Annotated in this window: 39 protein-coding genes (1 of these 39 running past the window's edge); 22 read left to right on the forward strand and 17 right to left on the reverse strand. The window is 41.4% G+C overall.

Translation table 11 applies throughout. From position 1 onward, the window contains the following. The first annotated feature begins 98 nt into the window (after positions 1–98). Complete coding sequence (locus AACZ88_RS19875) at positions 99–1373, forward strand: Nramp family divalent metal transporter (protein WP_339714264.1); 1275 nt, start codon at positions 99–101, stop codon at positions 1371–1373. 200 nt (positions 1374–1573) lie between these two features. Here the strand turns inward: AACZ88_RS19875 and AACZ88_RS19880 are convergent, their stop codons facing one another. From AACZ88_RS19880 to AACZ88_RS19915, 8 genes are all read right to left on the reverse strand, one after another. Beyond that, on the reverse strand, positions 1574–2335 hold the full coding sequence (locus AACZ88_RS19880; protein ID WP_339714267.1) for a hypothetical protein: 762 nt from the start codon (positions 2333–2335) through the stop codon (positions 1574–1576). Positions 2336–2341: 6 nt separating this feature from the next. Then, positions 2342–3100 carry a hypothetical protein gene (locus AACZ88_RS19885; RefSeq protein WP_339714270.1) on the reverse strand — a complete coding sequence of 253 codons (759 nt, stop codon included), beginning with the start codon at positions 3098–3100 and terminating at the stop codon, positions 2342–2344. 139 nt (positions 3101–3239) lie between these two features. Then, positions 3240–4256, reverse strand: coding sequence for a hypothetical protein (locus AACZ88_RS19890; protein ID WP_339714273.1), 1017 nt, complete (start codon positions 4254–4256; stop codon positions 3240–3242). A gap of 31 nt (positions 4257–4287) precedes the next feature. Next, entirely contained in the window at positions 4288–5223 is a 936-nt protein-coding gene (locus AACZ88_RS19895) for a YHYH protein (protein WP_339714276.1), read from the reverse strand. Between the two features lie 2 nt (positions 5224–5225). After that, positions 5226–6548 (reverse strand): DUF3500 domain-containing protein, encoded by a 1323-nt coding sequence (locus AACZ88_RS19900; protein WP_339714278.1) that lies wholly within the window; start codon positions 6546–6548, stop codon positions 5226–5228. A 100-nt stretch (positions 6549–6648) separates the two neighbouring features. Further along, the gene (locus AACZ88_RS19905) at positions 6649–7296 is read right to left on the reverse strand and encodes a hypothetical protein (protein WP_339714281.1); all 648 of its coding nucleotides are present in this window, start codon (positions 7294–7296) and stop codon (positions 6649–6651) included. Positions 7297–7307: 11 nt separating this feature from the next. Continuing rightward, positions 7308–8303 carry a YHYH protein gene (locus tag AACZ88_RS19910; protein ID WP_339714284.1) on the reverse strand — a complete coding sequence of 332 codons (996 nt, stop codon included), beginning with the start codon at positions 8301–8303 and terminating at the stop codon, positions 7308–7310. Positions 8304–8422: 119 nt separating this feature from the next. Continuing rightward, a complete protein-coding gene (locus AACZ88_RS19915; RefSeq protein ID WP_339714287.1) occupies positions 8423–8716 on the reverse strand; it encodes an EF-hand domain-containing protein in 294 nt (97 codons plus the stop codon). Positions 8717–9653: 937 nt separating this feature from the next. Between AACZ88_RS19915 and AACZ88_RS19920 the strand changes: the two genes are divergently transcribed. Then, on the forward strand, positions 9654–12341 hold the full coding sequence (locus AACZ88_RS19920; protein ID WP_339714290.1) for a glucosidase: 2688 nt from the start codon (positions 9654–9656) through the stop codon (positions 12339–12341). A 192-nt stretch (positions 12342–12533) separates the two neighbouring features. Here AACZ88_RS19920 and fabG read toward each other — a convergent pair whose 3' ends face one another. After that, on the reverse strand, positions 12534–13271 hold the full coding sequence (fabG, locus tag AACZ88_RS19925; RefSeq protein ID WP_339714293.1) for a 3-oxoacyl-ACP reductase FabG: 738 nt from the start codon (positions 13269–13271) through the stop codon (positions 12534–12536). A gap of 394 nt (positions 13272–13665) precedes the next feature. Here fabG and AACZ88_RS19930 point away from each other — a divergent pair, with 394 nt between their 5' ends. The 5 genes from AACZ88_RS19930 (at position 13666) to AACZ88_RS19950 (ending at position 26158) form a co-directional block, all read left to right on the forward strand. Then, on the forward strand, positions 13666–15972 hold the full coding sequence (locus AACZ88_RS19930; protein ID WP_339714296.1) for a PSD1 and planctomycete cytochrome C domain-containing protein: 2307 nt from the start codon (positions 13666–13668) through the stop codon (positions 15970–15972). Between the two features lie 250 nt (positions 15973–16222). Further along, positions 16223–20140, forward strand: coding sequence for a two-component regulator propeller domain-containing protein (locus AACZ88_RS19935; protein WP_339714299.1), 3918 nt, complete (start codon positions 16223–16225; stop codon positions 20138–20140). A 120-nt stretch (positions 20141–20260) separates the two neighbouring features. Beyond that, positions 20261–22564 carry a PSD1 and planctomycete cytochrome C domain-containing protein gene (locus AACZ88_RS19940; RefSeq protein WP_339714302.1) on the forward strand — a complete coding sequence of 768 codons (2304 nt, stop codon included), beginning with the start codon at positions 20261–20263 and terminating at the stop codon, positions 22562–22564. Positions 22565–22588: 24 nt separating this feature from the next. Further along, positions 22589–24043, forward strand: a complete 1455-nt coding sequence (locus AACZ88_RS19945) for a DUF1501 domain-containing protein (protein ID WP_339714305.1) — start codon at positions 22589–22591, stop codon at positions 24041–24043. 3 nt (positions 24044–24046) lie between these two features. Further along, on the forward strand, positions 24047–26158 hold the full coding sequence (locus tag AACZ88_RS19950) for a c-type cytochrome domain-containing protein (RefSeq protein ID WP_339714308.1): 2112 nt from the start codon (positions 24047–24049) through the stop codon (positions 26156–26158). A gap of 366 nt (positions 26159–26524) precedes the next feature. On the opposite strand, the gene AACZ88_RS19955 is transcribed toward AACZ88_RS19950, so the two are convergent. Together AACZ88_RS19955 and AACZ88_RS19960 are read right to left on the reverse strand one after the other, a co-directional pair. After that, positions 26525–27337 (reverse strand): polysaccharide deacetylase family protein, encoded by an 813-nt coding sequence (locus tag AACZ88_RS19955; protein ID WP_339714311.1) that lies wholly within the window; start codon positions 27335–27337, stop codon positions 26525–26527. A gap of 305 nt (positions 27338–27642) precedes the next feature. After that, positions 27643–28923 carry a PQQ-dependent sugar dehydrogenase gene (locus AACZ88_RS19960; RefSeq protein ID WP_339714314.1) on the reverse strand — a complete coding sequence of 427 codons (1281 nt, stop codon included), beginning with the start codon at positions 28921–28923 and terminating at the stop codon, positions 27643–27645. A gap of 280 nt (positions 28924–29203) precedes the next feature. Here AACZ88_RS19960 and AACZ88_RS19965 point away from each other — a divergent pair, with 280 nt between their 5' ends. The 15 genes from AACZ88_RS19965 to AACZ88_RS20035 all read left to right on the forward strand — a co-directional run bounded on the left by AACZ88_RS19965 (position 29204) and on the right by AACZ88_RS20035 (position 48818). Beyond that, positions 29204–29995: an IclR family transcriptional regulator gene (locus AACZ88_RS19965; RefSeq protein WP_339714317.1), complete on the forward strand. Its 792-nt coding sequence runs from the start codon at positions 29204–29206 to the stop codon at positions 29993–29995. Between the two features lie 569 nt (positions 29996–30564). Continuing rightward, positions 30565–33750: a TonB-dependent receptor gene (locus AACZ88_RS19970; protein WP_339714320.1), complete on the forward strand. Its 3186-nt coding sequence runs from the start codon at positions 30565–30567 to the stop codon at positions 33748–33750. Between the two features lie 18 nt (positions 33751–33768). After that, positions 33769–35517: a RagB/SusD family nutrient uptake outer membrane protein gene (locus AACZ88_RS19975; protein WP_339714323.1), complete on the forward strand. Its 1749-nt coding sequence runs from the start codon at positions 33769–33771 to the stop codon at positions 35515–35517. Further along, on the forward strand, positions 35517–35657 hold the full coding sequence (locus AACZ88_RS19980; protein WP_339714326.1) for a hypothetical protein: 141 nt from the start codon (positions 35517–35519) through the stop codon (positions 35655–35657). Before AACZ88_RS19975 ends, AACZ88_RS19980 begins: the two co-directional genes overlap by 1 nt. Positions 35658–35856: 199 nt before the next feature. Further along, on the forward strand, positions 35857–37035 hold the full coding sequence (locus AACZ88_RS19985; protein ID WP_339714578.1) for a family 43 glycosylhydrolase: 1179 nt from the start codon (positions 35857–35859) through the stop codon (positions 37033–37035). A 16-nt stretch (positions 37036–37051) separates the two neighbouring features. Continuing rightward, on the forward strand, positions 37052–38068 hold the full coding sequence (locus tag AACZ88_RS19990) for an alcohol dehydrogenase catalytic domain-containing protein (RefSeq protein WP_339714329.1): 1017 nt from the start codon (positions 37052–37054) through the stop codon (positions 38066–38068). An 11-nt stretch (positions 38069–38079) separates the two neighbouring features. Then, positions 38080–39282 (forward strand): family 43 glycosylhydrolase, encoded by a 1203-nt coding sequence (locus AACZ88_RS19995; protein ID WP_339714332.1) that lies wholly within the window; start codon positions 38080–38082, stop codon positions 39280–39282. Between the two features lie 36 nt (positions 39283–39318). Next, positions 39319–40089: an SDR family oxidoreductase gene (locus AACZ88_RS20000; protein WP_339714335.1), complete on the forward strand. Its 771-nt coding sequence runs from the start codon at positions 39319–39321 to the stop codon at positions 40087–40089. A gap of 43 nt (positions 40090–40132) precedes the next feature. Continuing rightward, positions 40133–41524 carry a sulfatase gene (locus AACZ88_RS20005; protein WP_339714338.1) on the forward strand — a complete coding sequence of 464 codons (1392 nt, stop codon included), beginning with the start codon at positions 40133–40135 and terminating at the stop codon, positions 41522–41524. 8 nt (positions 41525–41532) lie between these two features. Then, complete coding sequence (aldA, locus tag AACZ88_RS20010) at positions 41533–42987, forward strand: aldehyde dehydrogenase (protein WP_339714341.1); 1455 nt, start codon at positions 41533–41535, stop codon at positions 42985–42987. Further along, the gene (locus AACZ88_RS20015) at positions 42988–44082 is read left to right on the forward strand and encodes a mandelate racemase/muconate lactonizing enzyme family protein (RefSeq protein ID WP_339714343.1); all 1095 of its coding nucleotides are present in this window, start codon (positions 42988–42990) and stop codon (positions 44080–44082) included. 30 nt (positions 44083–44112) lie between these two features. After that, entirely contained in the window at positions 44113–45156 is a 1044-nt protein-coding gene (locus tag AACZ88_RS20020; protein WP_339714346.1) for an aldose epimerase family protein, read from the forward strand. 54 nt (positions 45157–45210) lie between these two features. Then, entirely contained in the window at positions 45211–46230 is a 1020-nt protein-coding gene (locus AACZ88_RS20025) for an L-rhamnose/proton symporter RhaT (RefSeq protein WP_339714349.1), read from the forward strand. 76 nt (positions 46231–46306) lie between these two features. Continuing rightward, positions 46307–47608, forward strand: a complete 1302-nt coding sequence (locus tag AACZ88_RS20030) for an MFS transporter (protein ID WP_339714352.1) — start codon at positions 46307–46309, stop codon at positions 47606–47608. Positions 47609–47657: 49 nt separating this feature from the next. Beyond that, positions 47658–48818 (forward strand): mandelate racemase/muconate lactonizing enzyme family protein, encoded by a 1161-nt coding sequence (locus AACZ88_RS20035; protein WP_339714355.1) that lies wholly within the window; start codon positions 47658–47660, stop codon positions 48816–48818. 150 nt (positions 48819–48968) lie between these two features. On the opposite strand, the gene AACZ88_RS20040 is transcribed toward AACZ88_RS20035, so the two are convergent. The 6 genes from AACZ88_RS20040 to AACZ88_RS20065 all read right to left on the reverse strand — a co-directional run. Then, positions 48969–49631 carry a DUF1080 domain-containing protein gene (locus tag AACZ88_RS20040; RefSeq protein WP_339714358.1) on the reverse strand — a complete coding sequence of 221 codons (663 nt, stop codon included), beginning with the start codon at positions 49629–49631 and terminating at the stop codon, positions 48969–48971. 271 nt (positions 49632–49902) lie between these two features. Then, positions 49903–51570 carry a sulfatase gene (locus AACZ88_RS20045; RefSeq protein WP_339714360.1) on the reverse strand — a complete coding sequence of 556 codons (1668 nt, stop codon included), beginning with the start codon at positions 51568–51570 and terminating at the stop codon, positions 49903–49905. Positions 51571–51624: 54 nt separating this feature from the next. Then, complete coding sequence (bglX, locus tag AACZ88_RS20050) at positions 51625–53895, reverse strand: beta-glucosidase BglX (protein ID WP_339714362.1); 2271 nt, start codon at positions 53893–53895, stop codon at positions 51625–51627. A gap of 15 nt (positions 53896–53910) precedes the next feature. Further along, positions 53911–55650: a family 43 glycosylhydrolase gene (locus AACZ88_RS20055; RefSeq protein WP_339714365.1), complete on the reverse strand. Its 1740-nt coding sequence runs from the start codon at positions 55648–55650 to the stop codon at positions 53911–53913. A gap of 10 nt (positions 55651–55660) precedes the next feature. After that, positions 55661–57058 (reverse strand): glucoamylase family protein, encoded by a 1398-nt coding sequence (locus AACZ88_RS20060; protein ID WP_339714368.1) that lies wholly within the window; start codon positions 57056–57058, stop codon positions 55661–55663. Further along, positions 57051–57671 carry the 3' end of a glucoamylase family protein gene (locus AACZ88_RS20065; protein WP_339714371.1) on the reverse strand. Its footprint extends 771 nt past the window's final position, so the window shows 621 of its 1392 coding nt (coding positions 772–1392); its start codon lies beyond the right edge, outside the window — the gene reads right to left on this strand; it ends in the stop codon at positions 57051–57053. The genes AACZ88_RS20060 and AACZ88_RS20065 overlap by 8 nt, the downstream gene beginning before the upstream one ends.

A 57671-nucleotide genomic window follows, 5' to 3' on the forward strand; every position in this document is an offset into this window, starting at 1 on the left:
CATCAGCAAGGAAATCCTCGCAAATCAAGACTTCGATGCTTTAAAAAATATCGTTGAGGAAACTTTAGAGAGAATCGCCAAACTAAGAAACTAATCAAATGGAAGAGCACAAGGCAAGTCGTTCGTTATTAAAAAAAATACTTGCTGCCGTGCTTGCATTTGGCCCTGGAATATTTGCTATCGGTTATACTATTGGTACGGGAAGCGTAACATCTATGATTGTAGCTGGGAGCACCTACGGAATGCAATTGTTATGGGTGCTTTTACTAAGTTGTATTTTTTCAGGATTGTTGATGTACGCCTATGGTAACTATGCCCTAATTTCTGGAGAAACGGCATTATATAGTTTTAAGAGGCACATCAAAGGGGGGAAAACCATTGCTATTTTGATTATTATTGGTATTTCATTCGGACAATGGAATTCGCTGATGGGCATATTGGGCATTTCAGCAAATATTATTTATGAAATTTTCATTATCTATTTTCCGCAACTTGTAGGTTTTCGATACGAAACAGTTCTTATTGTCGCTATTGCGGTAATCGCCATTATGTATGCCCTATTGCTGGTCGGAAAGTACACCTTCTTCGAAAAAATATTGGTAATATTCGTGACCATAATGGGACTTTCTTTTATAATTTCCCTGTTTATGGTCTATCCCTTGCCGCTAGAAGTTGTACAAGGTTTGGTTCCATCTGTTCCTAAGGTAGAAGGAGGTCAGATGATGGTCGCTGCCTTTGTAGGTACCACGATGGCCGCGGCCACCTTTTTGTCGAGACCGCTTTTCGTAAAAGGAAAAGGCTGGACAATTAAAAACTTAAAGCAACAAAAGAAAGATGCCATTACAGCTGCCGTTCTCGTATTCGTTATAAGTGCTTCCGTAATGGCAGTGGCTAGTGGGGCATTGTTTCATCAGGGACAACCCGTTACAAAAGTTTTGGATATGGTAAACACCCTTGAACCTGTAGCTGGAAAATTTGCCCTGACACTTTTCTTCTTCGGAACGTTGAGTGCAGGGTTATCTTCCATTTTCCCATGCTTGTTGATTGCACCGATTCTTGTTGCGGACTATCAATCGGGGGATTTGGACACAAGTTCAAAACAGTTCCGCATAATAACTTTTTTTGCCTGTTTATTTGCTTTGATAGTTCCAATTTTTGGGGCTAATCCGATAGAGATGCAAATCGTATCCCAGGTCTTCAATGTCTTTGTTCTCCCTGTTGTAATTGTGGGAATACTTTTGCTCATCAACAACAAGAAAATAATGAAAAATCACAAAACCAGTATCTGGATAAATATTGGATTGACGACAGCGCTTTTATTTGCCTGTGTTATTTCATATAGTGGGGTTTTGGCTCTAGTGGCATATTTTTAAAAATAAGTGGCTTTACAAAGATTCAGAGTTAATCACTAAGAAACCTATTTTAAAATTGCCTACAAGAAATTCATTGGCCCAGAGACCTACCGCAAGAGACCGTTTTAAAATAGGACAAAGGGCTTTCCATTATAAGGCCTATTCTTGGTCTTAAATAGTACGCTCATTGTAGCCCTCCCTAAAATGTAGCCTTACCTGTGTTAGAACATTGCTATAGGATGCCCCAATTCACGACTTAATTTTATGGAGATGATTTGAGTTCTATTCTTTAACTTTTTTGCCAAGGTCAAAAGATTTTCATTATGCAATAACCTGGAAATGATTGTATTTTGATATGCTTTGTCCCGTAATAAATTGAGGTAATTAGATTTTTTTCCAAAACTTTTGATTGCTGTGTATTTCTCATTTTCCGCAGGAAGCAAATCGCTTAAGGAAAGATGTTTTTCCAAAATAGGTTTCAAATTTTTTACTGTTTCTCTTACTTTTAATCCCTCAATCTCAAAATGTGCTACTTCGGTAGGGTAATTTGTAATCAGCTTTTTAAGCGAATCGCTATCGATTATTTCAAATTTGGTTGTACTGATAACGGAATTTAGGGCGCCGTCAAGCAATTTAACCTCTTTGTAGGCCAAATGTATGATAGTATCTTTAGCACCAGAAGTAAGCTGTTCTGGAGTTAGCCCGACATAATTGACAGTGGCTTCCAATCTTTGAATGTCATCGCCGTAATGGGCGATAGCGCTATTGAGAACTTTTAAATTGAGGTTCAACTCGTCGTAGAGCCCGTCATAAATTTTAAGTTCAACGATTTTGTTTTTTCGGATTTCGTTCAAATCGTTGATTTTCCATGCTATCAATATACCGATAACAATGAGCGTTATCTCACCTAGGGCGTATAGAAGATAGTTCTTAAATTTTCCATTATCCAATGCTTTTTGTCTGATTTTTCGAAATAGTTTCATTGTGGTTTAAAGATTAGGCTTGAACCAAAAATTTAGGACTACTTCAGCTGGGTTGCCTTTTTCGACGGCACCCGGTGGTGGGCCACCACGTTGCCCTCCTTGGCCCCTGCCTCCTGATGGTCCGCCACCACCTTGACGTCCGCCTGATCTACCTTGGCCGTTTTGACCGCCGCCTAGCCCAATACCTCCGATAGTGCCGCTAAGGCCACCTCCATCTTTACTTTTTCGTTCTATTGTATTTGTTTTTACGCCCACCGTTAATTTTGAAGTGCTTTTTGCTGAATCTAAATTGGTTTTATTTTTCGGAATTTTTAAGGCGTATTCGAGTAAACCATCCTTTTCATCATAAGTAAGTGACACAGTCACACCTAAGCTGTTAAGAAGAATATGAAACTCTTCCTGATAGTCGAAATAACCATATTCCGCTTTTTGCGGATAATCGTTTTCAAGTATTTCCTTTATCAATTGCCCTTTGCCTTCTTCATCTTCCTCAGAATTTTCTGGTTCAATTCTTTCACGATCACCTCTTCTATCACTTAGCCCTACTGGCTCAGAAGGATATTTTATATAGACATTCTCCTTCTTCTTTCCCTTTATATCGAAAAATACGGAAACACCTAAATGCAACATAGACATGATTGTGTTATCATCGGAGGTTTGTATGTTTAAAAAAAAATGATTTGCATCTTGCGTAAAATTGTATGTAACGTTTTCACCGGTTATAACGGTGTCAATAGCAACAGGAGAAACACTAGGTTTTGCCATACTCGATTGTATAAATAAAAATAAGACGAGTACGAGCGGTATTTTTTTCATGTTAGAATTCGATGTAATTGGTATAAAAAAGCTATGGTTTTTTTCCCTAGTATTTTGAGTAGTCTTTTCTCTAATTCGTATTTAAAAATTATTCCACGGTATACCTTACAATAACCTCATTATCCAAAATGACATTTGTAGACCAAATGAATTCTGCATCATTGGCGTTGTCATCGAATATGTCGGTGAAATTGGTATAGGAGGGCTTATTGTTAACGCCTATAGTGTTGTTGGTGTACGTAGTTGCATCGGGCCAAGTACTATCATCAAAGGCCTCTTCATACCAATTTGAAGGTATTTCCCAGTGCAATCCATAATGCGATGTTCCGTCGTTGGAGTCGGCCGTGTCGCAATTATCCGAACTTCGTGTAGTACCCTCTTCTGTCGGACAAGACAAATCTTTTATTGGGGCGGTATAAAAGGTTTGTGCTTTCCAATCGTCACCGGTAATCGCAACTATTTCATCAGATTCGTCCTTAAATACAGCAACCATACCACCATCTCCTGGATGATATGCAGATCCACCACTACCCTCTGAACCCAAGCCTAGATTTTCCTCCCAGTCCACTAATTTCATCGCTATGGTATAGGGCGCGGCTACTTTAAAGCGTACAATACTTGAATTAAATTCTGTAAAGGGCACTGGATCCTTGCCAACAGGAACACCATTTACGTACATTTCAAAATAATTATCGGCAAAAACAAAAGCCGTGATCACTTCTCCCTCGCTATCGATTTCAACAATATCGTTACCATCTAAAGCGGCAAGCGCATCTGTAGCCGATGTATAGGTCTCTCCATATGTGTTGTGTAAATCCGAAGCAAACGGAAAAGAATTATCAGTATAATTTACTGCCGCAGGAACAATCCAAGTAGTATCATCCGTTGCCTTAATTGTTCCTAATCCGGCTACTCTAGTTCCGCTAGCAAACAAATTTGTCGTTGTCGTTGTCGCCAAACCTTGTGTTACCGAAGCAGTTCCTGAATATATAGAATCCGACCCATCATCCGTTACAGGATCCGAGACTTGGTCGTTTGAACAGGCGACAAAGCCCGAAGTAGCTGTAATTGCCAAGACTATTGTTATTTTAAATATGCGTTTCATCTATTTATACTTTTTTTTGCTTTTGTTGAGTTCAATTACTAGAAAAAGTACCAGGTGTGCCATAATATTGCCCAGATTTTAAGACATACCATCCAGCGTCTAAATAATCTTCAGTACTGGCGTGGTAATGGTAAATTCCGTCAGGAAAATGTTCGGTTACACCAATATGGCCTCCGTAGGCATCTAAATCATCAGGATATGAGCCATCTTGATCTTGTTGCCCGTATAACGGAAAGCCATCTCTCATAAAACCAACCAAATTATCTTCGTCTATAATGGTACCGTAGGCTATTTCTGGGTTTTCATCCGTATAAAGTCCAAAGTTTGCACCCACATGATAATGATAATCAAGATTGGCACCAGGGTGCCCACCAGCCGTATCAAGCGTGCTAACATCAGCTCCCCCCAAAGGGTCTGAATCACGATTTAAATTGTTAAAGAAAGGAACTCCGTTCAACACTATTCCGATTGCAGAAAGCTCTGTATCCATCTTAGTGGCGGCCTCTGTTGGATACATAGGAATTTGCATCGAATATTGTACGGGTGCTATTTCGTCATTATTATTTGCGTGATAGGTAATTATGTATTCTCCGTTTTCGTCATAACTGAATATTCGATCGGCTATTTGATCAATATAGAAGTTTTCCAATATACCATCGGTAACCGAATACACCGGAAAATCTTCGTATAACTCATGGTCCATGCCATTTACATCAAAATAAGGACTTTTATGATCTGGTAAACCTGTACTGCTTGTTATGGTGATCGTACCGTTATCTTCATCAACAGTTACCGTAACTCCGTTCTCTTCTTTAAAAAATTCTTGTACTACGGCAGTTATGGCAACTCCTGTAGTTTCACTACCGCCAGTAGCGTTGTTATCAGAAGCCGCGTTATCGTCGCTACTACAAGAAGAAGCTAGTAATAATCCCACGATTGCGATTGATTTTGAAAATATATTTTTCATTTTTAAATGCTGTGTTGATGTATATCACCTTTGTTTGAAAGTTCGTAAGAAGCACTCAATCGATAATCAAACTTTATCTCGCTAGACTTATGATGATCGGCCAATGCGTAATGTTCTAAAAGAGTTTTTGGACCATCTTGATTGATCATATAGGCAAAAATGCCGTAATCACCCCCGTTATCCGTTGCGGGGTTATCGGGTATTCGGGTTATGGTGTGTACGTGGTTATAATCTGCAATGCTTCCTGAATTGGCCCCTGTAGACCCTTCGGTATTGAACTCGGCCCATAAATACGGATTGTAAATTCTATAATAGAACTCGGAAGTCGCCGTTGGATCGGTATTCGAATCATTGATCCATACAAAATAGGTGTCATCTATATTGTTCATAATATCTGTCCACCATACATCGGCGAAATTATCCGTCAGATTATAAACGTACTCTTGCATGACCAAAACAAGGTTTGCTTGAGCTGTGGTCGACATATCGGAATACTTTAAGCCTGTTGCAAAACCGGAATAATCATAGCTTCCGATATAAGGGTCCGGGTCACCGTTCCTATCTGCTGGGCCGGCTTCCAAGGAATGTGATGTAGAAGTTGTTACCGCCGCTGTAATCTCATCTGCATCAAGACTGTTGTACAGCGTCAATGCCAGGTCTCGTTCGTCTGAAAAAATATCAAAATCCTCCCCGTTCCATGTATCGGCAGCGGGTTCACCTCCTAAGAATGCAGGGACTATAGAAACATTATCTCCATCAACCAAAAAGTTGACCACACAGTGGTGTCCATCTAACTGAAAGCCCCATGATCCACTGGTCTCGGGATCACCAAACATATCTATAGAGTAGAAATCGGGATCCCATGTATTACTCTGTACATTATTTAACCATCCTTCGGACAACTCTGTAATTTCGTATACTTTTTGATACCCTCCCTTGCTCAAAAATAATTGTAGAATATCTTTAAAAGCTGTCAGCTGGTCTTCCGATAAATCTCCATAGGTAATACCATCTCGGTTGTCATTATTTGCCGGGGTGTTGTGCCAGAGGTAAAATCGTTCATCATTCAAACACACAGATGCTTCCTCCAAAAGACTAATCGAAAGGGAGTTTCTAAAATCTACCACCGCCTGACGCATGGTCTCGATTTCGGTATCGGTAGATTGCGCTGCGTCTTCCGTTGTACAGTCTAGGGTAAAAGTATCATTGGTGTCGTCATCAGTATCGTCGGCTGTTACAGAATTGTCACTACTACATTTTACGAAAGTAGTGGTCATGGCAAATAGCAATAAAAATAACTGTAGGTACTTGAATGTCGTTTTCATAATTTTTAATATTCGTATGCCGTATGTTTATAAATAGAATAAAATTAGGGTCATTTATTTTTTCGTGGAAAAAGTTAAGTCGCTTACATTTGATATACTGCTATCTCGAAATTTTCTCATTATGATTCTGAGTATTTTCATTTGGTACGGGTTTTAGACGTATAACCATTCCCACGGCCAACAAAGTCAAAAGAAAAGCAACGATAAGTTGTCCATTTTCAGAAAATCCAGCTCTGTTTTGGGTAACTTCAACAAACTTATTTCCATCTACTTCCAATACCAGTGTCTTGTCGTTATCACTGTTTAGAACAAATTTTTCTTTGCTAAACCCTTTCTTGAAAAGTAACAGGGCGCTCTGGCTATTATGTATATCATCAAAAGCCGTATTCTTTATAATCACCTTTTCAATTTCAGAAGGTATACCGAAAACCTCAAAAACCACCTTGGTTTCATGCCCCAATTTAACGGTCCCTTTACCGAAGGAAATATCGGTATTATTAAAACTGATCTTTAGATTGTTTTTAAGATGCTCCAGCACCATTTGTCGAAACTCCTCGGGGGTTTTATAAGGAGTTTCAGTAAAATGTTCTCGTATTTCATATTGAAAAGCAGTTAATGCAGCGCTGATCTGTAACACCCAAGTACCATTTTCCTTTTCGACCAACATTGTTGTCGAAGCATCTGCATTGTGAGCTTTTGCGGTAATAGTGATCAATAACAAACCGATAAAAAGAATTTTTCTATACATCTTCGTTTATTTTAAATGGCGTAAGCGCCTTTTAGTCCATTTATAAAATTATTATTACCGGCCTCGTCAACGTGATAATGGTATCCGCGGATATCGTCACTATGGCCGCGTAATTCATCTAAATCGGTAGGCGTATTTCCGTCAGCGTCTTCGAATGCATAAATAGCATGTCCGTCTAGTGCGTAGCCGATCAAAGCCGAATGGCCATCTTCTTGAGAAATCACATGACGATCAGCTATACCCTCTGTTGCCGCATGGTAGTGATATCCTTGATGTACATTAATATGCCCACCAGCATCGTCAAAAGGGGCAAGCGTGTATGCACCCAGAATATTATCTACCGGTGCCGGTGCAGAAAATTCTATCCCATTCAGTGCCACTCCACGAGTTGAGGGAGCGGTATTTCCTCCTGGGGGTCCCCCAGGGCCAGTTGCGAAAAGTGTAGCACTGCTTTGAAGTACAGGGGTAACCGGTATTACCCAGGTTTGAGACAAATCTGTGATATAGGAAGGCAAACACTCCACACAAAAGTTTTCATATTCATCACCTACATTAGGATTTGCTGCATTTTCGCAATCCTCTTCAGTATCCGTAACAAAAATATCACCGTTGCTATCGTACATTTGCCAATTGGTATCATTATAAAAGGCGGCCAAGTTCTCAACAAAGGCTCCATCTACATCGTAAACTTCGCCATCTTCTAGCCAGATACCACCTGCTTCGGCATCATCGGAGATATTGTCAGGGCACCAAGGTCCCATTTCGTGATCAGAGGGTACGCTAGTCGTTACGATTTGATAGCAATCGGTTTCGGTACCATCGGATAAAGTGCACGGTATCGTAGTAATGGTAACATTATCGGTGGTAAAATAGGTCGGTTCTACGCTGACCACCGACGCATCATCAACGCTGTCATCGGTTATGTCTTCATTTGAATTGGAACTGCAATTACTGAAAGAAAACAGTAAAACAGAACTGACAAGAGGGAGAAACAAGCTATTTTTCATTGTGTTTGATTTAATGTATAGGTGAATTAACTTTAAGCATGTTTAGTTAATTTTCATTCGCTTTAAAAAGCTTCGCAATCGCTCACGAAGCTTTTACAACAACCAATCAACTCAAATTCTTATTGTTTTCCTTTGCGACCCTTAGGTTTTGGAGCTTTTTCTATTTCCTCTTTGGAAAGGAAACCATCTTCGTTTGTATCAATTTCCGCGAACATATCTTTCAACGGACCTTTGACTTCTTTTTCGGCAAGTTTTCCATCCTCGTCTTTGTCTAATTGCGCAAAAATTTCATCCACAGTCGGAGGCTCTTGCCCACGTTGTCCGTTTTGGCCTCCTTGGCCATAACTCACCCCGGCAAAAAGAAGCGCTAAAAATGCTGTCGTAATACTTGATTTAATCGTTCTAGTTTTCATACTATTTTGTTTTAAAAGATTTCTATTTTGACTACAAAGATGGAGATTGGTTTCATGCGATAGTTGGGTTTTCAACGAATGGGGGCGCGCTTTCAATGAATGGGGTCATTGTATCTGTGAATGGTAATTTTAGCAAGGTTTATGGAGTGCGTTTTGACGCCTAATCGGATGCATTTGGCTTTATCTGTAGCATGAATCGAACAATACCATTTCTAATTTCATGCTTTATTTTGGCTTACTGTTCGGGCATGGGTTTGATTGCTGCCGTACGATGATGTGAATTTTTTTGAAAGCAGGGTTTGACCATTGAGTTTCGTACCCCAGTAATTTCAAGTTGCACGTTTTTTAAGGTTAAAAAGCGGTTATATGAAATTTCTTTTCTGTGACTTCGAATCAGGGTCAATTGCTGTATTTATACCAATTATTATCGCTGGTCTTCATAAATAGCATTTTATACTTTTTAAGCTTCGGAAAAGAATATTGACAATAGTTTTGCCCCCGATTTACCTAAATGGTAGCACCTGGATATTTTTTAGAAAAACGATGATTGACAATGACTTATAAACCAAATCTCTATCTAGTTGCAGAAATGGGTTATAAATTGAAAAGGTTGAAGTTTCTCGTGGTTTAATAGAAGATGAGGCCCCCCATTTAATCATACTATCTTGAATTTTATGGTTTTTCTCATTTTAAAAATATAAGAGTTCCTCAAATAACAGTATGTTTTTTTACGATGTAGTAAAATGTTTTGATCAACACTGTCAATTAAATAATTCTGATCGGTCGTTCAACGATTTTTACTCATAAGCCCCTATTTTAGTGCTATTTAAGGATAATTTTATAGTTCATAGTGGGGGGCAAATTTATAATCTGTTTTAGATTTTTGTTGATCCTACTCTAATCTATATAAAATAATAACCAATCAAACCGTTACAATATGGCTTTAAAGAGTGGGGAAATGGAAAGGCTGTCTATTTCAGACAGCAATACCAATTGGAAGAAATGGGGCCCTTACCTTGCGGAAAGGCAATGGGGTACCGTGCGAGAGGATTATAGTGAATACGGTCATGCATGGGAGTTCGTGGATCATGAAAAGGCTCGGAGCAATGCTTATAGATGGGGTGAAGAGGGCATTGCAGGTTTCTGTGACTCCAAGGAAATACTGTGTCTGGCACCAGCTTTTTGGAATGGCAAAGATTCCATGTTGAAAGAACGACTCTTTGGTCTTACCAACAATCAAGGGAATCATGGGGAAGATGTGAAAGAACTTTATTTTCATCAGGTTTCCTCCCCGTCACATTCTTATTGCAAGTACCTGTATAAATACCCGCATGCGGCGTTTCCTTATGACGAGTTGATAGAAAAGAACCGTCGTAGCCGCGAATTTCCGGAGTATGAGCTGCTTGACACGGATTGTTTTAAGAACAATGCCTATTTTGATTGCTATATTGAATATGCGAAAGCCGATGTAGACGATATTCTTATGAAGATCACTGTTGTGAACCGTGGTCGCAAAGCTGCGGATATTCATGTGCTTCCCCATTTGTGGTTTCGAAATTTCTGGAAACACAACAGAAGGTTTTCCCGCCCAAAAGTACAATCAATTTCCGGGAATTGTGTTCAGGCAAAAAGTGTTCGGAACGGTACGTATTTCCTGTACCATGAAAATGGAGACCAGTTGTTCTGTGAAAATGAAACCAACAACAGTCGTATTTATGGGGTGCCCAATAAGGTAAAGTATGTGAAAGACGGGATTAATGACCATGTGGTGTATGGCCACAGCAGTGTTAATCCAAAAAAGACGGGGTCTAAAATGGCGGCTTGGCACAAATTCAGGTTAAAGTCAGGGCAGGAAAAGATAATCAAGGTGCGTCTGAGCAAAAACAAGCTGCAAAACCCTTGGGCAAAATTTGATAGCATCTTTGACCGAAGAATTACGGAATGCGATGAGTTTTATAGTGCTGTTATAGAGAACGATTTACCAGAATCTCATCAAGAAATTGCCAAAAGTGCATTTTCGGGTCTTTTATGGACCAAGCAGTTCTATTACAATGATGTTTTTAAATGGCTTTTTGGAGGACCGGGAGAAGACAAGCCGTACCGGGCGAACGCACGGAACTCTAGTTGGCAGCATCTTACCAATAGAGATATCATATCAATGCCCGATAAATGGGAGTATCCTTGGTATGCCGCCTGGGACTTGGCTTTTCATATGGTAACATTTGTTGAAATAGACCCCGTATTTGCGAAAGAACAGCTGCTTTTGGTATTAAAAGAGAACTACATGCATCCCAATGGGCAGATTCCGGCCTATGAGTGGAATTTTAGTGATGTTAATCCACCGGTACATTCTTGGGCTGTCTGGAATGTGTATTCGAAAGACAAAGAACGGAACGGTCAGGGAGATACCGATTTTTTGGAGAAGGCTTTCCGCAAGTTGCTTATTAACTTTACTTGGTGGGTAAACCAGAAAGACAAGCACGGCACAGATCTTTTTGAAGGAGGATTTTTAGGATTGGATAACATAGGGGTTTTTGACCGAAACCATATGCCCCCGGGTATTACGAGAATGCAACAGGCCGATGCCACCAGTTGGATGGCCATGTTCACCTTGAATATGTTTCGAATGTCGTTGGAGTTGGCAGAGATAAATAATACTTACGAAGAGGCTACTTCAAAGTTTTTCAGGCATTTTTTGAATATCGCTTGGGCTATGCACCACATAGGACAAAAAGAGATCTCGCTCTGGGACGATACCGATAATTTTTATTATGACGTGGTTGAAATGTCAAGTGGTGTAACAAGTCGAATGAAAGTGCGATCGTTGGTGGGGATCATTCCAATGTTCGCCGTTGAAATTATCCATAACGACTACCTTGTAAATCTTAAGGAGTTTAAAAACAGGGCTGCTGCCATAGTAAGAACGCGCCCAGATTTGGCATCACTGATTTCACGAATAGAAGAAGTGAATGAGGACGGGAATTACCTGTTTTCGATCATGCGCGGTTTTAGGCTAGAGCATTTGCTTAAACGGCTGTTGGACGAAAATGAGTTTCTTTCGGATTATGGAATACGTTCGCTGTCTAAATACCACAAAGAACATCCTTTTGTATTTGAACACCATGGGCACCACAGGATTGACTACGAACCCGGTGAGAGCAGTTCGAATATGTTTGGGGGCAATTCCAATTGGCGTGGCCCCATTTGGATGCCGTTGAACTATATGATAATCCAATCGTTACGCAAGTATTATTCCTATTACGGGGATACTTATGTATATGAATTCCCTACCGGTTCAGGAAATAAAATCAACCTTAACGAAATCGCCAATGAGCTGACGAAAAGATTGATTCGTTTGTTTGAGCGAAATTCAGAAGGCAAATTCCAATATCACGCCAGTAATGAACAAAAACATTATTCAAAAAATGAATTTTTTAAGAACCACCACCTCTTTTATGAATTTTTTGATGGCGATAACGGTAAAGGGCTAGGGGCTTCACACCAAACGGGGTGGACCGCCCTGATTGCCAATTTAATATTGGAAATGAATAATTCTGAAAACAAGTCAAGCACCCCTACCCAGTTGGCAAGTAGTGTAACAAAAAATGGCATATACGTGAAATAGGGTGTTGGCAGTACATTTATGGTACACCCATTTTTCAGCTAACTAAAATTGCAGTATATGGCTGGTTATGAACGTCGTAAAGATTTCAGTCCTGTCGCTGTCTTGAAACTGCATAGAACGTTCGAAAGGTAGCGCTTTTTGTAGCAGCAGTGATTCAGCGAATTTGAATTTTTTGAACTTCAAGATATTCTTTTACATAACCAGCCCCCCATCAACACTTAAGATCGTCCCGTTAATAAAACTTGCCTCTTCGGACGACAAAAAGAGATATGCGTTGGCGACATCTTGGGGTTTGCCTAAACGGCTTAATGGGATTTTCGATACCAACTGAGCAATAACCTTATCAGGAATGGTCTCTACCATTTCTGTAGCGATAAATCCAGGGGCAACGGCATTCACATTGATACCCTTTCTGCCCAGTTCCCTTGCCCATACTTTGGTAAGACCGATAACGCCTGCTTTGGTAGCTACATAATTGCTCTGCCCGAAATTACCGTACAGACCGACGATTGAAGAAGCGTTGACGATTTTTCCGCTTCCCCTTTCGACCATGTATTCGCTTATGGCCTGAGTACAGTTAAAAACTCCCGTTAGGTTCACATCCAAAACAGATTGCCATTGTTCCGTCGTCATTTTTTTGAGGGTCGCATCTCGGGTTATTCCCGCGTTGTTTATTAAAATGTCAATACCCCCGTAAGTTGAAATTAGCTCAGCAACGGCCTTATCGACTTCGGCTTTATTTACCGTATTGACTTTTTGCAGTTTTAGGGCTTTGTTCTCATTTTCTTCCATCAATTTCTTACCTGCATCCTCGTTAATGTCCCAACAGATGACCTTGGCACCTTCGTTCAGAAATTTTTCAACGGTTACTTTGCCTATTCCATTTGCCCCGCCTGTGATTACGGCTACTTTGTCTTTTAATCTATTCATATCTTAGGTTTTGGTCAAAGCTATCGATATTTTTTGCTTGAAATTATTCAAAAACGACCTTGTCAAAAATATGAAAGCGTGGAACCTGATGCGCTAAGCAACAAGTCGTTTTTATCTAAATTAGTAATGGTAATGCTCTTGTTGATAGAAGGCAAAATAAGCATTAAATAAATACCCTTTAAAGAGTAAGGCAATGATAATCGTTATTTCGGTTGTATATTTAAAAAGGAATATGGGAACCTGCCTTTTTTTCATCAGTCCAAAAGGAAGAAATAGGGCTCCTGTCACCTTAAAAATGCACCTTTTTGCTTAATTAGTCTACATTGGCTAGGGAGCAACAGGGTATATTTGAGTTTCTTGTCTCCATTCAATTGAATTGATTAGAGTTATGCGTATGAAAAAAAAGGTACTGCATCTCGTTCTGCTGTTCACTGTCTGCCTATCGTGCAAACAAGGAGGTGAATATGGGGCTGTCCCCTTGAGAAAGATCCCCGATGTGGTCGATTTTAATTTTGATGTCCGCCCGATACTATCCGATAAATGTTTTGCCTGTCACGGGCCGGATGTCAACAAAAGGGCCGAAGACCTTCGATTGGATACCCCCGAAGGGGCCTATAAGGCTCTGAAAGATACGGAGAACGAATTCGCTATCGTTCCCAAAAGTCTGGAAAAGTCGGTGCTCTATCAAAAAATAACGGCAAAGGACAGTTCCGAATTGATGCCCCCTTTGGATTCCAATTTGAAATTATCCCCCTACGAAATCCAAATTTTAAAGAAGTGGATCGAACAAGGGGCGACCTACAAGCCACATTGGGCCTTTACGGCGGTCTATAAACCTGAACTGCCCGCGTTGGAAAATACCGATTGGGCGAACAACGAAATCGACTATTTTATACTGCGAAAATTGAAAGGCGTCGGTTTGGCCCCCAACCAAACGGCGGACAGGGAACGTTTGTTGAAAAGGGTTTCCTTGGATATTACCGGGCTACCCCCGACACCCGAAATACAAAAGCGGTTCTCCCAGGATAAGAGGGCCGATGCCTATGAAAAAAATGTCGATGAACTATTGGCGAGCCAACAGTACGGAGAAAAAATGGCAGCCCCTTGGTTGGATGTCGCACGATATGCCGATTCCCACGGGTTTCAAAATGATCAGTTACGAACGATGTGGCCCTGGCGCGATTGGGTGATACATGCGTTCAACGAGAATTACAGCTATGAAAAATTCGTGACCTACCAATTGGCGGGTGATCTGGTGCCGCAGAAGAATTTGGAAACGATCTTGGCCACGGGGTTCAACAGGAACCATAAAATAAACCAGGAAGAGGGCATAATCGAAGAGGAGTTCAGAATTGAAGATGTAACCGATAGAACCAATACGTTCGGCAAGGCTTTTTTGGGACTGACCTTGGAATGCGCCAAATGTCACGACCACAAATATGACCCCATTTCACAAAAGGATTATTTCAGCACCTTTGCTTTTTTTGATAAGGTACCCGATAGAATAAAGAACATGGGTACATTATTAGCGGAAGCTCCTTTCATTACGATTACCGATGAGGTGGTCGAAAAAGAACTTCCCTTTATCAATAAAAAAGAAGAGGAGGACATCGAAGTCATGGTAATAGAGGCAAAACCTGATATCAGAACTACACAAATACTAAATCGGGGCGTATATGACGATTTGGGTGAAGAAGTAACGGCCCGTACACCAAAGTCAGTTCTAGAATTTGATACAATTACTTACCCGCCCGACCGTTTGGGGCTCTCCAAATGGTTGTTCGATGCCAAGAACCCTTTGACGAGTAGGGTATTTGTTAATCGAATGTGGCAAGAGATCTTTGGGGCGGGCATCGTAAGGTCGTCGGGCGATTTTGGCATGCAGGGCGATCTGCCCACCCATGTGAATTTGTTGAACTGGCTGTCGGCGGACTTTATGGAGAACGGTTGGGACATAAAACGATTGGTCAAGAAAATTGTCATGTCGGCCACCTACAGGCAATCATCGGTCGTCAGCAAGAAGAAACTGGCCGTGGACCCCGACAACAAATATTTGTCGAGAATGTCGCGCTTGCGTTTTAACGCCGAAATGGTGCGCGACCATGCCCTGGCCACCAGCGGTTTGCTGAACCCTGAAATCGGTGGGCGAAGTGTACGGGTTTACCAGCCCGACGGACTGTGGGAGGCCGCCACCTCGGGTAGAGGGGTTTTGGCCAATTATGTACAAGATCACGGTAAAGACCTGTACCGAAGGGGCATCTATATTTTTATAAAGCGCACCGCCCTACCTCCGGTACAGCTGACTTTCGATGCCGCTACCCGTGACCAGTGCGAAGTACAACGGCAATCGACAATGACCCCGTTGCAAGCGTTGATAACCCTTAACGACCCTACTATTTTAGAATCGGCACGGGTGTTTTCCGAAAAATTGATGCAAGAGGAAAGTCCGGTTGCCGCTAAGATCGAAAAGGCATTCGCCACCATAGTATGCAGAACCATCAAACCCGAAGAACGGGGGATGTTGCTGGGCTATTATGGGGAGCAAGAAGCCGCCTTTCGGAAAGATACGGAACAAGCTGCGGAGTTTATCGATGTGGGCGAGTTTCCGGCAACCGCCGATAGGGATGTCGTAAAAGTGGCCGCATTGATGCAAATTATTCACACGATATATAACTTGGAGGAAACCATAGTTAAAAGTTAATGGGTCTCTTAAATCACAAGACTTATATCAATAAAAACCTTAAACTTAAGCTGACTTCTTTTTACCCTTGTTTATATGTTTAGCACATAAAGAATCGAGACCATTGAGTAAATATATGTTATTGACCTTGTCTGCCACACACCAATGTCTAAATCTAATTTAGGTGCTATATTTATAGTTTAAAATAAAAGCTTGAAATCTTGTAAAAGGTTGTAGATGGATCTTTTCAAGACGACTTTAATCCTAGTACATGTTCATCAGACTACTATTTTATTTGTTATGCGGTCTATTCCAATGCTTAGGTTGTGTAGCTGTAGGTATTGCCCAAGAACCTTCCACCGATTTTGAAATAACACATTTTAAATTGCCGGTAGAAACTACGACTTCTGATATTTTGGAAGACAAGTACGGTTTTGTATGGATTGCTTCTACCAATGGTCTATGGAGATATGACGGGGGCAATTTTAAAAACTATATTAAAGATGAAAATGAAGAGACGAGCATTACCGACAACCACATTTCCTGTTTGTATGAAGATAAATCCGGGGAGTTATGGGTGGGTACTTACGGTGGCGGATTATTAAAATATGACCGGGAGTACGACCGATTTCAAAGATTTATTCATGATGATGGCGACCCGACTAGTTTGAGTTTTAATGAAGTCAGGGTTATTTTCGAAACGAGCAATAACAATTTTTACATTGGCACTGATGGGGGCGGGCTCAATAAGATGGATAGAAGTACCGGCATTTTTGAAACATTTGAGCATGTGGTGGCTGATCCACTTAGTATCAGTCATAATAATGTGCTTGCCATAGAAGAGGGTAAGGATGGTAAACTATTCGTAGGTACTTGGATCGGACTCAATATTTTTGATTCGAAGACCGGTAAATTCAAAAGACTTTCACAAGCGTCGACCGGTGCGGCACACTATTATCCCAATTTAGAGTACTATGATGATTTGCTCGTGTCCAACACAAAACTCTATTCCTTGGATGAGTCAAATCAGTTTCATGACATCAGGTTCGAATTTGAAAGGGCAAGCCACATAAAAACAGATTATGAGGGCAACTGCTGGCTCGTTGAAAAAGACCGGATCGCCATAATAAACTCAGATTTAAATATAGAACACCTGATTGCCTTAGGCCCAAAATTCAATGATGATGAATTTAATTTAAACCGCATCTTCCACAATAAAAAGACCAATGATTCTTGGGTTCTGGATCAGACAGGAAATTTTTTCCAAATAAAAGAGTCCCCCATCATTTTTAAACATTTTCTTGAACCAGAGCATGATTCGAAAATTTTTAAGACAGATTTGAACTATTGGGTTTTTGCCCAAGGCATTATAAAAATTTACAGCAAGACAGACAAAGAGTTGTTGGCCACACTCAGTGGTTTTGAGGGGCGTACCCATATGACCTCATACCATAGGCAATATGTTTGGGTAGTCGATGACAATCACATCTACCAATTTTCGGCATCGGGCAAACAATTACAAAAACTGGTTCGTAAAAACGGACAGACCTTCGATGTTTTGGAAACCTCTGATGGGCAGATCTGGACCGGGGAAGTATTGGGAGCCAGAATATATAATCCTGATACCAAAGAGACCACCTATTTTGATTGTGACCCCAATGCGCCCCGAGGTATAGGTTATTTTCATAGGGGGAATATAATTTTTGAGGATGTGAAAAAACAAATCTGGATCGGCACCGATGGTGATGGCCTAAAAAAATACCTGCCCGATACACAAGAATTTGTACACTATCGCCATGAAATCGGCAATACGGAAACGGTAAACAACAATTTTATAAATACAATTTTTGAAGATAGCGACCACACACTTTGGGTGGGTACTAATTCGGGCTTGTGCAGTTACAATGAAAAGACCAACACCTTTAAACAATATGGCCATAATGTTTTAAGGGATAAGATCATAAAAGCGATTCAACAAGATGACGATGGTAATTTATGGATAGGCACTTCCAACGGGCTGATTAAATTTGATCTATCAAATGAGGAGGTTAGAATCTTAAATGAACAAGATGGCCTGTTATCCCATAAAATTGGGCTTTCGAGTACGGTGTTGGATTATGGTCATTTGGTTTTTTCTACTACCAAAGGCTTAATGGCTTTTGACCCGCGAAGTGTAGAACCCAATATGAAAGCGCCGACTGTTTACATTTCCAAACTATGGGTCGATAATGAAATCGTGCAACCGAACAGCACTTACATTCAGCGGAGTATTGAGGTTGAAGATCAACTTAATTTAGAATATACCGATAGAAAAATTGAATTGGAATTTCAAGCCATTCAATATGTAAATACCCAGCGATGCCAGTATGCCTATAAATTAGAGGGTTTTGATACATCATGGGCCATTGCCAATGGTACCAAAGCTACTTATACCAACTTACCTTCGGGAGAGTATTCCTTTTTATTAAAGGCTAGCAATGAAGATGGTGTCTGGAACGAAGCGATTACTCGGTTGAAAGTAGTAGTGAGACCTCCTTTTTGGGAATTATTGTGGGTTCAATTGCTACTTGCGTGCATTTTAATAGTACTGTTGTGGGTTATTGTACGGGGCGTAATTAGGCGGGAGCGAATTAAAAGCAAGTTTGAATTGGAAAAACAACGGGTATACCAGTTTGAAGAATTGGCACAAATGAAATTACGTTTCTTTACCAACATCTCGCACGAACTGCGAACCCCTTTGACCTTGATTACATCTCCCCTCGATAAATTTTCCCGGCAGGGTGCCAGACCCGATGCGAAGGTTTTGCGAATGATGCACAGGAACAGCAATCGATTGTTAGAATTGGTGAATCAAATTTTAGACTTTAGAAAGCTCGAAAACAATCAAAAATTAAAGCTAAAACAGCAGAACGACTTATCCGTTTGTGCTAATATTCATGCCGCATATTCCTATTGGTCGAAAGAGAAGGGAATCAAATTTCGCTGTTCACTGCCTACTGTCGATTATGGGGGTTATTTTGATGCCGATATTCTTGAAAAAATAGTCGCAAATTTAATTTCCAATGCGTTTAAATTTACCCCTGCGAACGGTAGAATTGAATTAAAAGCAAGTTATTCGAATATTGTAATAGATGCACAAAATAAGATTTCAAGTGGTGCTTTAACGATTGAGGTTATTGATAATGGGACGGGTATTCCAAAAAAATATCAAGAAAAGGTCTTTGAAAGGTTCTATCAATTAGACGAAACCCCCAATAAGGGGTATAGCAGCGGTATCGGTTTATCGCTAATATCCGAATTGGTAAAGCTTCACCGAGGAAACATCAAATTAGAAAGCGAAGAAGAAAAAGGTTCGCATTTTACTATTAGCATGCCGATAGGATATGATGATTATGGGGCATCAGTGGCCCTTGTTCCAACGATACCCAATATTGAAAAAGGAAGCGCAGTGGTGCTTATTATTGAGGATAACGAGGATATTCGTTCATATTTGTGTTCAGAGTTGGAAGAAGATTACCACGTTTTACAAGCCGAAAATGGAAAGGAAGGTTTTAATATGGCACTTGAAAGTATTCCTGATATTGTTATCAGTGATATTATGATGCCGAAATCTGACGGTATACAGGTGGCCAATCAGCTAAAGACAAATGAACTGACAGCACATATTCCTTTAATCTTTCTCACGGCAAAAACAGGTCTGGAAAATAGGTTAAAAGGTTTGGAAACAGGTGCTGAAGATTATATCCAAAAACCTTTCAATAGTTCTGAAATAAAACTCAAGATCCAAAATCGATTGGAAAGTAGAAGACGTCTGGTCGAAAGGTCCCAAAAAGAAGTTTTGGTTTCAGAATCGACTACCCCAATGGATAAATACTTGGTTAAGGTCAATGGTGTAATAGATCAACAAATGAATAATGCCGATTTTTCAATTGACCTTTTATGTGAAGAATTAGCCATTGGGCGATCGCAACTTTATAGAAAAATTCAGGCGCTTACAGGTAAAACCATCATCGAATATATCAATACCCATAAATTAGCAATGGCGATGCGGTTATTGAAAGAAGGTGAATTAAGTATAAAGGAAATAGCTTTTGAAGTAGGATACAACGACAATCGTTATTTCAGTCGCATATTTAAAAAGGAATATGGGCACCCGCCTTCTTTTTATCAATCTAAAAGGCAAAAATAGGAGTCCTGCTACTTAAAAAATGCACCTTTTTGCACAATTTGTCTACATGGGCTAATGGGCAACAGGGTATATTTGGGCATCTTGTTTTTAGACTATTGAATTAATAAGTGCATCATCTGTATGAAAAAAAAAGTACTGCATCTCGTTCTGCTGTTCACTGTCTTGATCTCTTGTAAACAAAATGGTGAATACGCTTCGATTCCAGTGAAAAAAATTCCGGATGTGGTCGATTATAATTTTGATGTCCGCCCCATACTATCCGATAAATGTTTTGCCTGTCACGGGCCGGATGTCAACAAAAGGGCCGAAGACCTTCGATTGGATACCCCCGAAGGGGCCTATAAGGCTCTGAAAGATACGGAGAACGAATTCGCTATCGTTCCCAAAAGTCTGGAAAAGTCGGTGCTCTATCAAAAAATAACGGCAAAGGACAGTTCCGAATTGATGCCCCCGTTGGATTCCAATTTGAAATTATCCTCCTATGAAATCCAAATTTTAAAGAAGTGGATTGAACAAGGGGCGACCTACAAGCCTCATTGGGCTTTTGTTGCCGTAGATAAACCTGAGCTGCCCAAGTTGAAAAGTTCAGATTGGGCAAGCAATGAAATCGATCACTTTATATTGCGAAAACTGGAAGATGTCGAATTGCCCCCCAATCCGATGGCTGACAAAGAACGGCTGTTGAAAAGGGTTTCTTTGGATATAACGGGGCTTCCCCCGACACCGGAAATGCAGAAAAAGTTTTTGAACAATAATGCGACAGATGCCTATGAAAAAATTGTCGATGAGCTATTGGCCAGCGAGCAATATGGTGAAAAGATGGCAAGCCATTGGTTAGACGTGGCGCGTTATGCCGATTCCCACGGGTTTCAAAATGATCAGTTACGAACGATGTGGCCCTGGCGCGATTGGGTGATACATGCGTTCAACGAGAATTACAGCTATGAAAAATTCGTAACCTACCAATTAGCGGGCGATTTGGTTCCACAAAAAAACCTGGAAACAATTTTGGCAACAGGCTTCAATAGAAACCATAAAATAAATCAGGAAGCGGGCATTATCGAAGAAGAATTCAGGGTCGAAAATGTGACCGATAGAACCAATACCTTCGGAAAAGCCTTTTTAGGATTGACCTTGGAATGCGCCAAATGTCATGATCATAAATATGACCCTATTTCCCAAAAGGACTATTTCAGCACCTTTGCGTTTTTTGATAGAATGCCACCTAGGCAAAACAAAGGCGAAATATTGGCTGAGGCACCTTTGATAACAATTACCGATGAGGTGGTCGAGAATGAACTTCCTTTTATAAATAAAAAGGAAGTTGAAGATGTAGATGTCATGGTAATTGAAGAAAAGCCCGATGTTAGAACCACACACGTGCTTAATCGCGGTGTATATGATGATGTAGGTGAAGAAGTAACGGCCCAAACACCGAAATCGGTTTTGGCATTTGATGAGAATATGTATGAGCGAAACCGTTTGGGGCTCTCCAAATGGTTGTTCGATACTAAAAATCCATTGACAAGTCGAGTATTTGTTAATCGAATGTGGCAAGAAATTTTTGGGGCAGGCATTGTGAGATCGTCTGGTGATTTTGGAATGCAGGGCGACTTGCCCACACATGTGAACTTATTAAATTGGTTGTCGGCTGACTTTATGGAGAATGGTTGGGACATGAAACGATTGATCAAAAAAATTGTTATGTCGGCGACGTACAGGCAATCATCGGTTGTAAGCGAAGCGAAACTGGCCCTGGATCCTGACAATAAATACTTGTCAAGAATGCCGCGATTGCGTTTTAATGCGGAAATGGTACGTGATCATGCCTTGGCAACCAGTGGATTGTTAAACCCGGAAATTGGCGGACGAAGTGTACGGGTTTACCAGCCCGACGGATTGTGGGAAGCTGCCAGCTCTGGAAGAGGGGTTTTGGCCAATTATGTACAAGATCATGGCAAAGACCTGTACCGAAGAGGGATCTATATTTTTATAAAGCGTACAACTTTACCTCCGGTACAATTGACCTTTGATGCCGCCACACGTGACCAGTGTGAAGTACAACGGCAATCCACAATGACGCCGTTACAGGCTTTGATAACGCTTAACGACCCTACTATTTTAGAGTCGGCGCGGGTGTTTTCCGAAAATTTAATGCAGGAAGAAAGTACGGTGGCCACAAAAATCGAAAAGGCATTTGGTACCATCGTATGTCGAACCATCAAGCCCGAAGAACGGGAAGTGTTGTTGGGTTACTATGGGGAGCAAGAAGCAGCCTTTCGAAAAGATGCGGAACAAGCTGCGGAATTTATCGATGTGGGCGAGTTTCCGGCAACCGCCAATAGGGATGTCGTAAAAGTGGCCGCTTTGATGCAGATTATTCACACGATATATAACTTGGAGGAAACTATAGTTAAAAGTTGACCAGGTTATTAAATAACAAAACTTATGGAAAAAGAAGTTTTTGAACATCATTTAAACGCTAACCGCAGGCATTTTTTGGGTAAAATGGCATTGGGTGTCGGAGGTGTCGCCTTGGGGTCATTGTTGATGCCAGATCTTTTATCCGGAAAAAGAGTAGCAGAAGATCAATTGCCTTTGGGTTTAAAACATTTTGCTGCCAAAGCCAAGCGAATTATTCTATTGGTTCAAAATGGAGCACCTTCCCAACTGGAAAGCTTTGACTATAAACCCAAGCTAAATGATATGTTCGGGCAAGATTTGCCCCCTTCGGTAAGAGGTGATCAAAAGTTGACGGGCATGACTGCTGGGCAAAAATCATTTCCTCTGGTTGGATCAAAGTTCGGCTTTAAACAATACGGTAAATCAGGAACTTGGGTAAGTGAGCTGTTTCCGAACATTGCCAAAATCACCGATGATATTTGTGTTATAAAAAGTATGCATACCGATGCGATCAACCACGATCCCGCACTTACGTTCATGCAAACGGGCGCACAGGTTGGAAACCGCCCCAGTATTGGGTCTTGGTTTAGTTATGGGTTGGGTAGTGAAAATAAAAATCTACCGGCGTATTGCGTTTTGCTTTCAAAAGGAAAAGGCAACGGACAAGGCGTATATTCTAAACTATGGTCGAACGGCTTTTTAGACAGTTCGCATCAAGGGGTGCAATTAAGTGCCAGTGAAGACCCGATTTTGTACTTGAACAATCCTGATGGAATGGATAGAAAAACACGCCGAACTATGTTGGATCATTTGGCTTCTTTAAACCAATTGGGGTACGATGAGTTCGGTGATCCTGAAATTCCTGCAAAAATAAAACAGTACGAAATGGCATTTCGAATGCAGACCGCTGTTCCTGAAATTACAGATGTATCTAAAGAGCCGGATCATATCAAGAAAATGTATGGTCCAGATTGCATGGTTCCAGGTACCTATGCCGCCAACTGTTTGCTGGCTAGAAAAATGTCTGAGTCGGGCGTTCGTTTTGTACAATTGTACCATCAAGGTTGGGACCAGCACTCGAATTTAGTAGGAGAAATGAAAGGTCAGGCAAAAGATGTAGACATGGCTTCCGCGGCATTGATTACCGATTTAAAGCAACGGGGGTTATTAGATGAGACACTGGTTATTTGGAGTGGGGAGTTTGGAAGAACAAATTACTGTCAAGGAAAGTTGACCAAAGAAAATTATGGGCGGGACCATCACCCAAGATGCTTTAGTATTTTTGTTGCCGGAGGCGGAGTGAAATCGGGAATTTCTTATGGTCAGACCGACGAATTGGGGTATAATATTATTGAAAGTCCGGTGCATATTCACGATTTGCATGCGACCATTATGCACTTGATGGGCTTAGACCATGAAAAATTGACCTATAAACATTTGGGTAGAAGGTTTCGGTTGACCGATGTTCATGGTCATGTAGTAAAAGATCTTTTGGCATAAAATATGAAAAGACCGATTCCTGTTTTTTTAAACCTACTGTTTTTTCTACATATTTTCTTGGCCTTTTTAGTGGTTTTTGAAAGTTATTTGGAAATCCCTTTTTGGCTTCAACCGGTGGGACGAATGCATCCATTGTTGCTACATTTTCCGGTAGCCTTTATTGCACTTCTGGTATTGTTAAACCTGTTCAAAAAACAAATAGAACCAACTTCCTTTGAAAAAATAAACTACTTTCTATTGCTATTGACCTCACTTACAACGGTGCTGGCAACGATTATGGGGCTGTTGCTATCCTTGGAAGGGTATGAGTCAGAGCTTATGTCATTACATAAATGGATTGGAATAGCGATTAGTTTTATCATATATACATTGGTGTTGGTATATCAATCTAAGAAAGTGTATCAGATATTACTGTATACTGGTTTTATTGGCGTTATTTTTGGAGGACATTTCGGAGCAGGACTTACGCACGGGAGCCATTTTTTGATGGAGCCGATAACCGCCGCTACCAAAAAACAAGTAGACGAAAACACACCTGTTTATACTGCCTACGTTCAACCTATTTTAGAGGCAAAGTGTACCAGTTGCCATAATCCGCAAAAGCACAAAGGAGATTTAGACTTGACAAGTATTGAAACGATTGCAAAGGGAGGTGAAAATGGCGAGGTTTGGTTGGCACACAATCCTAAGGAAAGTCTGTTGTTACAACGTATAGCATTGCCTCTCGAAGATGAAGAGCATATGCCACCAGAAGGAAAGACACAGTTGACCGAACAGGAAATTGAATTGTTAGATAGCTGGATTGGACACGGAGCAGATACTAAAATTTCGTATGCGTTACTAAAGCAAGAAGATAGTTTGAAACAACTGCTTACCGAAAAATGGCTTAAAGATGATAGTGGAAAAGAAACATATACATTTGATTTTGCACGAGCCGCGCTTATAGAAGAGCTAAATAATCCTTACCGTACCGTGGTTCAAAAATCTCCAAGTTCACCGGCCATTGAGGTAGCAATATATGGCAGAAGTGCCTATAAAACGGAATTCTTGACCGATTTGGTTAAAATCAAGGAACAAGTGGTGTATTTGAATCTAGCCAATTTGCCTATTGACAATAAAGCCTTGGAATTCATAGGGGAGCTTAAGAATTTGGAGCACTTGGTATTGAACTTTACCGAAATAGGCAATGATGCTTTGGCCGCTCTTGTGGCCAATACCAAGTTGCAATCACTTTCTTTGGCGGGCACCACAATCGATATTGCTGCTTTAAGGTACTTTAAGAATATGAAAAGCCTAAAGGAGTTGTTTGTATGGAATACCGAAGTGACCAACGACGATATAGCAGCACTGAACAAGGCTTTGCCGAGGGTTGCGATAAATGAAGGGTATATACCAAATCCTGAGGAAAAATTGAGTTTAACACCACCAACTTTAGTAGGTGAGAAGAATATCATCAGTTCAGGTGACCGTATTTTGCTGGGCCATAAAATGAATGGTGTGCTCATTCGATATACTGTAGATGGAACCGATCCGACACAAGAATCTTCACTTTACGAGTCAGGGATTGTATTGGACTTGGAAGGAAAAAGAGCCAAAACAATTAAGGCAATCGCCTATAAAGACGAGTGGTCGCCAAGTGAGGTGTCTTCGTTTGTGTTTTATGACAAAGGACTTGTGCCAGATGCCCTTGAAGTAGTTCATCCCGGAATTCTAAGTTCCTATACGGGTGAGGCTGCAAAAATATTGAGTGATGATGTTAAAAACAATGCCAATACGTATTATTACTCGAAATTTTGGGCATCCTTCAACATTAAACCATTAATAGCTATTGCTGACTTTAGCGCTTCGAACGAAAAAATTAAAGAGGTTGTCTTGAGTTGTGGTATTCGGGGAAATCAAAAGAAGTCTCCATTAGATTTTGTGGCAGTTTGGGGTTCCGATGATAAAGAGAATTGGAAATTGTTAAAAAGGACAAATTTTTCGAATGAGAAAGATTTGGACAAAATTCGTGAGGTCTCCTTGAAATTTCCGGAAGTTTCGTATAAGTATTTCAAAATCATGGGGCAACCCAAGAAAGACAATACAATTCGCTCCAATCAATTGTTTTTCTTTTAATACATAATTAAGCGTAAAGCTTCATAGGTATTATGTAGCTTGTGATTGTGGCAAGCAACCCGCATTTTTCAAATAAAATCTGATACTCGATAGCTTTAATGTAAAGCCTTTTCGGAATTTCATGCGGTCAACTACGGCCAGCGTCACACAGTATGCTGGAGGTTGTGGGACAAGGTTATACAAAAAAACCTATGTTTATCAGTCAAATGAACGATGCTGCGACTGTGCAGCGCACCTGCCAAAAGGTTTGGATATCATTTTACCATTCGGGGGCTTTTGAAAATTTTAGTCAGGAAATGGTAAACCCTTATGAAATGTTCTAGATTTTGAATGATATTACATATGCTTGTGATACTTGTCTCGATATCATAACCCTCGTTGGGCTTTTACATAGGCTGAAATTTCGCCTAAAGGGGCTGTCCATATTTTATTGGCCGGATCTTTAAGATAGGGCAACAGTTTCTTCAACATGGCTACTTCTGTTGTCTGTCGGTTTTTCACCCCGATGTCATGACCGGCCAGTACAAGCCATAGGCCGGCACCTCTAGCACTCTCGATAAGTTCTAAAATTTGGTCGAAGTTTTTACCATCCATCTCAACACCTGTCAATTGTGCCATGTCGCAATAAGTAGGGTCGTTGGGTGATTCGTCTAACCAGGTTCTTCCCGAAGAAAATTGATTATGGATAACGGGCACATAACTTTTAGTATTTGCACCGCGTCCAACAAAAGTTTGTCCGCAAGGATAGGCAAATTCGGTAGGGGTAACGCCCAACAGTTTTTGAATACTATCGTTTGCCTGCGCCAATTCTGACTGCATTTTTTCCAGGGTGTATTCCTCGAGTGCAATATCACGGGCCCATAAGAAATTTCCTGAACAGGGATGTCTTAAGGAGTGATTTCCAATTTCATGGCCGCTGGCCACCGCTTTGCGCCAACCTTTCAGTTCTTCGTTGATCGCAGCAGGAACTACATAAAAGGTCGCTTTGACCCCATGGGCATCTAAAATGGGCGTTCCCACGGTTACCTGACTGCTCCGGCCATCGTCCCAAGTGAGACTAACCGCCATGGTGTTTCCATCTGGCCATTGAAAAGACGGTGTCTTTTGTGCACATAAAAAAGGGCAGTAAAGAAGTGCCAAAATGAAAGATATTAATAACGGTTTTACTATGTTTTTCATGAATATCAGTTTTGTGGGGTAGCTTAAAATTACTCCAATAAAAAGTGGTTGGACGTCACTAATATAATGGATAATCTTGATGAATCATAATACTTTTTTTTAGTGAACGATGGCGTTTTATTGTGAATGAATAGTTCTGGGAAACCATTTAAAGAAGTTTCTTGACTAAGCGCTAATTTTTTATTCAATCTCTTAAAATGAATGAGCCGAATAGTACATCTATTCGGCTCAAAACCATCTTAGCTTTTCTTATTTTAAGAATTGCTTGTATGCGCTAAGTGACGCTCAAAGGGTGGACTTCAGAATCAATGTGTAATCTTAAAAATAGAACCGCCCAAATCGTCACAGACATAAAGCTCTCCGTCGGGGCCTTGGGCCAAACCACACGGGCGATGTTGCACTGGCCCGGTCGGGTTGGCCAAATCAATGCCAGCAAAATTGTCGGCAAAAATTTCCCAGTCACCGCTAGGTTTTCCGTTCTTAAAAGGAACAAAGGCTACAAAATATCCTTTTTTAAGTTCTGGTGATTGGCCGTGAAAAGCGACGAAGGCACCGTTCTTGTATTTTTCAGGAAACATATTCCCAGTATAGAATAATAGGTCGTTGGGGGCTAAATGTGCAGGAAATGCCATTACGGGATCGATGGCATCTTCCCGCCCGGTTTTTTGTCCGTCACCGCCAAATTCAGGTGCAAGTATCTTTGCTTTCTTGAAATGATCGTAATAAACTTGTGGCCAGCCAGCATCATCGTTTTCGTGTATTTCGTACAAAGTTTCGGCAGGTAATTCTGCACTATTTTTTGCCGTATAGTATTGCGGGAATAAGTCATGGAAACCACCACGCCCATGAACAGCGGCAAACAAAGAATTGGTGTTAAAATTCCAAGCTGTGGCAACAGCATTCTTTATACCAGTGGCATAACGGTTTCCGTCTGAAAAGGTTTGGTTTAGCTTATTGGCTTCGAATGTCCAGATGCCTCCGGCAGAATCTAAAATAGTAGAAGGCACTATAGCTTTTCCCGAGCCTTCTTCGCGGCCTGAATCGTTCCAAGACCCGATGGTGACATAAATATTGGAATCGTCATCCATCACGAACGATTTTGCATTGTCGCGACCATGGTCTGCCAATCCATCAACAATTTTTTCGGGCTTGTCGGTATCAATAACTTCGCCATCCCCATCTAGTTTATAGCGAAAGATTCCTGAATTGGAAGAAGCGTACAAAAATCCTTTATGAAACAAGATACCGGTGCCGGGCAAATCGCCAAAAGTTTGGGTTTCACCTACTTTTCCTTCTTGGCTAATGTCTTTTAACGCTATAATTGCCTTTCCATCTTTTAATTTTGAACGATTCACATAAATATCCCCATTATTTGAAACGGTCATATGTCTTAGGTTACCCAGCTCTTGGGCGACCATTTGCACGGAAAAACCGTCGGGGACCTGAATGTTTGTATCATTTTGTATGGCTTGTGTTTTTTCCGGTGCTGTTTTTTTGGTCTCGGACTTACATTGACTCAGAAATAGGCCCAATAAAGCGACCGCCACCAATGTTGGTAAACTGTGGTTCGAAGAGAAGCGTTTCATATAATAATTTAAAGGTTTGATTAGCGGCTAAAGTTACTACATCGAACTTAGTTGACCGAGAAAAAATATAAAACAAGACCGTGGTCCCTATAAACTGATATGTTTTATGCTTTTTTCGCTTAGAATTTTTGATATCATATGTCATTGGTCTGCCCATGACGGTCGCAGTGTGTAAATATCATAACTACAAGTATTTTATTGTTTTAACTATAGGGTGGTGGCATTGTAGCTGTTTAGGTTTCATAAATAGTATTATTTTAGCTGCGATAGACTGATACGTATGAAAAAAACAAAGGAAGATTTAAAATCAACATATAATGTTCCCAATTTGGAAAGGGGGTTGTCCATTATTGAGTTATTAGCTACAAAAACTAAGGGTTTGACCTTGGCCGAGATAACAGAAAGTCTATCCATTACCAAATCAAGTGCGTTTCGTATTGTGAGTACATTGATATTTAAAAATTATTTGCAGAAAAATGAGACCACTAAAAAAATAACACTTTCTAGAAAAATGCTGACGCTGGGCATTTCATCAATGAACGAGCAGAGTTTGGTCGAAATTTCCATTGATGTGATGAGGGCGCTTCGTGATGAATTGAAGGAATCGGTTATGCTAGGGGTTATTCTAGGGTCGACGGGTACTATTCTTGAACAGGTACCGTCTTCTTATCCGGTAAAATTGTTTGTCGAACCTGGTACACAGTTTTTCTTGCACAGTTCGGTCGGGGGTAAATGCATTTTAGCAAATCTTCCAGAAGGGGAGACCTATGAAATATTAAAAGGAAAGACATTGGCACGATTTACCGAGAATACCATCGTTTCAAAAAGGGAGTTTAAGAACGTGCTGGGAGAGGTTAAGAAAAAGGGGTATGCGGTCGACAATAGCGAAGATATAGAAGGGATAAATTGCGTTGGGGCGCCTATTTTTAATGAATACGGTTATCCCGTTGCAGCACTTTGGATTACAGCGCCCTATGGTAGACTACCAATTTCCGAATTCGATCGCAAAGGAAAGATTGTGGCCAAATATGCGAGGGAAATCTCGGCTAAATTGGGATTTTTGACACAATAGAAAACTTCTTTTTCCCTTTAAATTAAATCACACAAAACAAATCTTTTTTGTAGAGGCAAATATAAAAATCAAGGTCACGGCAATGCGTTTTTTAATGCCGATCTTCCGCTGGCCTTGTTTCGCTTCCGGAACAAAATCCATAAAAATTACATTTCATCCTTAACGATAAATCCGGTTGCTCGGCAACGAGACTGCAATTGATTTAGGTAGCTAAAAATGCAGTTATACCTTCATTCTCCCCTTTGTTTGCGGCATTCTTCCTAATAACGACAAAAATCGCCGAAGTGTCATATTAATTAATTCAAAGCATTGATTTAAAGAATTTTATAAAAAATATAGGTTCATAATGCCGATATGTGAATATTTTTTTTACTTTTGGTTCAAATATGAAACTAGTTTCATATTTGAACCATTTATTTTTGATGATGCATTGCTTTTGTTTTTTACGAAGTAGGTTAATTAAGATTTAGAGATGCCTTTACCGTAGGTTTTTAATACCGTCAAAATGGTTCTATGTTTTTTAAAATAAGAATAGCTATAGCAACTCACTTAACTTAAAACCAATGAAAATGAAATTTTTAGAATTTTTAAAAATGGGAGTTTTTCTTGCCATTTTCATCTTGTTTTCGAGCCATGCCCGGTCTCAAGACGTAATAACAGGAACCGTTTCTGACGAACAAGGCCCTATTCCTGGGGCGAATATTGTGGTTCAGGGAACGACTAACGGTGTAACAACCGATTTTGACGGAAACTTTAGTATCGAAGCATACCCAACAGATATACTTATAGTTTCTTATCTCGGGTATGCCACCCAAAACATCAAAGTAGGCGACCGAACCACGATTAATGTCAGTCTACTGACCGATCAGCAGCAACTAGATGAAGTTGTAGTAATCGGTTATGGTACGCGAAGTAAAGGTACTTTGACCAGTGCGGTTGCCACGGTTGATGAGAACTATCTTGAACAGCAGCCGGTATCTAACGTGAGTAAGGCTCTTCAGGGGAGTGCTTCCGGGGTGACTACCATAAGTGCGTCTACTCCTGGCGGCGATGCCGAGGTGCGTATACGGGGTATGGGCACGATCAACAATAACGGTCCGCTTTGGGTAGTCGATGGGGTGCAAGGGGCACAAGCACCTCCGCCGGGACAAATTGAATCCATACAAATCTTAAAAGATGCATCTTCTACGGCAATTTATGGGGCTAGGGGTGCTAATGGGGTTATTTTGGTTACGACTAAAACTGGTAAAAAGAATCAGGCCGTAAAGTTGGATGTTAGCCTAAAGTCCGGTATGAGTTTTTCTGATGCCAAGTATGATATAATGACAGATCCCCAATTGATAGGGGAGATGCTGTGGTTAGAATTAGCGAACGATGGACTACCACAAAGTAATACGCATTATGGAAGTGGTACAACACCCGTACTTAATGAATATTTGTTTCCGAACGGGGGGGCTTCCGGCAATGCCAATGTTCACCCGTCACTATATGATCAACAAGATTACCCCATAACTAAATCAAACCCTCAAGGAACTAATTGGTTAGATGAAATATATCAGCACGGTTTAATCCAAAATTATGACTTGTCATTGACGGGAGGCTCTGACAAAACCTCCTATTCTTTTCAGGCAGGCTTTCTGGAAGAAAATGGTATACTTAAGAATACGTCATTTAATAGAATTTCTTTTCGGTCTAACGTCGATTCCAATCCTTTTGAATGGTTGAATATTGGTCAGCGTTTGGGTGTTACATACGGAGAAACCAAAGGTTGGGGCGGAAACAATTCGCACAACAACTTATTTAACCAACTCTATTTAGCTAGTCCATTGATTCCTGTTAGGGATGTTGCCGGAAACTGGGCTGGAAATGTTGTTGGTGGTGGTAATATTAATGATGGCCCTAATCCTGTAGGTTTTTTGGATAGACTTAAAAATAATAGTAATAAAAAATACAATATTACCGGAAATATTTATGCCGCGATTGATCCCGTTAAAAATATAACAATCAAAACTTTGCTAGGTTATGATGTGGATTTGTTCAATAATTTTTCACCTTCCTTTGCTGTTTGGGAACAAGCAACCGGTGCCAAATCCACAACGCTTAATGAAAGTAGTGCGAATCAAACACGTTGGAACTGGACAAATACATTTAACTATAAAAATACATTTGGAGAAGACCATAGCGTAGATTTTCTTTTTGGTATGGAATCTTCAAGAATAGCATATAGAACTATTTCTGCTTCTAGACAGGATTACCTTTCCAATAATATTAATTTTTTAGTGTTGGACGCAGGTGCTAGTAACCAATTGAATAATGGTAGTGGATTTGCCTCCACATTGTTTTCTTATTTTTCTAGAATCAATTACGACTATGCGAAGAAATACATTTTAGACCTTACGGTAAGACGTGATGGGTCATCTCGTTTTGGTGCAGAAGATCGATATGGAATTTTTCCAGCTGCATCTTTAGGTTGGGTGGTGTCAAGAGAAAATTTCTTAAATGGTGCTGAAGATTGGCTTAGCTATCTAAAATTTAGGGCAAGTTGGGGGCAATCCGGTAATGATCAAATCGGGAATTATAACAGTTATACGACGTATGAGTCTAACCCTGGATCATCGTATTATGCAATTGGTGGATCAGATAATACGATTACTCAAGGATATCAATCTAAAGCATTTGGTAATCCGAACGCTAAATGGGAAACTACTACTTCTACAAATATTGCTTTTGATGCAACTTTGTTTAGAAAGTTGGATTTATCTGTAGATTTTTGGAAAAAGGACACTAAAGATATGTTGTTTCCCGTAGCTATCCCTCAGGTTGTGGGTGACGTAGAGGAGCCTTCAGTGAATATAGGGTCGATGTCTAATAAAGGGGTAGATATATCACTTTCGTACCGTACTTCTGCTTTGGATGATTGGTTTACACTTGATATGTCAACCACATTTACAGCTTATAAAAATGAGGTGACCAGTCTCTCTTCAAATGAGAATGAATTTTTGCAAGGGTTTCCTACACGTCAGCAGATTTATACAAGAACAGAAGCAGGTCGCTCATTTCCTGAGTATTTCGGTTACGTTGTGGATGGCATTTTTCAAACCCAAGCAGAAGCGGATGCACATGCTACTAATGGCGCTTATAATGAACCGGGTCATTTGAAAATTAGAGATGTTAATGGCGATGGGGAAATTACACCGGAAGATCGTACTTATATTGGTAATCCACATCCAGATTTTACAGCAGGTTTTCGTTTGGGTATGGGGTTTGGCAATGTTGATGTTTCGGCAACACTTTATGCAAGTGTGGGAAATGATTTGGCAAATTACACCAGTAGATTTACAAGGTACGGCTTGTTTAATGGTCCGAATTCACCAGATAGATTGTACAATTCTTGGGGAAGCCCATATTTATTAGTTGATAATAATAACGCTATTTTACCTAAAGCGTCTACCTCCACCTCTTTTGAGCAAAACGCTTCTACAGATTATATAGAGGATGGTTCTTTTTTAAGAGTTCAAAATTTACAGATAGGTTATACTTTTCCTAATGGTTTAGTAGAAGATTTGCACCTTAAACATTTACAATTGTACGTGATTGGTTCTAATCTATTCACATTTACCAAATACTCAGGTTTAGATCCTGAAATTAGTGCTAAGAGAGAAAATGGAGTACCTCAAGAAATCGATAGGGGAGTTGATGTGGGCACATGGCCAATATCCAAACAAATCATGTTGGGGTTAAACATTGCTTTATAATTTTAAAAAATAGAAAAGATGAAAAATAAATTTTTCGCAAATAGTTTTGCCATCTCAATTTTAATTTTAATTACCTCTTGTAGTGAAGATTTTCTAGAGGAGAGTCCCGTGGGAACAGTTAACGAGTTAACATTGGTTAGTGAGGAAGGGGTAAATGGGTTACTTATAGGGGCATACTCGTTGATTGATGGGTACTCTAGTAATGGTAGTCCTAATGGTGGTACGGGAGAAGCCTCTGGAACCAATTGGATTTGGGGAGACGTTCCTTCTGATGATATGCATAGAGGTGACACCAATGGTGGTTGGTCACAAATCAATGATATTGAAAGGTATGAAGTAAGGTCTGATAATGAATGGTTAAGTGGTGCTTGGGGTATTAATTTCGATGGAGTAGCGCGCGCTAATGATGTTCTACGTGTTTTAGGAACGGCTGGAGAAGTAATATCGGCTGAAAAGTCTGACCAAATTGAAGCCGAAGCTAAATTTTTACGGGCATGGTTTCATTTTCAACTAAGAATTAAATTTGAAAAAGTTCCGTATATAACCGAAGATGTCGATCCGGTTTTGGTTAAAAATGATCGGGAAATTTGGGACGATATTGAAAATGATCTTCAATTTGGGATTGATCATCTGAATCCCGCACCATCTGAAGTCGGTAGGGCATCTCAGTGGGCAGCAATGGCGTTAAAAGCACGAGTTCATTTGTTTCAGAGCGAATTTTCTAAAGCGAAACCGCTTTTAGATAATATTATAGAAAATGGTCCTTTTCAGCTAGAACCTCATTTTTATAATAATTTTGATGAAGAGCACCAAAATAATGGAGAAAGTATTTTTGAAATTCAATATTCCGTAAATGACGGAGCAGGTGTAGCGAATTCGGGTGTTGATCACCAGACTTTGTATCCAAATGTTGAAGGGCTTGGGTATTCCTATAGTGCCCCTACTTTTGACCTGTTCAATGCATACAAGGTAGAAGACAATGGTCTTCCGTTGTTAGATGATTTTCAGAATGACCTTCTTTTAGAGGATTACCAAATTTCAGATACGGAAGAATTTACTCCAACCAGCCATTTATTAGACCCTAGGGTTGATTGGACTATTGGAAGAAGAGGTATCCCATTTTTAGATTGGGGACCAATGAGTGGAAGCGATTGGATGTCAGATCAATTGAACATGGGGCCTTTCATGAATAAGAAGAACATGTTTTATAAGCGTAATAGAGGTATAATCTCTACGGAGTCTGGTTATTGGGCACCAGGTGTAAACGGAAACAATTTCAGGTTGCTTAGACTTGGTCATGTTTTATTATGGAGAGCAGAGGTGGCGGTAGAGGAAAATGATTTGCCTACAGCTCTGGCATTGGTAAATCAAATAAGACAGCGAGCAGCTGATGATATTGTTATGGGCAAAGTAGCCAATACTTCTTTTAAAGAAGGTGATCCTATCGTAGTAGACGAGTCACAACCCGCTGCAAATTATAAATTAGGCCTCTACGATTCTTTTCCTAGTGTAGCATATGCACGAATGGCTGTAAGACACGAAATGAGATTGGAATTCGCACTTGAAGGAATGCGTTTTTATGACTTGGTAAGATGGGGAATTGCTGAAACAACCTTGAATACTTATCTGGCGAGTGAATTAAGCGATAATAAATTGCCGTGGTTGTCGGGTAGTTCTTTTACCCCGGGTAAAAACAATTATTGGCCAATTCCACAGGTACAATTGGATCTTCAGCCAGAAATCTTGACACAAAACTCATCATTTTGATGAAATTGAGTAAAACGAGTACAGAAATAAGAAAGGTCTCTTGGGTATTTAAGCTGAAGACAGAGGAGATTAAAATTTCCCTCGATAAAATAGTATTTATAGAAAGAAGTGATAAATATGAAGAATTGGCAATACTGTAGTTGTTCTAAGTGACTTTATATGTGCAATGACTGAGTGTTGTGTGGTCAAGTTCAACAATCCGTAGCATTATTTCTTATTTTGTATGTGGAAATAAAGTTTAGAATATTTGAAAATGTTTATCGATGTATATGTTTAAAATAAATAAAACAACAAATGAAAAACCATGTCTTATGGATTACATTGTGCGCAATAGCACTGATGGCCTCCTGTAATTCCTCAACCCAGCTGAAAGAAGAAGCAACCGGTACACATGGGGAAAAAATAGAAATTACTCCTGAACAAATCGATCATTTAGGTATAACCGATGTAAATCATTTGAGCACGGCCTCGAAGAGAGCCTTGAAATGGCCTATGGATTTAGGTAACGAATGGTTTATACAATTTGGCCCACTTCAACCTCTAAAAGGAGATTTGGCTTATGAAGAAGGAGTGGTTCGCCGTGATCCTAGTGCTATAATTAAAGAGAATGGCAAATATTATGTATGGTATACCAAAAGTACCGGGCCGACACAGGGTTTTGGCGGTGATATTGAAACAGAAAAGGTGTTTCCCTGGGATCGCTGCGATATCTGGTATGCAACATCTGAAGACGGATGGACATGGAAAGAAGAAGGGCCGGCCGTAAAAAGAGGTGAAAAAGGCGCCTACGATGATCGTTCTGTATTTACAGTAGAAATCATGAAATGGGAAGACAAGTATTACCTCTGCTACCAAACGGTGAAATCGCCATATAATGTCCGGGTAAAGAATCAAGTGGGCCTCGCTTGGGCCAACTCCCCTGATGGACCATGGACAAAAAGTGAAGAGCCAATTTTAAGTCCTGCCGACAATGGTGTTTGGAAGGGCGAAGAACAGAATAGGTTTCTAGTGGAAAAAAAGGGCGACTTTGATAGTCATAAAGTGCATGACCCTTGCATCTTGCCGTATAAAGGAAAATTTTATCTGTATTACAAAGGGGAGCAAATGGGCGAGCAAATTACTTTTGGGGGAAGGCAAATCCGACATGGTGTCGCTATTGCCGATAATCCTCAAGGACCCTATATCAAATCTCCTTATAATCCGATCAGCAATAGTGGCCATGAAATTTGTGTTTGGCCATACGACGGTGGTGTCGCCTCTTTGATTACAACGGATGGGCCCGAGAAAAACACCATTCAATGGGCACCAGATGGTATCAATTTTGAAATTATGTCGGTTATTCCGGGAGTCAATGCGCACGCTATTGGTTTGAACCGTTCGGCCGATGTTGAAAAAGAGCCCACAGAGATTTTAAGATGGGGATTGACACATATCTACAATAATGGCGATTACCAGAGCATTATGCGTTTTTCTTCCGAAAGAAAAACACGACATGTCGCTAAAGGAGAAAAAAAATAACAGGAAAATTAATTCAATGAAAGCAACTGTTTATCAAGGGGATAAAACCTTTTCGGTCATCGAAAAGGAAATTGAGGCACCTGAAAAAGGTGATGTAAGAATCAAGGTGGCCTATACAGGCGTCTGTGGTACCGATGTGCATATTTATCATGGTATGATGGACAAACGGGTAAAAATGCCTTTGACCATCGGTCATGAAATGTCAGGGGTTATTGATGCCGTCGGTGAAGGTGTTACTAACTATAAGATAGGGGACAAGGTAGTTGTTCGGCCGCTCGATGATCGTTTGGTAAAGCCTTCTGACAAAGGGTTTAATCACATTTGTGAAAATCTGAAATTTATTGGCATTGATAGCCCAGGTTCCATGCAGCAATATTGGAACGTACCCGCATTTGTACTCCATAAACTAAAGGATGAAACCGATTTAAAATTGGCCGCTTTGATCGAACCGCTATCCGTAGCCACGCACGATGTTCGCAGAAGTGGGTTGGTAGCCGGAGAAACCGCCGTGGTTCTTGGGGGAGGCCCAATAGGTCTTTTAGTCGCAATGGTCGCTAAAGAAGTTGGTGCGCATGTTATCGTATCGGAAGTAAATGAAAAGCGAATAGCAAAGGCAAAATCATTGGGGCTGCACGCGGTAAACCCTGTGAAGGTAGATTTGGTCGAGTATGTAAAAGAGCAGACCGATAATCGTCGGGCAGATGTTGTTTTCGAAGTTGCGGGAGTTCAAGCTGCCTTAGACGTAATGTGCGAGGTAGCTGGAATTCGTGGTAGAATTGTAATGGTGGCCATCCACGGCCAAAAGAAAGAAGTCGATTTGTTTAAGTTCTTTTGGAAAGAACTTAGTTTAATAGGGGCACGGGTCTATGAAAAGGAAGATTATGAGAAATCTATTGCACTCATAACGGCCAATGAATTGCCGTTTGAAGAGATGATTACCGATGTACAGCCTTTAAGCAACATTCAGCAGGTCTTCGAAAATATTGATAACAATCCCGATGGAATGAAAGTGCTTATGGACTGCCAATTGTAATAATGATCCATATGAAAAATCTAGTTTTAACGGCTGTTTTTATAGCCGTATCGCTAACAGCATGTAAAAAAGTTCCGTCCGAAAATCACGAAGTAGAAGCAAAGAACGGCGTAAATGCTACTTCCGCGAATGTCGAGATCGTGAAAAAACTCGGTATCACCAATATAGATAGTCTAAGTGCGGCGTCAAAAAGAGCCTTGGCAATGGGGTATGATGCTGGACCGGAATGGTGGACGAGCTTCCGGCAGTCCGATTTGAAAGGAGTTTTCGCATTTGAGAAAGGGGTTGTTCGACGCGATCCAAGTGCTGTAATTAAAGTGGCCGATGTCTACTATGTGTACTATACTAAAAGTGTTGGCGATTCTTACGGTTTTCATACTGGAGACCCTGAAAAAAAGGTTTTCCCTTGGGATAAATCAGAAATTTGGTGCGCCAGTTCTGCCGATGGCGAAACATGGAAAGATGAAGGATTGGCCGTAGGTCGCGGGGATGAAGGTTCGTATGACGATCGGGCAGTATTCACGCCCGAAGTATTGGCGCATGAAGGAAAGTATTATTTGGTATATCAAACCGTTAAAGCACCCTATGTTAATCGAGTGAAAAACGAAGTAGGAATGTCCATTGCGGATACTCCTTTGGGCCCTTGGAAAAAATTGGACACCCCTATATTGAAACCCGCGGATAATGGAAAATGGTCGGGAGACGAAGACAACCGGTTTAAGGTATCCGAAAAAGGAGACTTCGATAGCCAAAAAGTGCACGATCCATGTTTGATGTTCTTCAACAACAAATTTTACCTCTATTACAAAGGGGAACGTATGGGTGAAGAACATTTTTTAGGGGGTCGTGAAATTAAATGGGGTGTGGCCATTGCAGAAAAACCGGAAGGTCCGTATAAAAAGTCACCTTTTAATCCAGTTACCAATAGCGGTCATGAAGTTTGCGTTTGGCCTTATAATGGCGGAATGGCTGCAATGTTGACTTCTGATGGCCCAGAGAACAATACCATACAATGGTCATCTGACGGAATTAATTTTGAAATAAAATCACACATTGGGGGCAGAGCCAAACCCCCACATGCGGCAGGTGTCGTGCGTTCGTTGAATCATGAAAAAAGTCCTCTTGCAGCCTTGAAATGGGGCTTGTGTTTTGATCACAAAGAGGGCTGGGACTATATTAAAAAGTTCACAACGTATGTGAAAAACGCAGACTGAAACTTGAATAAAATAGAAATTTATAAATCAAATACAATGAGCGTATTAAACAAATTCAATCTGAAGGGAAAAACGGCCCTTGTCACTGGTTGTAAACGTGGTATTGGTAAAGCCATGGCTGTTGGGCTTGCCGAAGCTGGTGCTGACATCATAGGCGTCAGTGCTACTTTAGAAAAGCATGGTAGCATGGTAGAACAGGAAGTAACTGCTCTCGGCAGAAAGTTTAAGGCGTATGCTTGTGATTTTAGCAATCGCGAATCGCTGTACGAATTCATCAATATAGTTAAAGATGACTTCCCGACTATTGATATTTTGTTAAACAATGCAGGTACTATTCTTCGTGCCCCTGCGGTCGAACATTCCGATGAATATTGGGACAAGGTTATTGAAGTAAATCAAACGGCGCAATTTGTTTTGACCCGGGAAATTGGTAAAGAGATGGTTAATCGTGGAGAGGGAAAAATCGTTTTTACGGCATCACTGCTTACTTTTCAAGGTGGCATTACCGTGCCGGGTTACGCAGCGAGCAAGGGCGCTATTGGCCAAATGACCATGGCATTTGCCAATGAATGGGCATCCAAAGGTGTCAACGTAAACGCAATCGCACCAGGTTATATCAGTACCGATAATACCGAAGCTTTGCGTAACGACCCAGAGCGATCCGCTTCGATTCTTTCAAGAATCCCCGCTGGTCGCTGGGGCAAACCGGAAGATTTTGCAGGCCCGGTGGTTTTCCTGTGTTCCGATGCAGCGGCATATATGAACGGAACGACCATGCTGGTAGACGGCGGATGGATGGGAAGATAATTATCCCAAAAGAATAAAATTCCAAAAGACAATCAAAAAGAAAATGAAAAAGCCAAGACTGGTGCTCTTACTCTTTGCCTTGTTCGCTATACTATTCCATAGCTCGGCGCAAGACCGACCGAACATTGTTTTTATCCTTTCGGATGATGCAGGTTATGCAGATTTCGGATTTCAAGGAAGTAAAGAGTTCAAGACTCCAGAATTGGACAAATTGGCAAAAAACAGTGTTCGTTTTACCCAAGCCTATGTTTCGGCAGCCGTATGCGGGCCGTCAAGGGCAGGGCTTCTTACTGGAAAATATCAACAAAAGTTCGGTTTTGAAGAGAATAATGTACCTGGTCTGATGAGCAAAAGTGGGCTGGCCGGTGACGACATGGGGCTTCCTCTTGATCAAAAAACCGTGGCCGATTACTTAAAAGAACAGGGGTATAAGACTGCGCTTTTTGGAAAGTGGCATCAAGGTAATGCCGACCGTTTTCATCCTACCAAAAGAGGTTTTGACGAATTTTATGGTTTTAGGGGAGGTGCCAGAAGTTATATGTCTTACGATTCAGAAAACAAACTTACACGACAAGAGGATAAACTAGAACGAGGTTTCGGAAACTTTCAAGAACATGAGGGGTATCTGACCGACGAGCTGGCAGATGAGGCCATCGCGTTCATGGAGCGAAATAAGAACAATCCGTTTTTTATCTATTTGGCTTTTAACGCGGTTCACACTCCTATGGAGGCCACTCCGGAAGATTTAGAGAAGGTAGAAGGACTTACCGGTAAAAGAAAGACGCTGGCGGCGATGGCAATTGCGATGGATAGGGCTTGTGGCAAAGTTTTGGATCGGATAGAAGAGTTGGGGATCGACAGGAATACACTTATTGTCTTTACTAACGATAATGGTGGTCCGTCAGATTCGAACGAATCATTAAATGACCCATTGAGTGGCACCAAAGCCAATCATTTGGAAGGAGGTATTCGCGTTCCGTTTTTGATGTCTTGGCCCGGAAAAATCACACCGAATATAGTTTACGACCATCCCATTAGCACACTCGACCTTTTGCCCACGTTCGTTACCGCTGCTGGCGGAAATGTTAATACTGTGGAAGGTTTGGATGGAGTTGACCTTATGCCATTTTTACAAGGAAAAAATAACGGGAAACCTCATGAAATTTTATACTGGAAGAAGGAGAATAGGGGAGCCATACGATTTAATGATTGGAAACTCGTGCGTTTTCCAGATCGCCCGGCCGAACTCTATAATATTAAGGATGACATTTCTGAGGTGAACGATTTGGCTTCGGAACATCCTGATAAAGTACGTGAATTATACCAAAAGCTTTTCGATTGGGAACTCACGTTAGAACGGCCCCTTTGGCAATTGGAAAGAAGATTTGAGGGCCTCGCGGCCAAAAGAATGGATACATATAGAAAACACAAATAATCAAAAGTATGTCAGCAATTAAGGAATACCAATTATTTATTGGGGGTAAATGGGTGACTTCGAACTCGGGCGAGACCATTGATATTGTAAACCCGACTACCGAAGAAATAGTGGCACGAGTACAGAACGGCACAGCGGCGGAGGCAAACCAAGCTTTGGAAGCTGCCGAAAGGGCACAAAAAGAATGGAAAAAATTACCACCGCGTACGCGCGCCGAGATGTTATATAAACTAGCCAATGAAATAAAGGCGAACACAGATTATCTGGCCGAATTGTTGGTGAAAGAACAAGGTAAATTATTAAAGGTGGCCAAAGGGGAAGTTGCAGTAACGGCTTCTTTTATTGAATACGCCTGTGAAGGTGCTAGAAGAATTGAAGGCGATATCGTCCCTTCCGATAATTCGAACGAGCAAATATGGATTCAAAAAATTCCGCGGGGTGTTGTTGTCGCAATTACCGCTTGGAATTTTCCCTTGGCTTTGGCAGGGCGAAAATTAGGTCCGGCATTAGTTGCGGGTAACACCATTGTTATAAAACCAACTTCCGAAACACCATTGGCTACTTTAGAGTTGGGTAATTTGGCTCAAAAAGTGGGTATCCCTGATGGCGTCATCAATATTATAACAGGTCCAGGAAGGGCGATGGGCAATGCTTTGGTCGAGAATACTATTACCAAAATGGTAACCATGACAGGGTCGACGCCCGTTGGTCAACAAATAGCTAGAAATGCGGCTCAGAACCTTACCCATGTGCAGCTCGAGCTTGGCGGAAAGGCTCCTTTTATTGTTTTTGCCGATGCAGATATTGATGCGGCCGTTGACGCAGCCTTGCATTCCCGCTTTGATAATTGCGGGCAAGTGTGTACCTGTAACGAGCGCATGTACGTTCATGAGACCATTTATGATGCTTTTATGGAGCGTTTTATTGCAAAAACAAAGGCTTTGAAAGTGGGTGACCCGATGCTGGAAGATACCGATATGGGCCCCAAAGTAAATGCTTCTGAATTAAAGCATATGGAGCATTTGGTTGCGGTTAGTCTTGAAGAAGGGGCGACCTTGGCTACAGGTGGTAAACGCCCTGAAGGTAACGGTTTTGAAAAAGGATATTGGTTCGAGCCAACGGTATTGACTAACGTGACCCAAAATATGACCATCGTTCACGAAGAGTCTTTCGGTCCTATTTTACCCGTATTGAAATTTAAGACTTTTGAAGAAGTTATCGGTTACGCCAATGATTGCGAATACGGACTAGCAGCCATGGTCTTTACAAACGACATGAACACCATAATGAAATGCAATGACGAGCTCGAATACGGGGAGATTTATGTAAATCGTGGTCACGGTGAACAACATCAAGGCTTCCACAATGGTTATAAACTGAGTGGTTCGGGCGGTGAAGATGGCAAGTACGGCTTTGAGCAGTACATGGAGAAAAAGACTTTTTACATCAGACATAAAGCATAGATGGATACTCGTATTAAATCGGTTGATTGCAAACTGTTCAGGGTGCCACTTCCTGAGGTGATGAACGATGCCAAACACGGCGACCATACCCATTTTGAACTAGTGACTACGACCATTACCCTGGGTGATGGTAGTGAGGGAACCGGTTACACCTATACCGGCGGAAAAGGCGGCCATGCCATAAAGGCCATGATAGATTTTGATATTTCACCGGCATTGATAGGGAAAGAGGGTTCCGATATAGATGCCATCTATGATTTTATGGAATGGCACATGCACTATGTGGGGCGTGGCGGAATAGTTTCCTTTGCCGTATCTACGATAGATATTGCCCTGTGGGACATCAAATGTAAGAAAGCCGAAAAACCACTTTGGCAAATGGTCGGAGGAGCAGGAAATACGTGTAAGGCGTACTGTGGCGGTATCGATTTGCAGTTTCCTATCCCCAAACTTTTAAAGAATATGGAGGACTATTTGTCCGCTGGATTCAATGCGGTCAAAATAAAAATAGGACGCGAAAATCTGGCCGAAGATATCGAACGCATTAAAGCCGTTCGTGAATTTATTGGTCCTGATGTGACTTTTATGGTCGATGCCAATTATTCAATGACTGTGGAGAAGGCTATTGAGGCCATTGAAAAATTTAGGCAATACGATATCACATGGTTCGAAGAGCCCATTATTCCTGATAATTACAAAGGCTTTGCCCAGATTTCGGATGCTACGAATTTTCCGTTGGCAATGGGAGAAAACCTGCATACCATCCATGAATTCGAATATGCCATGAATCAAGCAAAACTATCTTTTGTTCAGCCCGATGCTTCCAATTGTGGTGGCATTACAGGATGGTTGGCCGCCGCAAGATTGGCCAATAACCATCATATTCCGGCCTGTTCGCATGGTATGCAAGAGTTGCATGTAAGTTTGGTGTCGGCGCAGTCCAATTCGGGTTGGTTGGAAGTGCATAGTTTTCCGATCGACCAATACACCAAGCGACCTTTGGTAGTTGAAGACCATAGGGCAGTTGCGCCCGATATTCCGGGAGTAGGTGTAGAATTTGATTGGGAGAAACTATCGCCATTTCAGTCCAAATAAAAGTTCAGGTAAAACATACGATACAAAACAATGAAAACGACACAGACCGATTTTGGTGAGCTCAACGGTACGATGGTACACCTTTTTGTACTAGAGAACGATAACGGGCTTTCCGTAAAAATCTCCGATTATGGTGCCACAATTACTTCTATTCTATTACCGAAAAAGGAGGGGAAAGCGGAAGAAATTGTTTGTGGTTTTGATACGTTCGAGAGCTATTTTTCAGAGGCATATAAATCCAACGCACCCTATTTCGGAGGAACGGTAGGGCGGTATTGTTCACAGATAAAGGACGCCAAATTTTCTATGAACGGAAAGAATTATGAATTGGCCAAAATAGTGGGGAACAATAATCTGCATGGGGGCAAGGTAGGCTTTGATAAGAAGATTTGGACTGTAAAAGCTTTTTCTTTGGAATCGGCAAAGCTCCAGATGGAACTTCAAAGTAAACATTTGGAAGAAGGTTTTCCCGGAAACGTTACGGTACTGGTAACCTTTACATTGACGAATGAGAACGAACTTAAAATAGAGTATCAGGCGATTAGCGACCAAGACACGCCTTTTACGATTACAAATCACACCTATTTTAATTTATCCGGATTTAAGAATAGTATTGAAGATCATACGATAACGGTTAGGGCCAAGACCAAACAAATTTGGGACGAAACCGGCGCTGCAACAGGTGAGAATACTTCTGTTGTCGGTCAAGTCGATGATTTACGTTCCCCTAAATCCATAAAAGAAGTACATGAGGCCATGGGCGATGGATTCGAACATTTTTATCTTTTTGAGGATAAAGGATTCAAGCTGGATAAAGTGGCAGAGATCAATGAAAAGTTAAGCGGACGTTCAATGGAGGTTTTTACTACAGAGCCCGGGATGCTTTTTTATACCGGGAAATATACTTCTGATGAACTAAAACGTGAATCGGGACTCCAATACGGAAAATACCGTGGGTTTTGTTGCGAGACACATCGCTATCCGAACGGACCTAATATTCCCGAAGCACCTAAAAGCATACTGAAAGTCGGGGAATCTTACGACAGTACGACGATTTTTAAATTCAATTGGTAATCAAACGGGTTTTGCATTCTTAAAAAATGCGAGCCCAAATTAAATATTCAAATTATGACCGAAGGAGTATTATGGGCGATTTTCGCCGGATTGATGTTGGGCCTTTATGCCCTTCCCGAAAAATTCACAAAAGGGTTTAAATATGAAAATACATGGAGTCTCTTTTTTCTATTGACCATGTTCGTTGTGCCAATTATTGCTTCGGTAAGCTTGATTCAGGGCTTTGGTGAAATTTTCGGCAATATGCCAATGGATATTTGGATAAAAATGGGACTCACAAGCTTTCTCTGGGGAATAGGGGTTATGATGTGGAGTAAAGCCATTAACCATATCGGGCTGTCTTTGGGTTTTTCCATATTTATAGGCACGATTATTCTAGTGGGTTCCCTGTTGCCATTTATTGAAGATGGGGTGCCGCCTTCCAACGCATTGACTTTTATTCTCGTAGGTATTTTGGTGGTACTTTTAGGTGTCATCTTAAATGGTAAGGCCGGACTCCTCCGTGAAAAAGATGAGGCAAAACAGGGGAAGGTCGAAGGAAGTTCGACCAAAGGTTCGATGACCACAGGTATTGTAATTGCCATCGTTGGGGGATTGTTGGCTACAGGATTTAGCTATGCCAATGCCGCGGGTAGACCTTATTTGCACGAGGCCAGTATTGCTCAGGGCAATGCCGATTGGATTACGGCCATTGCCGTAATGTTTCCTATTTTTATTAGCGGGGGTATTGTGATGACAGCCTATTTTATATGGCAATTGAACACCAAAAAGGCTTGGGGCGACTTCAAAACGCCAGCTTTTGGCAAAAATTTATCTCTTATTTTGATTATGGCCGTTTTCCACTACGCAGCATCGGCACTTTTTGCGTATGCCGCCTTTAAACTAGGTGCATCGGGTAATACTGTTGGCTATGCCATTTTTAACACGGCTTCAGTGGCAACGGCAATCGTGAGTGGCATCATCACCCAAGAGTGGGTGAGTGCATCGCCTAAAGCCAGAAATATGTTATATAGCGGGCTTGGTTGCATGATTGCAGGTATTATAATCGTCGCCTATGCCAATGGTTTGGGCTAACCATACCTTTATTCAAAAAATAATGTTTTTTATAGCAAACCAATAGCTTAACGATTTCAATATTTAAAAACATATAATGACTAACTTGAAGGCGATTGGGAATTCAACTTCCAAAAAGAGATACGCTATCTTGGCCATGGTTTTTATTACCGTGGTCATCAATTATTTGGATCGTAGTAATATTTCGGTGGCGGCCTTCGCCATGAAGGAAGACCTTGCACTTAGCAATATACAAATGGGGTATATTTTTTCTGCCTTCGCTTGGACCTACGCTTGTTTGCAGATTCCAGGCGGCATTGTTGCCGATAAGTTCCCCACCCGAATATTATATACAATTATTATGGCGCTTTGGTCGATAGCCACGCTGATTCAAGGTTTTGTAAATTCGTTTGCAGCATTGATCGGCCTTCGTGCAAGTATTGGTGTTTTCGAAGCACCTTCGTATCCCATTAACAATCTTGTCGTTACCCGTTGGTTTCCCGAAAACGAAAGAGCATCGGCTATTGCCATTTATACCTCGGGACAATTTTTAGGGCTGGCTTTTCTGACTCCCACTTTGGTAGCAATACAAAACTATATGGGCTGGAGAGGTCTTTTTATTATTTCAGGAATAATAGGCTTGGTTTGGGCGGGTATTTGGTATTTGTTCTATCGCGACCCCAATGACCACAAAAAGGTAAGTGCTAGCGAACTGGAATATATTGAAAAGGGAGGAGGCCTTTTTGATAAGAAAAGCACATCTGAAAAAAATCAAAAGTTTAAATGGCAAGATTTTAAACAAGCCTTTATGTATCGAAAACTTTGGGGCTTGTACATCGGTCAGTTTTGTTTGGGAGCAACCACTATTTTTTTTCTCACTTGGTTCCCTACCTATTTGGTCGAATTTAGGGGACTGGATTTTCTTAAATCGGGATTTTTAGCATCCATTCCGTTTTTGGCGGCTTTTGTTGGGGTATTATTGTCGGGTTTCACCTCTGATTTTCTGATTAAAAAGAAATATTCTGTTGAAATAGCAAGAAAGGCTCCCATAATTATTGGCATGTTACTCTCTACCTGTATTATCGGGGCCAACTATACCGATAGTACATTCTTTATAATTCTATTTTTAGCGGTCGCTTTTTTCGGGAATGGCCTGGCAAGCATTGCGTGGGTCTTTATTTCGTTAATGGCACCGAAAAAGATGATCGGACTTACGGGAGGTGCATTTAATTTTATTGGAGGACTTGCCGGTGTTGTTGTTCCGGTGGCTATTGGTTATTTGGTTGAGGACGGCGATTTCAGTCCCGCCCTCTTCTTTATTGGCGGTATTGCCCTCTTAGGTTTTATTTCCTATACGTTCATTGTCGGAAAAGTAGAGCGCATTGTGCCTAAGTTTTGATAATTTACGGAACTAATAAGACGTGTAATTTTTTGTAAAATTATAATCAATGAAAATTTCAGACATAAAAACGTATCCTATCAATGTAGGGTCTGGCAGTCAATTGGTCGTCAAGGTCGAAACGGAATCCGGTATTTACGGTTGGGGCGCATCAGGGCTTTCTGGAAGGGAACTGGCCGTGGTTGGTGCAATCGAACATTTTAAAGGTTTTTTGATTGGAAAGGATGCCCGCCAGATTGGGGCTATTTGGCAAGAACTCTATAGAGGACAATATTTTGAAGGAGGACGCGTATTGACCGCTGCCATTTCCGCAATCGATATTGCCCTTTACGATATCAAAGGGAAAGCCTTGGGTGTTCCCGTTTATGAATTATTGGGCGGAAGGCAACGCGATTTTGTGGAATGCTTTGCTTCCGTAAGGTTTAGAACCAAAGAAGAATTGCTGGCTTACTCAAAAACGTGTGTCAAAGAAGGGTGGAAGATGTTGCGTCTTGCCCCCGCTGAATTTGAAGCCACGGAGAATAAGGAACTTTTTAATGCCAGGGAATCTATTTCAGTTATTGCCGAATGGCTTACAGAACTTAGAAGAGAAGTAGGTTCGACAATAACTATCGGAATCGATTATCATACTAGGCTTAGCGCAGCAGAAACGTACTCGTTTGTAAAACGAATGCCTCCCGGCACAATTGATTATATCGAAGAGCCCATAAGGGACGAAAATCCCGATGCGTATGAAAGCCTGCGTAAAATGGTCGATGTGCCGTTTGCCATAGGGGAAGAATTTTCCAGTAAGTGGCAATTTTTGCCCTTTTTAGAACGAAACCTGACCCAATATGCCCGTATAGACATCTGTAATGTTGGAGGTTTTACCGAGGCCATGAAAGTGGCCGGGTTGGCCGAGGCACATTATATCGATTTAATGCCGCATAATCCATTGGGTCCTATATGTACGGCGGCAACTATCCATTTGGCTGCGGCATGTCCTAATTTTAGCTGGTTGGAGGAAATGAATACCCCGGCTCAATACATGGGTACCGACGCACCCAATTTTTATCCTTTACGCCCAAAATTGGAAGGTCCCAGATATCGGGTTTTAGACACCCCTGGACTTGGCGTTGAATTTGATGAAGATTATGCCTCGAAACAGAAATTCAAACCTGTGGAAATTCCCCGATTATGGAGAAATGATGGATCCTTTACCAATTGGTAACGTTTCTAAGACGTGATTCGGCCGATGAAGTTACAAAGGCAGTAAAATCTGCTTCAACCAAAAATAAAAATGGTACATGAAACTCATTTACCATTTTTATCTATTTCATATTGCAAATGCCTGTCTAGGTTTAGCTATATGTCTAGACGATCAAGGCAATGGCTTTACCATAATGTCTTTATAAAAGATAACACTACCTGGATCATGACCTTGCAAGGCAAACGTGCCACTTGACAGCAAACGGTTTTTTTGACCGTCATCACGTTTTGCATTTTCAGGCTCTGTATAATCTACTACGACAATATCGTTGATTTTGATAATGATGCGTTTGCCTTCCACTTTAACATATTCTGTATACCATTCATTATCGGGAACGTACTGTTCCTTTACGTCAACGATGTTGTACAAGCTTCCAGTACGTCTCCAATCGCCTTGCGAATTATTGACCTGCACCTCATAGCCTTGGTCTGGCCAACCTCCATCTTTATACGTTGTATGTATGTAAATGCCCGAGTTTGCACTCGGTTTCGTCATCACCTGGGCCTTAAACTCGAAGTTGTTAAAGTTATGGTTTTCTACCGTACCCATATAATAGAGATGTGCCCTTGGTCCCGCAACTTTAATGTATCCGTTTTCGACAGAGAACGTATCGGCATTTTCACCTACTTTCCAACCGTCAAGGTTTTCTCCATTGAATAAAGAAACCCAACCTTCATCATTTGCATTGCTAGATTCTTGACCTGAAACTAAAGTCATAAAACCTAGACCTACGGCAAGAACCATTACATATTTTAAGTACTGTTTTGACATCATGCTTACTTTTAAAATTAGCGCTTACAAAGTACAAAAATTAATCAGAGTCGCTAAACAATTAATTAAGGCATAAACACTCACTTTCCAACTTCTCATTATCAATTGGATAGGAGTTGAACCGTGACGTTGGGCGATAAGTATTCGTAGTATGCTCAGAGGGCGGACTCTCAAATAATAATTCACTTTTTCCTAATGTTTTTATATTCCGACAGGCTTTCCGTACTATTTAGGGTTAGGTGATGATCTTCTCAGTAATCTTTACGGCGCGATATCATGGCATAGGTTCGCCTCTTAAACGCTCAAACTGTCTATAGGCGTTCTGAATTTTTTCTTCGGATGCCTTTTCGAATTCTTTGGAGCCTACCTTGTACTTTTTTTGAACACTGTCGAGTTTTTGATGCATTTGGCCAATCACCTCTTTATAGGAAGTATCGTCGATGGCATTGTTCAATTCCTTGGGATCTTTTTTTAGATTATAAAATTCCCAAGTATCGATGTCGTCGTAGAAGTGCATTAATTTATACCGTTCTGTGCGTATACCATAATGTTTTTTCACCATGTGAAAAGCAGGGTAATCGTAATAATGATAGTATACCACATCCCTAAAATCATCTTCGCTAACGGTCTTGTCCAACAATCCTTTAAAAGACTCACCCTGCATTTCGGCGCCCAATTCGGGTACGCCTGCAAAATCTAGAAAAGTTGGAGCAAAATCAAGATTTTGTACCATGGCCTTGATTTTACTTTCGGGTTCTATGACGCCCGGTAACTGCATCAATAGAGGAGTGCCAAACGATTCATCGTACATAAATCGTTTATCGAACCAGCCCTTTTCCCCTAAATAGAAACCTTGGTCTGAGGTATAGACCACCAAGGTATTTTCAGCAAGACCTTTTTCTTCCAAATAATCGAGTATTCGGCCAACGCCTTCGTCGATGGCAGCAATAGTGGCCATATAATCTTGAAGGTACCGCTGCCCTTTCCATTCCGCCAACTCCTTGTCATGTAGATCGGCTTTATGAAAGGCATTGTTTTTCTGCAAATAAGCCTCATCCCATTGTTGGCGTTGGCTCGGTGTCATCCGTTCGAAATCAGTTTTCCAAGGATTATGAGCCAGTTCCGTGCTTCCGAATTCGGTAGTCATTTTCAGGTCATGGCCCTCATACATGTCTTTGTAAATAGTTTGTAACTGTTCTTCAGCTGCTTTTTGGTTCTCGAAATTGGGAAAATAGCTTTCCGGTAACGGAAATTGAATAGAATCGTAGCGATTGAGGTGTCGCAAAGCAGACATCCAGTTTCGATGAGGCGCCTTGTGGTGTACCATCATAAAAAAAGGAAGTGTGTCATTTCTTTGGGTTTGCAGCCAGCTGAGCGCATCATTGGTAATAATATCCGTGGCATAGCCTTCAATCCTGGTCGTATCTCCATTTTCTATAAAATCAGGATTGTAATAATTGCCTTGATCTACGATTATTTTCCAGTAGTCAAAACCTTCCGGGTATCCGTGAAGATGCCATTTGCCGACTACGGCCGTCTGGTAACCGGCTTGTTGTAACATCTTAGGTAGTGTCGGTTGGCTTCCGTTAAAGCGATCGCCATTTTGACGAAAACCATTGATATGACTGTGTTTTCCTGTTAGTATCACGGCCCTGCTAGGGCCACAAATCGAATTGGTGACAAAACTGTTGGAAAACAAAGCCCCGTTTCGGGCCAATCGGTCAATGTTGGGCGTTGGAGCCAATTGGCTTATGGGGTGCCCAAAGGCGCTGATAGCCTGAATCGCATGGTCATCGGCCATTATAAAAAGAATATTGGGCTTAGCTGTTTTGCTTTCTTCCGTTTGGTATTGCTTTTTACAGCTTATACAAAGAGCAAGTAAAAAGAGGATTACGAGCCTATTGAACCTTTTATAATCTTTTTTTAAGTGAATCTTAATCATCGTAATCTTTTATGGTCCTTCGAAATACGAGAGATAGCGCATCGCTGGAAAGTACTATCGTAATTTAAAAGATACCTTTTTATCGGCATTTGAATTTGTCCCCACGAATACCTCAAATTCTCCCGGTTCGGCTACAAAATCGAGCGTGCTGTTATAGAATTTCAGGTCTTCAGGTGTCAATGTCAGGGTTATGGTCTTTGACTCACCCTTTTTAAGAAACACTTTCTTAAAGCCTTTGAGTTGGCGCATAGGGGGTGTAATGCTTCTGACGATATCCCTAAGATACAACTGCACCACTTCTTCCCCATCATAGTTTCCCTTGTTTTCCAGAGTAACCGAAACGGCTATGGCTTCACCTTGTCCGACCTCCGTTCTATCCGTACGAAGATTTGAGTATTCGAACTCGGTATAGCTCAGTCCATAGCCAAAAGGTAACAATGGAGAATTGGGAGCATCGAGATAATTGGACTTGAACTTTTCGAAATTTTCGGAAGCCGCAGGTCTTCCGGTGTTTTTTGTACTATGGTAAATGGGAATTTGTCCCAAATTTCTGGGCCACGTAGCGGTTAATTTCCCCGAGGGGTTGTAATTTCCAAAAACCACATCGGCGACGGCATTACCAGCTTCGACCCCGGGATGCCAGACTTGAAGTATGCTCACAGGAAGTTCGAATTCTTCCTCTATAGTGAGGGGGCGTCCGCTCATTAGAACCAAGACTAAGGGCTTTCCGGTTTTTACCAAAGCTCGAATTAATTTCTTTTGACTTTTTGGGATTGAAAGTTCCGTTCTGCTTGCGGCTTCTCCACTCATTTCCGTGGCTTCGCCCACCACCGCTACTACCACATCGGCACCGTTAGCGATGGTCAAGGCCTCTTTTAAAAGCACTTCAGGCTGACGCTCGTCGATTTCTACACGGGTTCCAAAGACATTTACATTCTTCGCCATAACAGGGTCATTGGTAATATTGGCTCCTTTGGCATAGGCAATAGTAGCATTGGGCGCTATGTTTTTAAATCCCTCTAAAATCGGAATAGCTAGTTGGGGGTTTCCAGTCGGTGCCCAAGTGCCCAACATATTGTTTTTGTTATTCGCCAATGGACCTATGAGTGCTATTTTGGATGTTTTTTTAAGGGGAAGCACGTTGTTCTCATTTTTAAAAAGCACGAAGGAACGTGTCGCGGCTTCGCGGGCTGTCTTTCTGTTTTCGGCAGATAGAATGTCCTTCGCTGGCCTATCGGTATCGGAATAGCGATAAGGGTCTTCGAAAAGTCCCAATTGGTGCTTTGCAGTTAGAATTCTTCTGCAGGCACTGGTTATGTCCTCTTCACTGACCTTACCCTCATCAACCGATTTTTTAAGCGTGGTCAAAAAACCCTCGCCGACCATATCCATATCGAGCCCTGCTTTTAAGGCGAGTGCCGAAACGGTCTGGAGGTCTCCCAGCCCATGGGCGATCATTTCATTTACCGAGGTATAATCGGAAACTACAAATCCCTCAAAACCCCATTGATTTCGGAGTAAATCTGTAATCATCCATTTGTTGGCGGAGGCCGGTACACCATCAATATCGTTGAAAGAGGTCATGGCGCTTGCCACTCCTGCTTCTATGGCGGCCTTATAGGGAGGAAGGTATTGGTTGTACATTTTTACTCGGCTCATATCAACGGAGTTGTAATCTCGCCCTCCTTCTGCTGCACCGTATAGTACCAGATGTTTTACGCACGCCAACAGGGTATTGGGTTTGGTAAGGTCAGTGCCTTGATACCCTTTTACCATGGCTGTCGCGATGGCCGAACCCAGATAAGGGTCTTCACCGGCACCTTCGGCGATTCGCCCCCAACGTGGATCACGTGCGATGTCGACCATGGGCGAAAAATTCCAATTGATGCCGTCGGCGGTGGCTTCGGTAGCTGCAATCCGGGCCAATTTTTCGATAAGCTGCATATCCCAACTTGAAGCAGTGCCCAAAGGGATAGGAAAAGTGGTTTTATAACCGTGTATTACGTCGGAACCTATAAGCAATGGAATTTTCAGTCGTGAATGTTTTATAGCGATTTCTTGAGCCTGTCGTACTTTATCCGGACCCGAAACCCCGAAAAGCCCGCCAACTTCACCAGCCTTGATTTTGGTTTCGACATTTTCGCTGACTACGGATCCTGTGGCAATGCCCCCACCAGGGGTCAATAGGTTCAATTGACCGATTTTTTCATTTAAGGTCATTTTGCTTAACAGCGTTTCGACTTCAGGTATCGTTTGCTGTGCAATTAAAGAGGCCGTACCTATCCAAATACTGATAATCACATAATAAATTCGGTAATGTTTCATTGGACCAAGATTTGATTATTCGATATGTATCGTTTTCGACTTTTCGGAAACTCCATTTTCATTGAATGCTTCCACAGCGAAATAATAAGACTGATCTGTGTTCAATGATTTTAGGTTTAATGAATCTTTTCCATACACTAACCACGAACTGTATAATTTGTCAGGAGCAATTCCCCATGAGACATTATAGCCTTGTGCATTTTTGACTGCCTTCCAACTTACTAAGGCGTCTCGTCTATCACTTTGGCGATCTATTGATACCCCGGTTGGTGTTTTGGGTATTTTACCTTTTCCGAGGCCGAAAACACGAATGCCAGAGATTGATAGGTATGGAGTTGGAACATGAATATTTTTAAAACGGATAAATCTTGCCTTTTTAGGATTGGTCAATTCGACATAATCATTGGGTACGTCTTTTTTATTCGTACTTCTATCGACCAGAATAGTCCAATTTTGACCATCCAATGAACCTTCAATAATGTACTGATGGTACAACCCTGGAATTTTTCCGTACATGTCGGAATTGTAGTCGTTGTAATTTATCTGAATGGCATTTATAGTACATGAGTCGACCAAATCGATTTTCACCCACTGTTCTGAATTATTATCATCGGCAACCCAGAAGGTCTTTATATTCTCGTCGACCATATTTTCGGAGCTATGGCCGTTTAGCTGGGAAGATGTCTCAATGGGTTTGTTGTAAGAAAGTAGCATCCATCCTGTAAAGGCTCCCTCTTTTTCAGGTTTTGAGGGGGCATAATGGGGGTAATCACCAAATCGCGTATTGCTGTGCATAAGTCCATCACCATCGAAAAACGTGGGGAAAGCACCGATTCTACGTTCCCATCCGATATTGACATTGACGGCCATGGAAGCGAAATGCCAATACAGGTTTCCAGGACCTAAGACCGTACTGCCGTGTCCTGCACCGTTAATGAATCCACCAGGCTTATAGGAAAACGGATTGTTAGGGGCGTATTCGAAAGGGCCAAGGGGTGAGTCTGACATATATGCACCATCACCGTAAACATTGAATTCGGTACCGGGGGCGGCATACTGCAAATAGTACTTGCCTTTGTGTTTATTCATCCAAGGTCCTTCGATATAGCCGCCTAAAATGGTGTCGGAGTGATTCTCGCCGAAACGTTCCCAGCCATGTTTTTCGGGGTCAAGGTTGAACAATTCGTAGGTTTCATCTGATGGTTTAAACCGTTTAGATCTGTCCAAGGTTTTGGCGCGTATTGGAAATTTATTCGAAGAGCCCCAATAGACGTAACTCTGCCCGTCATCGTCGATAAAAAGCGCGGGGTCTTGTAACCCGCCTAGAATGGAAGGGGTGGCCTGCCAATCACCTTTTTTTGGGTTGTCTGTAAATAGAACGCTCATGGCCCCCGAAGGGTTTCCGGCAACGTAAAGAACAGAATCCCTATAATTAAAAGCTGCAGGGGCGTTGGATCCTTCGAAGTACCATTTTTGAGGAGCAATAAAGTTCCAATTAGTGAGGTCGGGCGAATGCCAATACCCCATAGATCGTGTGACGAACATATAATATTCATCTTTAAACCGTACTACGGCCGGATCGGCACCCGAACGATAAGAAAGATCTTTATGAGCATTGTAGATCATATAGGTGTAGTCTATATTGACAGGGTTGCAGTAGGTGTCGGTCTGGGCAAAAAGTGAACCTATTGAGCAACCGCATAAAACGAGATAGACTCTGGTCATGTTTAAGAATGAAATACAATGCTGGTTCATCTGTTAGTTTTTAATTGTTATAATTAAAACCAAGCTTATCGAGGCCTGAACGTACCTCTGCGTTTTGCATAAATAGATTCCAGAGCAGTCCGGATCGATAATTTTCAATCATAATCAAGATCGGACCTTGGTCTATGGCCAAATAAGCTTTGGCTACCCAGAAATTATATTCAGGACTAAACGCATCATAGAAACCGGCGGGCCCCAAAAGTTTGTCTTTGTTTTTGTAAAAAAACCGCAGCGCTTTCATAGATTCCTCGGGGGTGTAAGGTATGGAACTCAGCGCTGCGGTTGGGGAAACTACCCCCGAATCATTGGAGGGACTGTGGGCATTATACCCAATACTCCCGTCATTGTTTCGTGAATAACTAGCTGTAAGCCCCCAGCAATCGGGACCATAATCTTTAAAGCTTTTCGGATTTTCAATACAGTAGCTGTTGTTGATTTTTGAATGATTGACATTGACATCCCAATAATTGACGTATTCATCGGACAGATTTCTAGGGTCTAGACCCAAATAAGAGTAATGGGCCCAAAATAGGGGTCCACCTGCCGGGGTGTTGCCAGCATGGTCTACCACTAAGGGAATACCATATTCAGTACTTGAGTTTTTGATAGTACCGTTGGAGGCCCAGCCGTTAGCATAGACTTCTTTTTCAATGGAATAATCCAGTGATGCCGCCGCTAGGATATAAGTGATCAAAACTTCATTGTATCCTTTGAGTTCGAGATTAATTGTAAAATCATTATTGGGGCTCCAATGCCAATACAAGGCATTTTTATCTTGGGTATACCAATTCCATTCTACACCTTTCCATAACTCATTTGCTTTACTGGAAAGTGCCTTTTCGTCATCGGTGCCATCCTTAAAGTACTCTTTGACACAGATAAGACCTTGAACGAGAAAGCCCGTTTCCACGAGGTCACCGCCATCATCCAAGGAGCTAAATGGCCGTACTTTCCCAGATCGGCCATCCAACCAATGTGGCCAAGCACCGTGAAAGCGGTCGGCGTTTTCTAGAAAGTCCGTAATCTGTTGTAGTCTTTCGACCCCTTCTTGGCGAGATATAAATCCGCGTTCGATTCCTACGAGAATACCCATAAGACCAAAACCTGTTCCGCCAATTGTGACCGTATTCGGGTCATTTGCAGGGTTGTCGGGATGATATCTTTCGCGAGCAGCGCCAGAGTTCGCTTCTGCAAAATCCCAGAAATATTTAAAAGTTTCTTCTTGCGTGAGGTCAAGCAATTCTTCATCGCTTATGGCGGGCCCTTCTTCATCTTCCGTCGGTGTTTGTTCCGATGGTTCCGGTAATTGGGAAAGTCCTACAGGACCTTGACCATCATCCCCGGAAGAGCATGACCATAGTATTAAGTTGATAAGAAATATGTTCCAAACTTTACTCATCTACCGTCACATTTGAACTGGTGAAACCAAGTTTTTGCAGTCCCTTTTGAACGTCTTCATTCTTCATAAAGAGTTCCCAGAGGAGCCCACTCCTATAGTTCTCGATCATCACGGGAATCGGTCCTTGGTCGATGGCAAGGTATCGGGGTAGAACCCATTTGTGCTCCAGACTAAAAGCATCGTACGGCCCATATTTTCCGATCAAAGAGTCTTGTTCGGTATACATATACCTTAAAAAATCAAGGCTTTCCTTTGGGGTATAGGGCATGGAGGATAATGCGGCCGTGGGGGAAATGACGCCCAAATCCCTATCGGGCCTGTGGCCTGCATACCCTTTCATAGAGTAGCTCGAGGTCAATCCCCAAAGATTTTTTCCATAGCCCTTATAGTTGTTCGGGTTTTCAAGGCTGTGCCTGTATTGGATTAAGGCATGATTGACATTCAATTTCCAGTAGTCGCCATACTGGTCTTTTAATCCTTTTGGGTTGAGGCCCAAATAGGAATAATGGGCCCAAAACATGGGGCCTACCGGAGATTTGTCATGCTCGTAGTGGTCCAGTTCTGTTTCGAGTCCGTAGTAGACAGTATCATTGGCAATGGCGCCGTTTCTTGC

It is taken from the genome of uncultured Kriegella sp. (assembly GCF_963975415.1).
Classification (GTDB): domain Bacteria; phylum Bacteroidota; class Bacteroidia; order Flavobacteriales; family Flavobacteriaceae; genus Kriegella.

What these genes read in the sequence shown, in the direction of transcription:
- AACZ88_RS19985 (WP_339714578.1), top strand. Translation starts at nt 35,857, where the DNA reads ATGGCCTCCTGTAATTCCTCAACCCAGCTGAAAGAAGAAGCAACCGGT.
- AACZ88_RS19890 (WP_339714273.1), bottom strand. Translation starts at nt 4,256, where the DNA reads ATGAAACGCATATTTAAAATAACAATAGTCTTGGCAATTACAGCTACT.
- AACZ88_RS19990 (WP_339714329.1), top strand. Translation starts at nt 37,052, where the DNA reads ATGAAAGCAACTGTTTATCAAGGGGATAAAACCTTTTCGGTCATCGAA.
- AACZ88_RS19935 (WP_339714299.1), top strand. Translation starts at nt 16,223, where the DNA reads ATGTTCATCAGACTACTATTTTATTTGTTATGCGGTCTATTCCAATGC.
- bglX (WP_339714362.1), bottom strand. Translation starts at nt 53,895, where the DNA reads ATGAAACATTACCGAATTTATTATGTGATTATCAGTATTTGGATAGGT.
- AACZ88_RS20005 (WP_339714338.1), top strand. Translation starts at nt 40,133, where the DNA reads ATGAAAAAGCCAAGACTGGTGCTCTTACTCTTTGCCTTGTTCGCTATA.
- AACZ88_RS20030 (WP_339714352.1), top strand. Translation starts at nt 46,307, where the DNA reads ATGACTAACTTGAAGGCGATTGGGAATTCAACTTCCAAAAAGAGATAC.
- AACZ88_RS19980 (WP_339714326.1), top strand. Translation starts at nt 35,517, where the DNA reads ATGAAATTGAGTAAAACGAGTACAGAAATAAGAAAGGTCTCTTGGGTA.
- AACZ88_RS19955 (WP_339714311.1), bottom strand. Translation starts at nt 27,337, where the DNA reads ATGAAAAACATAGTAAAACCGTTATTAATATCTTTCATTTTGGCACTT.
- AACZ88_RS19910 (WP_339714284.1), bottom strand. Translation starts at nt 8,303, where the DNA reads ATGAAAAATAGCTTGTTTCTCCCTCTTGTCAGTTCTGTTTTACTGTTT.
- AACZ88_RS19930 (WP_339714296.1), top strand. Translation starts at nt 13,666, where the DNA reads ATGAAAAAAAAGGTACTGCATCTCGTTCTGCTGTTCACTGTCTGCCTA.
- AACZ88_RS19920 (WP_339714290.1), top strand. Translation starts at nt 9,654, where the DNA reads ATGGCTTTAAAGAGTGGGGAAATGGAAAGGCTGTCTATTTCAGACAGC.
- AACZ88_RS20000 (WP_339714335.1), top strand. Translation starts at nt 39,319, where the DNA reads ATGAGCGTATTAAACAAATTCAATCTGAAGGGAAAAACGGCCCTTGTC.
- AACZ88_RS19995 (WP_339714332.1), top strand. Translation starts at nt 38,080, where the DNA reads ATGAAAAATCTAGTTTTAACGGCTGTTTTTATAGCCGTATCGCTAACA.
- AACZ88_RS19900 (WP_339714278.1), bottom strand. Translation starts at nt 6,548, where the DNA reads ATGAAAACGACATTCAAGTACCTACAGTTATTTTTATTGCTATTTGCC.
- AACZ88_RS19875 (WP_339714264.1), top strand. Translation starts at nt 99, where the DNA reads ATGGAAGAGCACAAGGCAAGTCGTTCGTTATTAAAAAAAATACTTGCT.
- AACZ88_RS19965 (WP_339714317.1), top strand. Translation starts at nt 29,204, where the DNA reads ATGAAAAAAACAAAGGAAGATTTAAAATCAACATATAATGTTCCCAAT.
- AACZ88_RS20035 (WP_339714355.1), top strand. Translation starts at nt 47,658, where the DNA reads ATGAAAATTTCAGACATAAAAACGTATCCTATCAATGTAGGGTCTGGC.
- fabG (WP_339714293.1), bottom strand. Translation starts at nt 13,271, where the DNA reads ATGAATAGATTAAAAGACAAAGTAGCCGTAATCACAGGCGGGGCAAAT.
- AACZ88_RS19880 (WP_339714267.1), bottom strand. Translation starts at nt 2,335, where the DNA reads ATGAAACTATTTCGAAAAATCAGACAAAAAGCATTGGATAATGGAAAA.
- AACZ88_RS19885 (WP_339714270.1), bottom strand. Translation starts at nt 3,100, where the DNA reads ATGGCAAAACCTAGTGTTTCTCCTGTTGCTATTGACACCGTTATAACC.
- AACZ88_RS20020 (WP_339714346.1), top strand. Translation starts at nt 44,113, where the DNA reads ATGAAAACGACACAGACCGATTTTGGTGAGCTCAACGGTACGATGGTA.
- AACZ88_RS20060 (WP_339714368.1), bottom strand. Translation starts at nt 57,058, where the DNA reads ATGAGTAAAGTTTGGAACATATTTCTTATCAACTTAATACTATGGTCA.
- AACZ88_RS20040 (WP_339714358.1), bottom strand. Translation starts at nt 49,631, where the DNA reads ATGATGTCAAAACAGTACTTAAAATATGTAATGGTTCTTGCCGTAGGT.
- AACZ88_RS20055 (WP_339714365.1), bottom strand. Translation starts at nt 55,650, where the DNA reads ATGAACCAGCATTGTATTTCATTCTTAAACATGACCAGAGTCTATCTC.
- AACZ88_RS19940 (WP_339714302.1), top strand. Translation starts at nt 20,261, where the DNA reads ATGAAAAAAAAAGTACTGCATCTCGTTCTGCTGTTCACTGTCTTGATC.
- AACZ88_RS20045 (WP_339714360.1), bottom strand. Translation starts at nt 51,570, where the DNA reads ATGATTAAGATTCACTTAAAAAAAGATTATAAAAGGTTCAATAGGCTC.
- AACZ88_RS19915 (WP_339714287.1), bottom strand. Translation starts at nt 8,716, where the DNA reads ATGAAAACTAGAACGATTAAATCAAGTATTACGACAGCATTTTTAGCG.
- AACZ88_RS19975 (WP_339714323.1), top strand. Translation starts at nt 33,769, where the DNA reads ATGAAAAATAAATTTTTCGCAAATAGTTTTGCCATCTCAATTTTAATT.
- AACZ88_RS19895 (WP_339714276.1), bottom strand. Translation starts at nt 5,223, where the DNA reads ATGAAAAATATATTTTCAAAATCAATCGCAATCGTGGGATTATTACTA.
- aldA (WP_339714341.1), top strand. Translation starts at nt 41,533, where the DNA reads ATGTCAGCAATTAAGGAATACCAATTATTTATTGGGGGTAAATGGGTG.
- AACZ88_RS20025 (WP_339714349.1), top strand. Translation starts at nt 45,211, where the DNA reads ATGACCGAAGGAGTATTATGGGCGATTTTCGCCGGATTGATGTTGGGC.
- AACZ88_RS20015 (WP_339714343.1), top strand. Translation starts at nt 42,988, where the DNA reads ATGGATACTCGTATTAAATCGGTTGATTGCAAACTGTTCAGGGTGCCA.
- AACZ88_RS19970 (WP_339714320.1), top strand. Translation starts at nt 30,565, where the DNA reads ATGAAATTTTTAGAATTTTTAAAAATGGGAGTTTTTCTTGCCATTTTC.
- AACZ88_RS19960 (WP_339714314.1), bottom strand. Translation starts at nt 28,923, where the DNA reads ATGAAACGCTTCTCTTCGAACCACAGTTTACCAACATTGGTGGCGGTC.
- AACZ88_RS19950 (WP_339714308.1), top strand. Translation starts at nt 24,047, where the DNA reads ATGAAAAGACCGATTCCTGTTTTTTTAAACCTACTGTTTTTTCTACAT.
- AACZ88_RS19905 (WP_339714281.1), bottom strand. Translation starts at nt 7,296, where the DNA reads ATGTATAGAAAAATTCTTTTTATCGGTTTGTTATTGATCACTATTACC.
- AACZ88_RS19945 (WP_339714305.1), top strand. Translation starts at nt 22,589, where the DNA reads ATGGAAAAAGAAGTTTTTGAACATCATTTAAACGCTAACCGCAGGCAT.